Annotated in this window: 53 protein-coding genes (1 of these 53 running past the window's edge); 37 read left to right on the forward strand and 16 right to left on the reverse strand. The window is 70.4% G+C overall.

The window, feature by feature from the left end; translation table 11 throughout:
• Positions 1–52: 52 nt before the first annotated feature.
• On the reverse strand, positions 53–313 hold the full coding sequence (locus tag E1292_RS16165; RefSeq protein WP_132596035.1) for an HGxxPAAW family protein: 261 nt from the start codon (positions 311–313) through the stop codon (positions 53–55).
• Between the two features lie 223 nt (positions 314–536).
• On the opposite strand from E1292_RS16165, the gene secA reads away from it, so the two are divergent.
• A complete protein-coding gene (gene secA, locus E1292_RS16170) occupies positions 537–3326 on the forward strand; it encodes a preprotein translocase subunit SecA (protein ID WP_132596036.1) in 2790 nt (929 codons plus the stop codon).
• A gap of 182 nt (positions 3327–3508) precedes the next feature.
• Here the strand turns inward: secA and E1292_RS16175 are convergent, their stop codons facing one another.
• The 4 genes from E1292_RS16175 to E1292_RS16190 form a co-directional block, all read right to left on the reverse strand.
• Entirely contained in the window at positions 3509–3961 is a 453-nt protein-coding gene (locus E1292_RS16175) for an Rv3235 family protein (RefSeq protein ID WP_165974571.1), read from the reverse strand.
• A 205-nt stretch (positions 3962–4166) separates the two neighbouring features.
• The gene (locus E1292_RS16180; RefSeq protein ID WP_132596037.1) at positions 4167–5426 is read right to left on the reverse strand and encodes a PTS transporter subunit EIIC; all 1260 of its coding nucleotides are present in this window, start codon (positions 5424–5426) and stop codon (positions 4167–4169) included.
• 81 nt (positions 5427–5507) lie between these two features.
• Positions 5508–6821 carry a PTS transporter subunit EIIC gene (locus tag E1292_RS16185; protein WP_132596038.1) on the reverse strand — a complete coding sequence of 438 codons (1314 nt, stop codon included), beginning with the start codon at positions 6819–6821 and terminating at the stop codon, positions 5508–5510.
• A 32-nt stretch (positions 6822–6853) separates the two neighbouring features.
• Entirely contained in the window at positions 6854–7579 is a 726-nt protein-coding gene (locus E1292_RS16190; RefSeq protein WP_132596039.1) for a GntR family transcriptional regulator, read from the reverse strand.
• 124 nt (positions 7580–7703) lie between these two features.
• Between E1292_RS16190 and E1292_RS16195 the strand changes: the two genes are divergently transcribed.
• The 6 genes from E1292_RS16195 (at position 7704) to nagZ (ending at position 12902) form a co-directional block, all read left to right on the forward strand.
• Positions 7704–8738 carry an SIS domain-containing protein gene (locus tag E1292_RS16195; RefSeq protein WP_132596040.1) on the forward strand — a complete coding sequence of 345 codons (1035 nt, stop codon included), beginning with the start codon at positions 7704–7706 and terminating at the stop codon, positions 8736–8738.
• A 51-nt stretch (positions 8739–8789) separates the two neighbouring features.
• The gene (locus E1292_RS16200) at positions 8790–9026 is read left to right on the forward strand and encodes a PTS sugar transporter subunit IIB (RefSeq protein WP_132596041.1); all 237 of its coding nucleotides are present in this window, start codon (positions 8790–8792) and stop codon (positions 9024–9026) included.
• 10 nt (positions 9027–9036) lie between these two features.
• A complete protein-coding gene (locus tag E1292_RS16205) occupies positions 9037–9483 on the forward strand; it encodes a PTS sugar transporter subunit IIA (RefSeq protein WP_132596042.1) in 447 nt (148 codons plus the stop codon).
• Positions 9484–9596: 113 nt separating this feature from the next.
• Complete coding sequence (locus tag E1292_RS16210; protein ID WP_132596043.1) at positions 9597–9857, forward strand: HPr family phosphocarrier protein; 261 nt, start codon at positions 9597–9599, stop codon at positions 9855–9857.
• Positions 9854–11521, forward strand: coding sequence for a phosphoenolpyruvate--protein phosphotransferase (ptsP, locus tag E1292_RS16215; protein ID WP_132596044.1), 1668 nt, complete (start codon positions 9854–9856; stop codon positions 11519–11521). Before E1292_RS16210 ends, ptsP begins: the two co-directional genes overlap by 4 nt.
• Before the next feature lie 79 nt (positions 11522–11600).
• A complete protein-coding gene (gene nagZ, locus E1292_RS16220; RefSeq protein WP_132596045.1) occupies positions 11601–12902 on the forward strand; it encodes a beta-N-acetylhexosaminidase in 1302 nt (433 codons plus the stop codon).
• 2 nt (positions 12903–12904) lie between these two features.
• Here the strand turns inward: nagZ and E1292_RS52245 are convergent, their stop codons facing one another.
• The 4 genes from E1292_RS52245 to E1292_RS16240 all read right to left on the reverse strand — a co-directional run bounded on the left by E1292_RS52245 (position 12905) and on the right by E1292_RS16240 (position 16427).
• Positions 12905–13066 carry a hypothetical protein gene (locus tag E1292_RS52245; RefSeq protein WP_132596046.1) on the reverse strand — a complete coding sequence of 54 codons (162 nt, stop codon included), beginning with the start codon at positions 13064–13066 and terminating at the stop codon, positions 12905–12907.
• 99 nt (positions 13067–13165) lie between these two features.
• On the reverse strand, positions 13166–13942 hold the full coding sequence (locus tag E1292_RS16230) for an ABC transporter permease (RefSeq protein ID WP_132596047.1): 777 nt from the start codon (positions 13940–13942) through the stop codon (positions 13166–13168).
• Positions 13939–15513 (reverse strand): DUF1349 domain-containing protein, encoded by a 1575-nt coding sequence (locus E1292_RS16235; RefSeq protein WP_132596048.1) that lies wholly within the window; start codon positions 15511–15513, stop codon positions 13939–13941. The genes E1292_RS16230 and E1292_RS16235 overlap by 4 nt, the downstream gene beginning before the upstream one ends.
• Positions 15510–16427: an ABC transporter ATP-binding protein gene (locus tag E1292_RS16240; protein ID WP_132596049.1), complete on the reverse strand. Its 918-nt coding sequence runs from the start codon at positions 16425–16427 to the stop codon at positions 15510–15512. The genes E1292_RS16235 and E1292_RS16240 overlap by 4 nt, the downstream gene beginning before the upstream one ends.
• A gap of 219 nt (positions 16428–16646) precedes the next feature.
• Between E1292_RS16240 and E1292_RS16245 the strand changes: the two genes are divergently transcribed.
• The 7 genes from E1292_RS16245 (at position 16647) to E1292_RS16275 (ending at position 22148) form a co-directional block, all read left to right on the forward strand.
• Positions 16647–17963, forward strand: a complete 1317-nt coding sequence (locus E1292_RS16245) for a sensor histidine kinase (RefSeq protein WP_220446868.1) — start codon at positions 16647–16649, stop codon at positions 17961–17963.
• A gap of 37 nt (positions 17964–18000) precedes the next feature.
• Complete coding sequence (locus E1292_RS16250) at positions 18001–18672, forward strand: response regulator (protein ID WP_132596050.1); 672 nt, start codon at positions 18001–18003, stop codon at positions 18670–18672.
• Positions 18673–18720: 48 nt separating this feature from the next.
• Positions 18721–19374: an HAD family hydrolase gene (locus tag E1292_RS16255; RefSeq protein ID WP_132596051.1), complete on the forward strand. Its 654-nt coding sequence runs from the start codon at positions 18721–18723 to the stop codon at positions 19372–19374.
• Between the two features lie 191 nt (positions 19375–19565).
• A complete protein-coding gene (locus E1292_RS16260; protein ID WP_132596052.1) occupies positions 19566–20063 on the forward strand; it encodes a DUF6912 family protein in 498 nt (165 codons plus the stop codon).
• A 118-nt stretch (positions 20064–20181) separates the two neighbouring features.
• Positions 20182–20619: a DUF2690 domain-containing protein gene (locus tag E1292_RS16265; RefSeq protein ID WP_165974572.1), complete on the forward strand. Its 438-nt coding sequence runs from the start codon at positions 20182–20184 to the stop codon at positions 20617–20619.
• A gap of 87 nt (positions 20620–20706) precedes the next feature.
• Complete coding sequence (locus tag E1292_RS16270; RefSeq protein ID WP_132596054.1) at positions 20707–21333, forward strand: HAD family hydrolase; 627 nt, start codon at positions 20707–20709, stop codon at positions 21331–21333.
• A gap of 107 nt (positions 21334–21440) precedes the next feature.
• Positions 21441–22148 carry an HAD family hydrolase gene (locus E1292_RS16275; RefSeq protein ID WP_132596055.1) on the forward strand — a complete coding sequence of 236 codons (708 nt, stop codon included), beginning with the start codon at positions 21441–21443 and terminating at the stop codon, positions 22146–22148.
• 74 nt (positions 22149–22222) lie between these two features.
• Here the strand turns inward: E1292_RS16275 and E1292_RS16280 are convergent, their stop codons facing one another.
• Positions 22223–23842: a penicillin-binding transpeptidase domain-containing protein gene (locus E1292_RS16280; protein ID WP_132596056.1), complete on the reverse strand. Its 1620-nt coding sequence runs from the start codon at positions 23840–23842 to the stop codon at positions 22223–22225.
• A gap of 87 nt (positions 23843–23929) precedes the next feature.
• Between E1292_RS16280 and E1292_RS16285 the strand changes: the two genes are divergently transcribed.
• From E1292_RS16285 to hisD, 8 genes are all read left to right on the forward strand, one after another.
• Positions 23930–24859: a LysR family transcriptional regulator gene (locus E1292_RS16285; protein ID WP_132596057.1), complete on the forward strand. Its 930-nt coding sequence runs from the start codon at positions 23930–23932 to the stop codon at positions 24857–24859.
• Between the two features lie 58 nt (positions 24860–24917).
• A complete protein-coding gene (locus tag E1292_RS16290; protein WP_132596058.1) occupies positions 24918–25775 on the forward strand; it encodes a serine hydrolase in 858 nt (285 codons plus the stop codon).
• Between the two features lie 58 nt (positions 25776–25833).
• On the forward strand, positions 25834–27801 hold the full coding sequence (locus E1292_RS16295; protein ID WP_132596059.1) for an acetoacetate--CoA ligase: 1968 nt from the start codon (positions 25834–25836) through the stop codon (positions 27799–27801).
• A gap of 122 nt (positions 27802–27923) precedes the next feature.
• The gene (locus E1292_RS16300; RefSeq protein ID WP_132596060.1) at positions 27924–29420 is read left to right on the forward strand and encodes a sugar ABC transporter ATP-binding protein; all 1497 of its coding nucleotides are present in this window, start codon (positions 27924–27926) and stop codon (positions 29418–29420) included.
• The gene (locus E1292_RS16305; protein ID WP_132596061.1) at positions 29417–30460 is read left to right on the forward strand and encodes an ABC transporter permease; all 1044 of its coding nucleotides are present in this window, start codon (positions 29417–29419) and stop codon (positions 30458–30460) included. Before E1292_RS16300 ends, E1292_RS16305 begins: the two co-directional genes overlap by 4 nt.
• Before the next feature lie 27 nt (positions 30461–30487).
• Entirely contained in the window at positions 30488–31462 is a 975-nt protein-coding gene (locus tag E1292_RS16310) for an ABC transporter permease (protein ID WP_132596062.1), read from the forward strand.
• Complete coding sequence (gene rhaS / locus E1292_RS16315; RefSeq protein WP_132596063.1) at positions 31459–32529, forward strand: rhamnose ABC transporter substrate-binding protein; 1071 nt, start codon at positions 31459–31461, stop codon at positions 32527–32529. Before E1292_RS16310 ends, rhaS begins: the two co-directional genes overlap by 4 nt.
• A 242-nt stretch (positions 32530–32771) precedes the next feature.
• Positions 32772–34097: a histidinol dehydrogenase gene (hisD, locus tag E1292_RS16320; protein ID WP_132596064.1), complete on the forward strand. Its 1326-nt coding sequence runs from the start codon at positions 32772–32774 to the stop codon at positions 34095–34097.
• A gap of 21 nt (positions 34098–34118) precedes the next feature.
• Here hisD and E1292_RS16325 read toward each other — a convergent pair whose 3' ends face one another.
• Positions 34119–35189 carry a LacI family DNA-binding transcriptional regulator gene (locus E1292_RS16325; RefSeq protein ID WP_132596065.1) on the reverse strand — a complete coding sequence of 357 codons (1071 nt, stop codon included), beginning with the start codon at positions 35187–35189 and terminating at the stop codon, positions 34119–34121.
• A 596-nt stretch (positions 35190–35785) separates the two neighbouring features.
• On the opposite strand from E1292_RS16325, the gene E1292_RS16330 reads away from it, so the two are divergent.
• The 10 genes from E1292_RS16330 to E1292_RS16370 all read left to right on the forward strand — a co-directional run bounded on the left by E1292_RS16330 (position 35786) and on the right by E1292_RS16370 (position 45199).
• A complete protein-coding gene (locus tag E1292_RS16330; protein ID WP_132596066.1) occupies positions 35786–36931 on the forward strand; it encodes a sugar ABC transporter substrate-binding protein in 1146 nt (381 codons plus the stop codon).
• Between the two features lie 31 nt (positions 36932–36962).
• Positions 36963–38000, forward strand: coding sequence for an ABC transporter permease (locus E1292_RS16335; protein WP_220446869.1), 1038 nt, complete (start codon positions 36963–36965; stop codon positions 37998–38000).
• A 1-nt stretch (position 38001) separates the two neighbouring features.
• On the forward strand, positions 38002–39519 hold the full coding sequence (locus E1292_RS16340) for a sugar ABC transporter ATP-binding protein (protein ID WP_132596067.1): 1518 nt from the start codon (positions 38002–38004) through the stop codon (positions 39517–39519).
• A gap of 45 nt (positions 39520–39564) precedes the next feature.
• Positions 39565–40527, forward strand: a complete 963-nt coding sequence (locus E1292_RS16345) for an ABC transporter permease (RefSeq protein ID WP_165974573.1) — start codon at positions 39565–39567, stop codon at positions 40525–40527.
• A 95-nt stretch (positions 40528–40622) separates the two neighbouring features.
• Positions 40623–41552, forward strand: a complete 930-nt coding sequence (locus tag E1292_RS16350) for a fumarylacetoacetate hydrolase family protein (RefSeq protein ID WP_132596069.1) — start codon at positions 40623–40625, stop codon at positions 41550–41552.
• Positions 41549–42358, forward strand: coding sequence for an SDR family NAD(P)-dependent oxidoreductase (locus E1292_RS16355; RefSeq protein WP_220446870.1), 810 nt, complete (start codon positions 41549–41551; stop codon positions 42356–42358). The genes E1292_RS16350 and E1292_RS16355 overlap by 4 nt, the downstream gene beginning before the upstream one ends.
• A 264-nt stretch (positions 42359–42622) precedes the next feature.
• A complete protein-coding gene (locus tag E1292_RS16360; RefSeq protein ID WP_132596070.1) occupies positions 42623–43540 on the forward strand; it encodes a VOC family protein in 918 nt (305 codons plus the stop codon).
• Positions 43541–43746: 206 nt separating this feature from the next.
• Positions 43747–44139 carry a cupin domain-containing protein gene (locus E1292_RS16365; RefSeq protein ID WP_165974574.1) on the forward strand — a complete coding sequence of 131 codons (393 nt, stop codon included), beginning with the start codon at positions 43747–43749 and terminating at the stop codon, positions 44137–44139.
• A complete protein-coding gene (locus E1292_RS51130) occupies positions 44139–44453 on the forward strand; it encodes a hypothetical protein (RefSeq protein ID WP_165974575.1) in 315 nt (104 codons plus the stop codon). The genes E1292_RS16365 and E1292_RS51130 overlap by 1 nt, the downstream gene beginning before the upstream one ends.
• On the forward strand, positions 44450–45199 hold the full coding sequence (locus E1292_RS16370; RefSeq protein ID WP_165974576.1) for a GntR family transcriptional regulator: 750 nt from the start codon (positions 44450–44452) through the stop codon (positions 45197–45199). Before E1292_RS51130 ends, E1292_RS16370 begins: the two co-directional genes overlap by 4 nt.
• A gap of 37 nt (positions 45200–45236) precedes the next feature.
• Here the strand turns inward: E1292_RS16370 and E1292_RS16375 are convergent, their stop codons facing one another.
• Entirely contained in the window at positions 45237–45872 is a 636-nt protein-coding gene (locus E1292_RS16375) for a GNAT family N-acetyltransferase (protein ID WP_132596073.1), read from the reverse strand.
• Between the two features lie 241 nt (positions 45873–46113).
• Between E1292_RS16375 and E1292_RS16380 the strand changes: the two genes are divergently transcribed.
• The gene (locus E1292_RS16380) at positions 46114–46782 is read left to right on the forward strand and encodes a L,D-transpeptidase family protein (protein ID WP_165974577.1); all 669 of its coding nucleotides are present in this window, start codon (positions 46114–46116) and stop codon (positions 46780–46782) included.
• Positions 46783–46990: 208 nt separating this feature from the next.
• On the opposite strand, the gene E1292_RS16385 is transcribed toward E1292_RS16380, so the two are convergent.
• From E1292_RS16385 to E1292_RS16400, 4 genes are all read right to left on the reverse strand, one after another.
• On the reverse strand, positions 46991–48577 hold the full coding sequence (locus E1292_RS16385; protein WP_132596075.1) for an NADH-quinone oxidoreductase subunit NuoF family protein: 1587 nt from the start codon (positions 48575–48577) through the stop codon (positions 46991–46993).
• A gap of 64 nt (positions 48578–48641) precedes the next feature.
• On the reverse strand, positions 48642–49499 hold the full coding sequence (locus E1292_RS16390) for a ferric reductase-like transmembrane domain-containing protein (RefSeq protein WP_132596076.1): 858 nt from the start codon (positions 49497–49499) through the stop codon (positions 48642–48644).
• Positions 49500–49565: 66 nt separating this feature from the next.
• Positions 49566–51155, reverse strand: coding sequence for a DUF1996 domain-containing protein (locus tag E1292_RS16395; RefSeq protein ID WP_132596077.1), 1590 nt, complete (start codon positions 51153–51155; stop codon positions 49566–49568).
• Positions 51152–51796 carry a DUF4142 domain-containing protein gene (locus E1292_RS16400; protein WP_132596078.1) on the reverse strand — a complete coding sequence of 215 codons (645 nt, stop codon included), beginning with the start codon at positions 51794–51796 and terminating at the stop codon, positions 51152–51154. The genes E1292_RS16395 and E1292_RS16400 overlap by 4 nt, the downstream gene beginning before the upstream one ends.
• A gap of 108 nt (positions 51797–51904) precedes the next feature.
• On the opposite strand from E1292_RS16400, the gene E1292_RS16405 reads away from it, so the two are divergent.
• From E1292_RS16405 to E1292_RS16420, 4 genes are all read left to right on the forward strand, one after another.
• Positions 51905–52459 (forward strand): sigma-70 family RNA polymerase sigma factor, encoded by a 555-nt coding sequence (locus E1292_RS16405; RefSeq protein WP_201761090.1) that lies wholly within the window; start codon positions 51905–51907, stop codon positions 52457–52459.
• Positions 52459–52656 (forward strand): zf-HC2 domain-containing protein, encoded by a 198-nt coding sequence (locus E1292_RS16410; protein ID WP_132333655.1) that lies wholly within the window; start codon positions 52459–52461, stop codon positions 52654–52656. Before E1292_RS16405 ends, E1292_RS16410 begins: the two co-directional genes overlap by 1 nt.
• Positions 52657–52740: 84 nt before the next feature.
• Positions 52741–53544, forward strand: a complete 804-nt coding sequence (locus E1292_RS16415; protein ID WP_220446871.1) for a tryptophan 2,3-dioxygenase — start codon at positions 52741–52743, stop codon at positions 53542–53544.
• Positions 53545–53582: 38 nt separating this feature from the next.
• On the forward strand, positions 53583–57062 hold the 5' portion of the coding sequence (locus E1292_RS16420) for an NAD-glutamate dehydrogenase (protein ID WP_132596079.1). Its footprint extends 1395 nt past the window's final position; only the first 3480 of its 4875 coding nucleotides appear in the window; its start codon is at positions 53583–53585; the stop codon falls past the right edge of the window.

The raw sequence follows: 57062 nt of genomic DNA on the forward strand, positions 1-57062 counted from the left end.
ATGGAAACGGCGGGCGACCCGTTGGGTGGGCGCCCGCCGTGCGGAGCGTACGTCAGCGGTGGTCTTCCGCACGCATGCCCACGCGCGGAGCGTCGATCACGACGTCGGTGAAGATGTCGAAGACGAGAGCGAGGATGCCGCCCACGACGAACACACCGGCACCGATCCAGACGAGCGTCCAGTTACCGGCGGTCAGCCCGAAGCCGGCCACCACGGTGCCCACCAGCATCACGGTCACCGCCAGCCACGAAGATGCGCGCCCGCCGTGGCTGCCGAGATTCTCGGTTTGCTCCGACTTCTTCCCCTCAACCATGACAAATCCTTCCTTTGCCGGTTATCGCGCTATTGGTGCGAGCCGGCTCTCAACCGGCATATCCTCTGCCTTGAGCCCATTCTCCCAGACCAGTCTCGCGCCCTCGTCGGCACGGTGGCTGTGTCTGCTTGCGGAACCGCCTACCATGGCAACGGGGAAGTTTGTCTCGGCCTCTCCTCCTGGCGGCGCCGCCGGGGTAGACCTGCGAGGAGCTTTACATAAAGTGGCAGCCATTCTCGACAAGATCCTACGTGCCGGCGAAGGCAAGATCCTACGCAAGCTGAAGCGGTACGCAGACCAGGTCAACTCCATTGAGGACGATTTCATAGGCATGTCCGACGCGGAGTTGCGGGCGATGACGGACGAGTTCCGCAAGCGCCACGCCGAAGGCGAGAGCCTCGACGACCTGCTCCCAGAAGCGTTCGCGACCGTGCGTGAGGCGGCCAAACGCGTGCTCGGCCAGCGGCCCTTCGACGTGCAGATCATGGGCGGCGCCAACCTTCACATGGGCAACATCTCCGAGATGAAGACCGGTGAGGGCAAGACTCTTACCTGCACCCTGCCGACCTATCTCAACGCGCTGACCGGCCGGGGTGTGCACGTCGTCACGGTCAACGACTACCTCGCCAAGCGCGACGCCGAGAACATGGGGCGCATCCATCGCTTCCTCGGCCTCGAGGTCGGCTGCATCGTCTCGGGCCAGCAGCCCGACGAGCGTCGCAGGCAGTACGAAGCCGACATCACCTACGGCACCAACAACGAGTTCGGCTTCGACTACCTCCGCGACAACATGGCCTGGTCGCTCGACGAGTGCGTGCAGCGCGGCCACTACTACGCGGTCGTCGACGAGGTCGACTCGATCCTGATCGACGAGGCCCGCACGCCGCTGATCATCTCGGGTCCGGGCGAGCAGTCGGGCAAGTGGTACAACGAGTTCGCCAAGATCGTGCCCCGCCTGCGCAGGGGCGTCGAGGCGAAGAACCCCGGCGAGGAGAGCACCGGCGACTACGTCGTCGACGAGAAGAAGCGCACGGTCGGCATCCTGGAGTCCGGCGTCGAGAAGGTCGAGGACTGGCTCGGCATCGACAACCTCTACAAGCCGGAGCACACCCACCTCGTCGGCTTCCTGAACAACGCGCTCAAGGCCAAAGAGCTGTTCAAGAAGGACAAGGACTACATCGTCGCCGACGGCGAGGTGCTGATCGTCGACGAGTTCACCGGCCGCATCCTGCACGGCCGCCGCTACAACGAGGGCATGCACCAGGCCATCGAGGCCAAGGAGAGCGTGAAGGTCAAGGACGAGAACCAGACGCTCGCCACGGTCACCCTGCAGAACTACTTCCGCCTCTACGACAAGCTGGCCGGCATGACCGGCACGGCCGTCACCGAGGCCAACGAGTTCAACAAGACCTACAAGCTCAACGTGGTCCCGATCCCGACCAACCGGCCGATGATCCGCAAGGACCAGGCCGACGTGGTCTACAAGACCGAGGACTCCAAGTTCAACGCGGTGGTCGAGGACATCAAGGAGCGCTACGAAGCCGGGCAGCCGGTCCTCGTCGGCACGACCTCGGTGGAGAAGTCCGAGCGGCTGTCCAAGGCGCTCAAGCGGCGCGGCGTGCAGCACGAGGTGCTCAACGCGAAGAACCACGCGCGTGAGGCGTCGATCATCGCTGAGGCGGGCCGCAAGGGCGCCGTCACCGTCGCCACCAACATGGCGGGTCGAGGCACCGACATCCAGCTCGGCGGCAACCCCGAGTTCCGCGCCGACCTCGAGCTGCGCCAGCGCGGGCTCGACCCGGTCGAGACGCCGGAGGAATACGAGAAGGCCTACCCCGAGGCGCTGGAGAAGGCCAAGGCGGCGGTCAAGGCCGAGCACGACGAGGTCACCAAGCTCGGCGGCCTCTACGTCCTGGGCACCGAGCGGCACGAGTCGCGGCGCATCGACAACCAGCTGCGCGGGCGCTCCGGCCGCCAGGGCGACCCCGGCGAGTCGCGGTTCTACCTGTCGCTCGGCGACGACCTCATGCGCCTGTTCAACTCGGCCAGGGTCGAGATGATCATGACGAGGCTGCAGATCCCCGACGACCAGCCGATCGAGTCCAACATCGTCTCCAAGGCGATCGCCTCCGCCCAGCACCAGGTCGAGCAGCAGAACTTCGAGATCCGCAAGGAAGTTCTGAAATATGACGAGGTGATGAACCGCCAGCGCAAGGTCATCTACGCCGAGCGCCTCCGCGTGCTGGAGGGCGCCGACCTGCACGAGCAGGTGCGCGGCTTCATCGGCGACGTCATCGACGGCTACGTCCAGGGCGCCACGGCCGAGGGCTTCGCGGAGGAGTGGGACCTCGAGAAGCTGTGGAAGGCGTTCGGCGAGCTCTACCCGGTCCAGGTCACGATCGAAAACGTCATCGAGGAGGCCGGCTCCCGCGAGGAGGTGACCGCCGAGCTGATCAGCGAGCGGATGAAGGCCGACGCGCTGGCCGCCTACGCCAGGCGCGAGGAGGAGTTCGGCCCCGAGACCACGCGTGACCTCGAACGCCGCGTGATCCTCTCGGTGCTCGACCGCAAGTGGCGCGAGCACCTCTACGAGATGGACTACCTGCGCGAGGGCATCGGCATGCGGGCCTACGCGCAGAAGGACCCGCAGATCGAATACCAGCGCGAGGGCTACGAGATGTTCACCGCGATGCTCGAGGGCATCAAGGAGGACTCCGTCGGCTTCCTGTTCAACCTCGAGGTCGAGGTTCAGGAGAATCCGATCGTCGCGGAGGAGGACGCCGCGCTGGCGGAGACCCGCTCGATCATCGCGCGCGGGCTGCGGGGTCCCGAGCGGCCGGCCGAGCTCGAATACTCGGCGCCCGGCGAGCAGGGCGACGTCGAGCACACCAGGGTGCGCACGACCTCCGCCGAGCGGGCCGCCTACGGCAACGTGGAGCGCAACGCGCCCTGCCCGTGCGGGTCGGGCAAGAAGTACAAGCGCTGCCACGGCGACCCGAAGAACGCCGCCTGACGTTTCCTGCGAAGACCCTCACCTCTCCGGGGTGGGGGTCTTCTGCTCTGTACGGACCCGCGCCTTTCCGGCTGCCCGGCCAGCCCCGCTCACGGCGCCCCGGTGAACCCGCTTCCCTTCGGGGGCCCGGCGGGCTCGCGCCGTTCCGGGTGCCGGTTCGCTGGGATGGCGGCTTCGGCCGGTCAGGCGGTCTCGAAGTCGGTGCAGAGCCACTGGTGGCCGCGCCGTTCCAGGCGGGCGGCGAGTACGTGGTCGCGCTCGCCGCAGTGCACCACCACGCACATCTCCAGGGCGCCATCCCTGGGTTCGGTCACGTGCGGCCGCCCGGCGAACGGAGGGCGGCTGGCCGCGATCATCCGCCCGGCCCTGACCAGATCCCGGTAGGCCCGGTCGGTGAGCCGGCCGGCCAGCGTCTCGGGCGGGCGGCGGCCGGTGAGCACCTCCGCCAGGGCCTGCCCGAGATGGCGCAGCCTGCGCTCGTCGGGGGCCGCGCCAGGTGCTCCCCACACCAGGGGGCGCGCGTCCAGGGCCAGGGCTCCGTGGGTCTGGGACGCCGCGCCGCCCGCCCTGCGCCGGGCGTCGTCGTAGGGCGGCTCGGGGGCGGGGGTGATGCCGATGCGGGGTGCTGCGGACACGCATCCTCCAAGTGCTCAGGCGGGGAAACAAACGTCATAAGGAGTTTTCGGCCCGGCCCAGGAATACAGCGGCCACCAGCTTCCCCCAGCTGGGGCCGCTTTTCGTCCCGCTGTGAGTAGAAGGTCCTCCGGAGCTGGATCCCCCTCTTCGAGGGCTGCGCGCCGTTTCGGGCGCGGAGCGGCGTACGCATCGGCCGTCCTGAACTCAGGCGGGTTCGCGGCCGGGCGTGGGGAGGTTCAGCGCGCGGATCAGTACGGTGAACAGCACGTAATAGAGCACCAGGTACGCCAGCCCGAACCCGACGATCAGCCCCAGCTCGTGCGTGTTGGACTTGCCGGCGTTCAGCAGCATGTCGATGGCGCCGCCGGAGAAGGTGAACCCGAGGCGCGCCCCCAGCTCGGCCATCAGGGCCATCGACAGGCCGGTCAGGAGCGCGTGCACGCCGAACAGGACCGGCGCCACGAAGATGAAGGCGAACTCCAGGGGCTCGGTGATGCCGGTGACGAAGGCGGTCAGGCCGGCGGAGAGCATGATGCCGCCGACGGCCTGGCGGCGGGCGGGGTCGGCGGTCCGCCACATGGCCAGGGCGGCGCCCAGGAGGCCGAACATCATGACGGGGAAGAACCCGGTCATGAAGATGCCGGCGCCCTGCTCGCCGGCGAAATAGCAGTTGAGGTCACCTGCCGCGTCCCTGGTCGCGCCGTTCACGCCCGCGCGGCACTCGGGCAGGGTGAACCAGACGATGGTGTTGAGCACGTGGTGCAGGCCCAGGGGGATGAGCAGGCGGTTGGCCACACCGTAGATGCCCGTGCCGACCGTGCCGTGGGCGGACAGCCAGTCGCCCGCCTGCGCCAGCCAGTCGCCGATCGGCCGCCACAGCAGGCCGAGGACGACGCCGAGGAGGAGTGCGGCGACCGCGGTGATGATGGGTACGGAGCGGCGCCCGCCGAAGAAGGCCAGCCACGAGGGCGGTTTGAGGCGGTGGAAGCGCTGCCAGAGCAGGGCGGCGGTGATGCCGATGAGGATGCCGCCGAGGACGCCGGTCGGGTTCTGCGCTCCGAGGTCGAGTGCGGGGGTGCCGTCGCGGAGCAGCACCGTCACCTTGTCGTGGACGGCGCCCTGGCCGGCGTCGAAGAAGAGGGTCTTGGTCACCCGGTCGAAGACCAGGTAACCGACGACGGCGGCGAGCGCGGTGCTGCCGTCGGACTTGCGGGCGAAGCCGATGGCCACGCCCACGGCGAACAGCAGCGGCAGGTTGTCGAAGAGGGCGCCGCCCGCCGCCGCGAGCACGCGGGCCACCGGGAGGAGCCAGGGCAGGACGCCGCCCAGGCCGTCGGCGCCGAGCAGGTCGTCCTGGCCGAAGCGGAGGAGCAGGCCCGCGGCGGGGAGCACCGCGATGGGCATCATGAGCGAGCGCCCCACGCGCTGCAGCCCGCCGAACACCGACGACCAGCCAGGGCTCATGACGGTGGTCCCCCCACATCGTGCTCCGCTCGCGGGGGTCGCCGGACTACCTACCCCGCGGCGGATCGCGGGGAACCGTCGCTAGGTCTCGCCCGAGTCGACGTCCGGCTCGGGTTCCCGGCCGGGTGTCATGATCTTGAGCTTGCGGATCAGGAACGTGAAGACGACGTAGTAGAGCACGCCGTAGACGACGCCCAGCGCGAGGATGCCGGGTAGGTTCTCGGTGTTGGACTTGCTGGCGTTCAGCAGCATGTCGAGCAGGCCCGCGGAGAAGCCGAAGCCCAGCTGACCGCCGATCAGCGTGGTCAGCGCCATGGCCAGGCCGGTCAGGATCGCGTGCACCACCAGGAGCAGCGGCGCCACGAAGATGAAGGCGAACTCGATCGGCTCCGTGATGCCGGTGACGAACGACGCCAGCGCCGCCGACAGCATGATGCCGCCCACGCTGGCCCGCCGGTGCGGCGGCGCCGCGCGCCACATGGCCAGGGCGGCGGCGGGCAGGGCGAACATCATGATGGGGAAGAAGCCGGCCATGAACTGGCCCGCTCGCGGTGCGCCGCCGAAATAGCAGTTCCAGTCGCCGCCCAGCACCTGGCCGCCCACGTCGCACTGCGGCACCACGTGCCAGACGACGGAGTTGGCGAAGTGGTGCAGGCCCAGCGGGATGAGCAGGCGGTTGATCAGCCCGTAGATGCCGGTGCCGATCGGGCCGATCGCGGTCAGGGCCTCGCCGGCCTGCCGGATCCACTCGCCGAGCACCGGCCAGAGCCATCCGAAGAGCACGCCGATGAGCAGCGCCACGATCGCGGTGATGATCGGTACGAACCTGCGCCCGCCGAAGAACGCCAGCCACGGCGGCAGCTTGATGCGGTGGAAACGCTGCCAGAGCAGGGCCGCGACCAGGCCCATGACGATGCCGCCCAGGACCTGGGTGGGGTTCTGCATGCCGTAGTCGATGATCTCGACCACGCCCTGGTCCTGGACCTCCTTGATCGCGACGGTGTCGCGGATGCCGGAGCCGAAGAACATCACCTTCGTCACCCGGTCGAAGACCAGGTAGCCGACCATGGCGGAGAGCGCCGTGCTGCCGTCGGACTTGCGGGCGAAGCCGATGGCCACGCCCACGGCGAACAGCAGGGGCAGGTTCTCCAGCAGCGCGCCGCCGGCCGCGGCCAGCACCTCGGCCACCCGTTCCACCCAGGCGAATCCCGCCACGTCCGCCAGGCCGCCGGGCTGGGCGCCGTTCGAGCCGAGCATGTCGGGCTGGCCGACGCGGAGCAGCAGGGCCGCCGCGGGCAGGGCGGCGATGGGCAGCATCAGGGAGCGGCCCAGCCGCTGGAGCACGGTCATCACGCGAGCGCCCGGCGAAGGCCGGGCGGCGGTGGTCTCGTTCACCGGACGTTCCTCCGGGGGTGGGAGCCGACCCCTCAGGGCTCGAGTATGGTGCGCAGCTGGTAGCGGTCGGCGCGGTAGGTGGACACGCCCAGCTCCGCGCAGACGCCACCGGCGAACGACCTGCGCTGGAGCAGCAGCACGGCGCCGCCGCGCGGCAGCTTCAGCAGGTCGGCGTCGCTCGGGTCGGCGATGCCGCCGTCGATGGTGAGCTCGCCGGCGTCCATGACGAGACCGTAGCGGCCCTCCAGCAGCTCATACAGCGATTTGTCGGACAAGTCCTGGTCCGCAAGACCGGGGGCGAGCTTGACCGGGATGTGCGCCCGCTCGATGGACAGCGGCTCCCCGTCGGCCGTGCGCAGGCGCTCGATGAAGTGCACCTCCTCGCCCGGCTGGATGCCCAGCTCCTTGGCCAGGTGGGCGCTGGCGCGCACGATCCTCCTGTCGAGGTCGCGGGAGCCGGGGATCATGCCGCGGGCCCTCATGTCGTCGGTGAACGAGGTCAGCTGCAGCGCCAGCTCGATCTTGGGCCGGGCCACGAACGTGCCCTTGCCGGGGACGCGGTGCAGGCGCCCCTCGGAGACGAGGTGGTCGACCGCCTGCCGTACGGTCATTCTGGACAGGCCGAAGCGCTGGCAGAGCTCGCGCTCGGAAGGGATGGCGGCGCCGATGCTGAGCTCGTCGCTGTCGATGAGGTCCAGCAGGATCTCGCGAAGCTGGAAGTATTTGGGCACCGGGCTGTCCGGATCGATATGCGCCACGGATCCTCCTCTCGAACTGACCAGGGCAATGAGTTATGGTTCGTACTGGTCTAGTCCGGACTAGACCACATGTCGCAAAAGACGGTCAAGTCTAAGCCCTACGGATTTGAGGGATGAGCCCGAGATGACCACGAAGATGCGCCGCGAGATCGCCGAGCAGCCGGCCGCGCTGCGGGCCACGCTGGACTCCCTGCTCCCGAGGGTCGACGAGGTGCGCGCGGTGGGCGAGCACGCCAGGCAGCTGTTGTTCATCGCTCGTGGCACGTCTGACAACGCGGCGGTGTACGGGCGCTACCTCGTCGAGTCGCACGCGGGCCGCCTGTCGGCGCTGGCCGCGCCGTCGATCGCGACGACGTACAAGCGCCGGCTCGACCTCGACGGCGTGCTGGCCGTGGCCATCTCGCAGTCGGGGCGCACGGAGGAGATCGTCGAGACGCTGGCCTGGGCGAAGGACTGCGGGGCCAGGACGGTCGGCATCACCAACGGCGGCGCGGACAGCCCGCTGGCCCAGGCCGCCGACGTGGCCCTCTGCACGGTGGCCGGCGAGGAGGAGGCCGTGCCGGCGACCAAGACCTACACCACGCAGCTCGCCGCGCTGGCCGTGCTGGCGCTGGGGCTGGGCGCCGACGTGGACGTGACGGAGCTGCTGCGGGTGCCCGAGGCCGTGGAGAAGCTCATCGCCGCACCCGGTGACCTCGACGCCCTGGTCGAGGGGTTGGTGGACAAGCCGGGCGTGGTGGTGTCAGGGCGCGGGCTGGCGTTCTCCACGGCGCTGGAGACCGCGCTGAAGCTCAAGGAGGCCTGCTACCTGCACGCCATGGGCCTGTCGTACGCCGACCTGCTGCACGGGCCCATCGCCGTGGTCGACGCCGACACCCCCGCGCTGCTGGTCGCCTCCGAGAACAGCCCGACCCTGTCCGGAACGGTCGCGCTGGCCGAGCGGGTGGTGGCCGCGGGGGCGGCGGCGTACACGATCGGGGGCGGCGTGGCGCTCGCGCGGGCGGGCACGGCCGCTCTCAACGGTCCCGACCTGCCCGAGTGGGTCGCGCCCATGGGCCTGATCGTGCCGGGGCAGCTGCTCACCGAGGCGCTCGCCCGCAGGCTCGGCATCGACCCCGACGCGCCGCGCGGCCTCAACAAGGTCACTCAGACGGACTGATCACACAGCGTCGTCTAGCCTGGTCAGAGTGTTAGTGCGAGGGAGGACCGGATGGCGGCTGACGTCAACGCGATCATCGCGGCGCTCGGCGGTGCCGGCAACATCATCGAGATAGAGCCCTGCATCACCCGGTTGCGCACGGAGGTGCGCGACGCGTCCCTGGTCGATCAGGCGGCGCTCAAGGCGGCGGGCGCGCACGGCGTGATGGCCGCGGGCAACGTGGTCCAGGTCGTCGTCGGGCCGGAGGCGGACACGATCGCCAGCGACATCGAGGACATCATCGGCTAAGGGCGAGACCATGACGACTGTTCTCGCCCCGGTCGAGGGGGCGGCCGTGGGGTTGGCCGCGGTGCCCGATCCGGTGTTCTCCGCGGGCATGGTGGGGCCGGGAACGGCGATCGACCCGCTGAGGGGGCCGGGGAAGGCCGTTGCTCCCATAGCGGGAAAAATCATGAAGCTGCACCCGCATGCGTACGTCATCGTGGGGGACGACGGCAAGGGTGTGCTGGTGCATCTGGGCATCGACACGGTCCAGCTCAAGGGCGAGGGGTTCCGGCTGCTGGCGACCGAGGGCGACAGGGTGCGCGCCGGTCAGGCGGTGGTGGCGTGGGACCCGTCGACCGTCGAGGCGGGCGGCCGCTCGCCGGTCTGCCCGGTGGTCGCGTTGGACGCGCTCTCCGATGCGGTGACCGGGGTGGCGCAGGGCAGGGTGCATGCGGGGGACGAGCTGTTCAGATGGGAATAGACCCGCTGCCAAGGCGTCACAATAGGCATGCCGCCGATGCGACCCCGATCGGCAGGCGCCGTTCGATCCCGGGCCCGGCTGGTCCGGACCAGCGCAGAAGGAGGAAGAAGCAGATGGGTGAGCGCAAGGTCACCGTAGCGGCGGAGGTGGGGCTGCACGCCCGGCCCGCGGCGACGTTCGTGCAGCGGGCCAAACAGGCTCCGATGGACATCGCGGTGGCGAAGGCCCACGGCGGTGACCCCGTCAACGGCAAGAGCATTCTCGCGATCATGGGGCTCGACGTCCGCCAGGGCGAGACCGTCGTGATCTCCGCGGAGGGCGAGGGCTCCGAAGAGGTGCTCGACGAGCTGGCAGAGATCGCCGGTAAGCCATGAATCTGCGGGGGGTGGGGGTCAGCCCGGGCATCGGGCACGGCCCCGCGTACGTACTGACCGCCTCCGTGCCCGAACCCCCCGAGGGCGCCACCTACACCGGTGAGGCGGAGCAGGAGAAGGAGCGCGCGATGGCCGCGCTCACCCGGGTCGCGGGCGAGTTGGAGGCCCGCGGCAACCAGGCGGGCGGCGAGGCCGAGGAGATCCTCAAGGCTCAGGCGCTGATGGCCGAGGACCCCGGCCTGGTCGTGAAGGTGCGCTCACTGATTGACCGCGGGCTGGCCGCGCCCAGGGCGGTCTACGAAGCTTTCACGAAATATCGGGACGTGCTGGCCGGCTCCGGCGGATACCTGGGAGAGCGGGCCGCCGACCTCAACGACATCAGGGACCGCGTGGTCGCGCTCCTCTACGGGCACGCGATGCCGGGGTTGCCGGCCGCGCCGGCGGAGCCGTACGTGCTGGTCGCCCGGGACCTCGCGCCCGCCGACACCGCGCTGCTGTCCAGGGGCGACGTCGCCGCGTTCGTCACCGAGGAGGGCGGCCCCACCAGCCACACAGCGATCATCGCCAGGGCGATGGGCGTGCCCGCCGTCGTGGCCTGCCCTGGCGCGACCACCATCCGGCAGGGCGTGCGGGTGATGGCCGACGGCGCTTCGGGCGAGGTGCGCCTGGAGCCGGCCGAGTCCGACGTGGCCGAGGCCGTCGGCGCCGCGACGGTCAGGCAGGCCGCGGTGTCCGAGGCGGAGGGCCCCGGCCGGACCGCCGACGGCCACCTCGTTCCGCTGCTCGCGAACATCGGCAGCCCGGCCGACCTGGCCGCCGCCCGGGAGGCCGGGGCCGAGGGCATCGGGCTCTACCGGACCGAGTTCCTCTTCCTCGACCGCGCCGAGGCGCCGTCCGCCGAGGAGCAGCGGCGCGCCTACCGGGCCGCGCTGGAGGCGTTCCCCGGCGGCAAGGTCGTCGTCAGGACGCTCGACAGCGGCGCGGACAAACCGCTGGCGTTCCTGCCCTCCGCCGCCGAGCCGAACCCGGCGCTGGGTGAGCGGGGCCTGCGCGCGTTCCGCAAGTTCCCCGAGGTGATGGAGGCGCAGCTCGGCGCGCTGGCCGAGGTCGCGACCGACGACCTCATGGTGATGGCGCCCATGGTGGCCACGGCAGAGGAGAGCCGGTGGTTCGCGCAGCGGTGCCGGGCCAAGGGGCTGCGCGGCGTGGGCGTCATGATCGAGATCCCGTCCGCCGCGCTGCGGGCCAAAGACCTGCTCGCGCCCGTGGACTTCGTCTCGGTCGGGACCAACGACCTGTCCCAGTACGCCTACGCCGCCGACCGCCAGCTCGGGGCCGTGAGCGCGCTCCAGGACCCGTGGCAGCCCGCGCTGCTCGACCTGGTCGCCATGGCCGCGCACGCCGCCAACGGCGTGGGCAAGCCGTGCGGCATCTGCGGGGAGTCGGCCGCCGATCCGGCGCTGGCGTGCGTGCTCGTCGGCCTCGGGGCGGCGACGCTGTCGATGGGGGCCGGGGCGCTGCCCGCCGTACGCGCCGGGCTGGCCGCGCACACCCTGCAGCAGTGCACGTTCGCGGCCGAGGCGGCGCGGGAGCAGACGACGGCGGGCGCCGCGCGTGCGGCGGCCCGCGTGCACCTTCCGGAACTCGGCAGGCTGGGGCTCTGACGGAGGCCCGCCGGGGGCCCTGTGGCTCAGGCGTGCGCGTGGGGTCCGATCGGGTCGTCGCACGGATACCTTAGGAGGCATGCCTCACTCCCCTCGACATCTGGCAACGGCAGGTTTCCTGACGGTCGCGCTCGCCGCGTGCGCCGGTGGCGGCGGTCCGGCGGGCACGACGCCGCCAGGGGGTAAGGCGGCACCACCCACGCGGTCCACCCCGCAGCGCCCGCCCCAGACGCCGGACAAGCCCGACCCCGTCGAGAGCGCGCTGGCCGGGATGAGCGTCGCGGAGAAGGTGGGCCAGCTGTTCATGCCCGTCCTCTACGGCACCTCCGCCTCCTCGGCGTCGGGGGAGAACCAAGCCCGCTACGGCGCCAAGACCCCGGCCCAGGTGATCAGGAAATATCACCTGGGCGGCGTGATCCTCTTCCCGCAGAACGTCAGGAGCGCCCGCCAGGTCGTCGGCCTCACCAACGGCATGCAGCGCGCGGCCGAGGGCGTCCCCCTCCTGGTGGCCACCGACCAGGAGAACGGCCTGGTGGCGAGGATGTCGGCGCTCATGACCGACTTCCCCGGCGCGGGCGAGATCGGCGCGAAGAAGGACCTGTCGCTGTCGCGGGCCGTGGCCGCGGCCACGGGCCGGGAGCTGCGGGCGCTCGGCGTCAACCTCGACTTCGCCCCCGTCGCCGACGTCAACGTCAACCCGGCGAACCCCGTGATCGGCAGGCGGGCCTTCGGCGACGACCCGCAGAAGGTGGCCAAGATGGTCTCGGCCGCGGTCAAGGGCTTCGACGACGCGAAGATCGCCGCCACGGTCAAACACTTCCCCGGCCACGGCGACACGGCCGTCGACAGCCACAGCGGGCTGCCCGTGATCAAGCACACCAAGGCCGAGTGGGAGCGGATCGACGCGCCGCCGTTCAAGGCCGCGATCGCCGCGGGCGTGGACGCCGTGATGAGCGCCCACATCGTCTTCCCCAAGCTCGACCCGTCGGGAGACCCGGCGACGCTGTCCAAGCCCATCCTGACCGGCCTGCTGCGGGAGAAGCTGGGCTTCAAGGGCGTGATCTCCACCGACGCGCTCAACATGGGCGGGGCGCGCACGAAGTACGACGACGGCGAGGTGGCGGTGCGTGCCGTGCTGGCCGGCGCCGACCTGCTGCTCATGCCCAACGACCTGCCTGAAGCCCACCGGGCGGTGCTGGCGGCGGTGAGGTCGGGCCGCATCTCGAAGCAGCGCCTCGACCAGTCGGTCACCAGGCTGCTCACGCTCAAGCAGTCGAAGGGGCTGCTGGCCGAGGCCCCCGTCGCCTCCGCCGCGGAGGCGGCCCGCGTGCTGCGCTCCGCGGAGCACCGCAAGCTGGCCGCCCGTGTCTCTCGCGGCTGACGCTAGTGCGAGCCGCGTAGCCCGCTGGCGATGAACATCGCGGCCAGGATGGCGAACAGGAATGCCTGCAGAAACTGGATGAACATCTCGAACGTGGTCAGGGGCCTGCCATTGGCCGGGGAGGGATTCGGGCCGCTGGAGGTGATCAGGATCGTCGTCCGCACGGCGGTCCTTTCTGGGTAGCGTCCTAGCGCTGGGAAATCACCTCAACGACCGAAATTTCCGGCATTTTTGGGTGGTTCCGTCCGGTCCCAATCCCGCGTTCAGGCGTCGCGCCGCCGCAGCAGCAGCCCGCCGGCCAGGAGCGCCGCGGACGCCCACGCGGCGAGCACGCCGAGCCCCGCCCACGGGCCGAGCGGCAGGACGGCGGCGTCGGTGGTGGCCTGGACGGCGAGCCCGGCGCTGGCCGGCGACAGCTGCCAGAGCAACCGCTGCGCCTCCTCGTCGGCGACCATCCGTACGGCGAGCGGCAACAGGTAGAGCAGGCCCAGCACGGTGCCCGTGGCCGCGGCGGAGTCCCGTACGGCGGTGGCGACGCCCAGGCTGAGCAGGGCGATCAGCGCCAGATAGAGCACGGATCCGGCGGCGGCGCGCAGCGTCGGGCCGTCGGCCGGCGACAGCGGCGGGTAGCCGTGGGCCGGGGTGAAGCCGCTGCCGGGGAGCAGCAGCCGCCCGGCCAGCACCGACCCGAGCACGGCGGCGGTCCCCGCGGCCAGCGTCAGGCCGGTGAGCACGGCGGCCTTGGCGGCCAGGACGGCGGTGCGGCGCGGCATCGCGACCAGGCTGGTGCGGATCATGCCGGTGCCGTACTCCCCGCACACCATCAGCACGGCCAGCAGCGCCACCGTCGCCTGGCCGAGCTGGACGCCCTGCAGGCCGATCCTGGCGGCGTCGTGGCCGCAGCCCGCCGACGCGCACGTCACGGAAGAAGCCGCCACGGCGCTCAGCGCCACCGTCAGCACGACCGTCCCGGCCAGCAGCCACCCGGGCCCCGGCATGGTGCGCAGCTTCGTCCACTCGGCGTACACGGCGTACCTCATACGTCCCTCCCGCGCAGCCGGTAGGCGGCCAGGGCGAGGGCGGCGGCGGTGTAGCCGCACAGGACGGCGAAGCCGGCCCACGGCGCCAGCGGGTAGTAGCCGGCCACCGGCGCGTAGTGGGCGAGCACCTGCGGATATTCGGGCACGCTCTGCTGGATCGCGAACCCGGCCGCGGGGGTGATCCGCAGCAGCCACTCCGACACGCTCTCCGGCAGGAAGGACATGATCGCGAGGACGTACGGGACGAGGGTGGCCGCGACGGCCACGACGACCGCCGTCGCGCTGCGCCGGAACAGCGCGCCGAGCGCGAGGCCGAGGACGGCGGCCACGGCCAGCAGCGCGGCGACGCCCGCGATCACGCGCAGCTCGGTGAGCAGGGGCACCGGCTGGGTGAAGACGCCGTTGCCGCGCAGGATGCGCCGCCCGGCCGGCAGCGTGACGCCGGCGGCCGACAGCCCGGCGAGGAACGTCACCGAGCCGATCACCACGGCCTTGGCCGCCAGCACCCGGCCCCGGCGCGGGCTGGCCAGCATCGTGGTGTGGATCAGCCGCCGCCGGTACTCGGCGGTCACGAACAGCACGCCCACGACGATCACCGCGATCAGCCCCGCCATCGCGCCGGTCAGCGTGCGCTCGACGGTGCTCTCGCCCGTGAGGGGCGCGACGTCCCCGACGCCGGTGACGGCGAACGTGCCGCCGGAGCGCTCCAGCCTGCCCGGGTGATGAGGCGTCACGCCGTCGACTTCCGTCGTGACGCCGATGTCGTCGCTCTTCCACGTGCCGCCGGTTCCTGCGCCGCGCACGCTGACCCGGTCGACGACGGCGGTGGCCTCCGCGAAGCGGGACGCCGCGATGGACCCGCCGGCGGCGTTCGGCGAGATCGTCAGATCACCGGGGGAGGCGACGAACAGCCCGATGCGGGCCCTGGCCGGCAGCCCTTCCAGGCGGGCGGTGCCGACCCGGGTCCACCGCCTGCCGTCGGGGGACTCCTCGCCGGTGATCGTGTCACCCGTACGGGTCAGCCGCAGCCAGCGCGGGGACCGCGGCGAGACGCCGCCGGGACGGCCGGCCACGTCCTCGGTGAAGTCGTGCTGCATGCGCACGCCGTGGCTCCCGGTGACCATCACGGCCGCGTAGGAGGCGCCCTGCTCCGTGCTCTCCTTGATCATGATGCCGGCCTTGGCCCAGGGCACGACCCCGGCGACCACGTTCCTGACGCCGGGGGTGGCGTCGGGCTTGCGGATCAGGCCGGTCATGGAGGTGACGCGCGCGGTGATGACGCCGTCGCCGTCCAGCGGCTGGTGGACGAAGAAGAACCGGTCCTCCACGGCCTGCCCGCCCGGGCCCAGCGGGGGGACGGGACACGGCACCTCCACCGGCCCCTTGCTGCAGGAGGAGTGGCTGCCCGCGGCGAACGACAACCCGAGGCCCACGACGAGCAGCGCCCCGGTCGCCACGCCGGCCACCCAGCCGTGAACGGTGCGGAACTTGGTCCACTCCGCGCGTACGAGCTGCCAGAACCCGTCCCGCCCGGCTCGCAGGTCCGAGCGGTAGGGGGTGACGGCGGTCATCGCGCCGCTCCCCGGAAGTCGACGGCGTCCCTGGTCAGGTCGAGGTACGCCTCCTCCAGCGTCGCCCGGTGGGCGCTCACCTCGGAGAACGGCACGGACCGGTCGCCGAGCAGCCGTACGACATGCTCGGCGGCCATACCGGCGACGGTGAGCATGTCACGTCCGGTGACGGTCACCGTGGCGCCCGCTCCGGCCAGCGCCGACATCGCGGGCTCCCGTGCCGTCGTGCGCACCGTGACCTGGCCGCCGGACGCGGCCTCGATCAGGTCGGCCACGCTGGTGTCCGCGACCACCCGGCCCCGGCCGGCCACCACGAGGTGGCCGGCGGTGTCCTGCAGCTCGCTCATCAGGTGGCTGGACACCAGCACGGCCCGTCCCTCGGCGGCCAGCGACCGCAGGAGACCACGGATCCACACGATGCCCTCGGGGTCGAGGCCGTTGAACGGCTCGTCCAGCATGAGCATCGGCGGGTCGCCCAGCAGCGCCGCGGCGATCCCCAGCCGCTGGCGCATGCCCAGCGAGAACCCGCCCGCGCGGCGTTTCGCCGCGGCGGCCAGCCCGACCCGCTCCAGCAGCGCGTCGGTCCGCCCGGCGCCCAGCCCCTGGGAGCGGGCCAGCCACAACAAGTGGTCGCGCGCGGTGCGGCTCGGTTGCAGCGCGCCGGCGTCCAGCAGCGCGCCGACGTGCCGCAAGGGGGTGCGCAGGCTCCGGTACGGCCGCCCGCCGACCAGCGCGCTGCCCTCGTCGGCGGCGTCCAAGCCGAGTACCACCCGCATCGTGGTGGACTTGCCCGCCCCGTTGGGGCCGACGAACCCGGTGACCTGGCCCGGCCGTACGGTGAACGACATCCCGTCCAGAGCCTGGGTCGCGCCGAACCGCTTGCGCAGCCCGGAGACTTCGATGGTTGCTTCCACGCCAGGCAGACTAGGCAGCGGACCCCGTGCCGGTCGTCACGCGAGGGAGCCATCTCCGCCGTCCCTGACGCCCGCTACGGCCCGTCCCTCGTACGAGGGATGGCGGCGGGGCGCGGGGCGGTGACAATGGCTTGCGTGAGGCGAGCGGGCGGCAGGTGGGTGGCGTGGGTGCGCCGGATCCCTGCCGCGTGCGCTGCGCCGGCACCGTACGCGCCTCTGGTGACCGGTGTGCTGCTGGCGCTGCTCGGCGTGGCCGAGTCGCTGGCGTTCTCGTCGACGCAGCCGATGATGGGCGACACGGTGAGCGTGCCCGCGGGCACCTTGGACGGCCCCGCGGGCACCCCGGACGGGCCCTCGGGCTCCCTTGTCGATGCCCCGCCGGCCGCGGACCCGGCCGGTCCGGGGGTGCCTGGCGCCGAGACCTGGGTGCCGGACCCGGCCAAGGTCATCGTGCTGCCGCTGCTCGCGCTGGCCACCACACTCCCGCTGCCGCTGTTGTGGGGGCAGCCGTTCGCTGCGGCGGTGCTCGGCGGAGCGGCGAGCGCGCTGTCGATCGTGGCCTTCGACACGTTCACCGTGGCGGGCGCGGTCACGCAGGTGATCGCCGCCTGCCGGGCGGGACGCCACGGTACGCCGGTCCAGGTCGTGCTCGCGGCGGCGGTCTTCCCGCTGCCGGTCGTGGCGCTGGTGCTCGCCGGACGTACGGGCGGCGAGCCGGGCGTGCTCGCGCTGTTCATGGCCTTCCTGGCGCCGGTGGCCGCGGCGGCCGGGGTGGCGCGGCGGGCCCGCCGCCGGGCGATGGCCGACACGGCGGCCCGGCAGGTCATGTCGGAGAGCCTGCTGGAGCACGCGGCCAGGGGCGAGCGCGCCCGCATCGCCCGCGAGCTGCACGACGTGGTCGCCCACCACATCTCCATGGTCGCCGTGCAGGCGGAGACGGCCCGGCTCGCCGTCCCCGGGATGCCCGACGCCGGTGCGGAGCGGCTGCTGGCGATCGGCGACACCGCCAGGGCGGCGCTGACCGAGATGCGGCGGTTGCTCGGCGTGCTGCGCGAGGACGCGGAGGCGGAGCCGGTCTGGCGGCCTCAGCCGGGCCTGCGCCTGCACGAGCTGAACGAACTGCTCGACGCGTCGCGGGAGGCGTCGGGCACGGTCACCCGGCTCGTCCTGCGCGGCACTCCGGTGGAGCTCGATCCGGGGGTGGAACTGGCCGCGTACCGGATCGTCCAGGAGGCTCTCACGAACGTGCGGCGGCACGCCCCGGGCGCGGCCGTGGACGTGGAGCTCGACTACGGTGACGAGGTCGTGCGGCTGCGCGTCCGCGACAACGGGCCGGGCCCGCCCGGCGGCGAGCAGCCCGGCGGGCAGGACGGCGAGCAGCGCGGCGAGCAGGGCGGTGGGCAGGGCGGTCACGGCCTGGCGGGCATGCGCGAGCGTGCCGCGGCCGTCGGCGGCGAGTTGCGCACCGGCCCCGCGCCCGGTGGCGGCTTCCTCGTCGAGGCCCGCCTCCCCCTCAAGGACGGCACCACCGGGTGAGCGTCGCCCGCCTCCCAGGAAAGGAACGACCGAGCGGATGAGTGCCCCCAAGGTCCGTGTCGTCATCGCCGACGATCATCTGGTGGTGCGCACCGGGTTCGCCGAGTTGCTCGACACCCAGCCGGACTTCGAGGTCGCCGGCACCGCCGCCGACGGCGCCGAGGCGGTGCGGGTGTGCCGCGAACGGTCGCCCGACGTGGTGCTCATGGACGTGCGCATGCCCGGCATGAGCGGTATCGAGGCCACCCGGCTGCTCGCGGGGCCGGGCGGGCCGCGGGTGCTCATCCTGACGACGTTCGACCTCGACGAGTACGTCTACGACGCGCTGCGCGCCGGGGCCAGCGGCTTCCTGCTCAAGGACGTCACCGCCGAGCGGCTGTTCGACGCCGTGCGCGTCATCGCCGCGGGCGAGGCTCTGCTGGCCCCGGCGGTCACCCGGCGCCTGATCAGCGAGTTCGCCCGGCAGGGCCCGAGGGGCGACGCTCCCGTGGCGGAGCTGGCCAGGCTCACCCCGCGCGAGACGCAGGTGCTGAGGCTGGTCGCGGAGGGGTTGTCCAATCCGGAGATCGCGGGACGGCTCCTGGTCACGGAGGAGACGGTGAAGACGCACGTCAGCCGCGTGCTGAACAAGCTCGGCCTGCGTGACAGGACCCAGGCGGTGGTCGCCGCGTACGAGACGGGGCTGGTGGTGCCGCGCGGCCGGGCGTGAGCACGGGACGGGGGACGCCTTACTCTGGAACGACGTTCGAGCCTGGAGGTGGCCGTGGTCACGGGTGTGCTGATCGACTGGGGTGGGGTGCTCACGACGAGCCTGTCCGACTCCATCGGCAGGTGGATCCGCGAGGACCGGATAGACGCCGACCATTACTACGTCGTGATGCGCGAGATGGTCGATCACGCCTACGGCGAAGGCGCGGGGGAGAGCACGGTCCACGCGCTCGAACGCGGCGAGCTCGACGGCCCCGCCTTCGAGCGCGATCTCGCGGCCCGGCTGCTCACGCTCGACGGGGTGCCGCCGGTGGCGGAGGGGCTGCTGGATCGCATGTTCGCGGGGTTCGAGCGGGTCGAAGCGATGTACGACGTGCTCCGCGATGTGCGGAAAAATGGTGTTAAAACGTGTTTGCTCTCCAACTCCTGGGCGAACACGTATGCCCGCGACGACTGGGACGACCTCTTCGACGCGGTCGTGATCTCCGGCGAGGTCGGCATGCGCAAGCCCGAGCCGCGCATCTTCCACCACGCCCTCGGCCAGATCGGGCTCCCCGGCGAGGAGTGCGTGTTCATCGACGACATCGAGGCCAACATCCTGGCCGCCCGCGCTCTCGGCATCGCCGGCATCCATCACCGCGACGCGGAGTCGACCATCACGGAGCTCGAGTCCCTCCTCCGTCTCACGCTGCGCCGGGTCTGACGTCAAACAGGCTGCGACCAGGCGGCATCGGCGCTGATGAGAAATCCGCCGAACGCGCCGCCGCCACGCCCCGGGGCGGGCACCGTGGCAGGGCGGCGGGCTGATGAGCAGGGCGATCGTCAGTAAGGTGTCGGTCTGGTGGCTCGGGTTTCCCGATGGCCGAGCCCTGGCGAAGCGTGGAAAGGTACGTCATGCGCGTCTATCTGCCGTGCACTCTCCCTGCCCTGGCCGCGGCGGTCGAGGCGGGAGAGGTGGGCCCGGCCCCGTTGACCGGCTACGCGGTGACCCCCGCGCTGACCGAGTGGTACGCCTCGGGCGACACCGAGGAGCTCGAATATGTCGCGCTCACCGAGGCGGCCCGCGCCTCGCTGCGCATGCTGGCCGCCGCCGGCGGCAAGGCCGCGCCCAGGCGCGTCGTGGTGGCGGCCGAGGTGCCGGACCGCGAGGTGTCCGCCGGCGTCGATCTCGAGGAGCGGGGCAGGGTGCGCCTCGCCGGGCCGGTCCCGCTGGCCAAGGTGGCCGCCGTGCACGTCGACGACCACGACGCGGTGGCCGACATCGAGGCCGCGATCGCCGCGCTGCCGGCCTCCGACGCGGGCGACGACGACGCGAGGTTCACCGTGGACGGCGCCGAGGCCCACGAGCTCATGTGGTACGCGACCCAGGAGATCCCCGAACTTCTCGCTTAGTAACGGTGACGTTACGTCCGTCACACTTCCTTGACCGCCCCGTGACTTTACTCGCTAGTGTCCCGACCCAGCACTGTTCTTTACCCAAAGGAGTCGGTTCTCAGTGAAGCTTCGAGTTGTGGCTGTCGTTACGGGGGCAGTGGCGGCGGCGGCCCTCTTCGCAGGCTCTCCCGCGAACGCCCAGGCTGCCAAGCCGTACGACCACAAGGACCCCTACAAGTCGGGCTGCGGTAACTCGGCCCGCGCGGTGAAGACCGCGAAGATCAAGAGCCGTGCCAACGGCACCATCGGGACCATCAAGCTGATGTGGTCCGGCAAGTGCAAGACCAACTGGACCGAGATCAAGGTCGGCTCCACCATGAGCGGCTCCATCAAGGTCTACGCGCAGGACGGGCGTTACGACACCTTCTCCTACAAGGCCGGCAACGGGGGCCGCCACTGGGGCGACATGGTCTGGGCCAACAACATGTGCGCCTGGGGCAGCGCCACCGCGCAGTGGGGCGGCGGCCGGGGCGGCCAGAACGGCTCCGGCACCACCGCCAAGGCCTGCGGCTGAGGCACGCCGGCGAAGGCCGTGGCCGTCCGGCCGCGGCCTTCGCGCGTTCCGTGGAATGTCACGTCGGCCCACTATGCTGGTCATGACATGACAAAGCACATTGTTTGGGATTGGAACGGCACCCTCTTCCACGATCTCGACGCCGTGGTCGAAGCCACCAACGAAGTCTTCAAGCCGTACGACCTGCCCGCGATGACCGCCGACGGATTCCGCGCGGTCTACACCCGCCCCGTCTGGCTCGCCTACGAGCGCCTGCTCGGCCGCCCGCTGACCGAGGGCGAGTGGCAGTTGCTCGACGAAGGATTCCACCAGCACTACTACCGGCTGTGCGACAGCTGCCGGCTCGCCGCCGGTGCCGAGCTCGTGCTCTCCAGCTGGACGGGCACGCAGTCGCTCTGCTCGATGGCGCCCCACACCCATCTGGTGCCCAAGGTCGACTCGTTCGGCATCACCCGGCACTTCACCAGGATCGACGGGCTGCACGGGCTGACCGGCGGCGAGAAGGCGGCCCACATGACCGCGCACATCGCGGCACTCGGCGTCGATCCGAGCGACATCCTGGTGATCGGCGACAGCGTGGACGACGGGCTCGCCGCCAAGCACGTGGGAGCCAGGGCGGTGCTCTACACCGGCGGCATGACGACCAGGGCCGAGCTCGAAAGCACCGGTCTGCCGGTGGTCGACACCCTCGCCGACGCCCTCGACCACGCGTAGACGGCGCTCGGGCCATGCGAGTTTCGCCCAGGCGCGGGCTTTGAGCCCGGTGGCGGCCGTACCCTGGCAGGGATCATCCCCCTCAGGAGGCCGCCATCAACCGCCTTGTGCTCTGGAACGTCGACCTGACCCTGGTCGACGTCGCCATCGTGACCAGGGACGCCTACGCCGAGGCGTTCCGCCTCGTGACCGGGCGACCGCTGGTCAAGCTCGTTCCCCCGCTGGGCCGCCCCGACTCCGAGATCGTCTTCGAGACGCTGGCCGTCAACGGCGTCCAGGCCGAGGACGCCCACCTGCCCAAGTTCCTCGCGGCACTGGCCATGGCCTTCGCCGACCGGCGCGGGCGGCTGGTTGCGGAAGGCCGGATGATGCCCGGGGCGAAAGACGCGCTCAAGTCGGTGTCCAAGCTCGACGGCGTGGTGCAGACGGTCCTGACCGGCACGATCAAGAGCAACGCCGTGCACAAGCTCAAGGCGTTCAAGCTGGACAAGTACATCGACTTCGAGCTCGGCGGCTACGGCGAGGAGGTCTATCCCAAGGCGACGCTGCTGCAGGTCGCGCAGTCGCGGGCCAAGCAGCGCCTCGGGGCGCCGTTCACCGCGGCCAACACCGTGGTGATCGGCGACTCCACGCGTGACGTGCAGGCCGCCAAGATCGGCGGTGCGGCCATGATCGGGGTCGCCTCCGGGCGGTCGATGGCGGCCGAGCTCCGCGAGGCGGGCGCCGACATGGTGCTGCCCGACCTGTCCAACGCCTCGGAGGTGGTGGCCGCGGTCGCCGGCCTCACGTCCCCCCTCGACCGCAAAGCCGGCTGACCTCCCTCTCGACCGCGATGCCGGCTGGCGTCGTTCTCGGCCGCGATGCCGGCTGGCCTCCACCGCGGGCGGGGTCAGGGCAGGGCGTCGAGGAAGCGGGCCGCGATCGGCGCCGCCACCGCGGAGCCCGCGCCGCCGCCCTCGACGACCACCGCGAACGCCAGGTCGCCCTTGTAGCCGATGAACCAGGAGTGCGCGGGCGGTTCCTTGCCGGAGCCGTACTCCGCGGTGCCGGTCTTGCCCGCCGTGCCGGCCGGGAACCGTACCGCGTGCGCGGTGCCGTCGGTGACGACGGCGGGCATGAGCTTGCGCAGCGCCGCCACCACCCCTCTCTCCAGCGGGCGCGGCTGGGACGGCCGCGCGTCGGGGATGTGCTCCTCCTTGACGAGCCTGGGCGGGATGTACGCGCCGGAGGCGATGGCCGCGGCGACGGACGCCATGTTCAGCGGGCTCGCCAGCACCCTGCCCTGCCCGATGGCGGCGGAGGCGAGGTCGGTGTCGTCCTTCGGGTCGGGGAACTCCGCCCGTACGGCGGGCACGCCGGGGGTGATCGGGACGCCGAAGCCGAAGCTCTCGGCGACCTCACCCAGCCGGCCGCCGTTCAGCTCGGCCACGGCGAGCTCGCCGAACGTGGTGTTGCACGAATGCGCGAACGCGTCACGGAACGACAGGGTGCCGAAGTCCTCGTAGCCCGCGTTGTGGAAGGGGAAGCCGCCGATGTTCCGCTCGGCGGGGCAGGCGACCTTCTGGGCCGGCTCGGTCCCGTCGGCGACCAGGGCGGAGGCCGTCACGACCTTGAAGGTCGAGCCAGGCGGATATTTGCCGAGCAGGGCCCGGTTGAACCCGCCGGGCGCGTTGATCGCCGCCAGGATCTCCCCGGTCGAGGCCCGCAGCGCCACCAGCGAGCGGGGCTTGGACACGCCTTCGAGCGCCCGGGCCCCCGCCCGGTGCACCTTCAGGTCGATCGTGGTCTGCAGCGGCCGCTTCGCTCCGGGTTTCACGACCGTCTGGAGGACCTTGTTCCCTTCGTACAGGTCGATCCTGGAGTGTCGTGGCGTCGTAAAACGGTCGGGAAAGGTGTGCTTGATCCCTTCGACGAGTTGTTGCACGGAGCCGGGGGCGTCAGGGGTGCTGATGGTGGTGCCGTCGGCGGCCACGACCCGGGGCGGGTCACCCTGCTCCGTGATGACCCGCAGCGAGCGGCCCTCCTTCAGCAGGGGGTGCAGGGCGGCGGGGGTCCAGGCCACTTTCCAGGTGCGGCCGCTTTCGACGAGCTTGAGCCCTCCGCTGTAGCGCCAGTCGTGTTCCCCGGTCAGCTCGGCGACGAAGCCGACGACGCCGTCGCCGTCGCCGTCGGCGGCCGAGCGGGCGAAGACGCCGGACGGCTCGGGACGGTGGAAGCCGGCCCGGGTCGCCTTGAGGTCGGCGAGGAACCGCCGGTGCCGGCGCTCGAAGTCGGCGGGCGGGTCGACGACCAGCTCCCGCATCGCCGCGTAGTCCTGGCCGGACCAGGCCGCGAGGTATGCGTCGGCCGTCTGCTCCGGCGAGCCCTCCGTACGCAGTGCCCAGATGACGCCGCCCGCCGCCACGACCGGGACGAGCAGGCCCGCCGCGATCCACGGCCATCGCCTCCGCCGCCGCGGCGGCTGTTCAGGCCGGAGGTTGGCATAGTTTGTCCCCGTTTGTGGTGCCATGACGGAGAGGACACCAGAGTGGGAGCGCAGGTGTCCAATACTGATATGACTGCCTTGAAGATATAAATCTGGATATGGTTGCTGCTCATGGACCTCGTCCGGCACCTCCGCTACTTCACCGTGGTCGCGGAGGAACTCCACTTCGGCAACGCCGCGATCCGGCTCGGCATGGCGCAGCCGCCGCTCAGCCAGCGCATCAAGCGCCTGGAGGAGGAGCTCGGCGTGCGGCTGTTCGACCGCTCGGCCCGCCAGGTCAGGCTCACCGAGGCGGGCAGGCTGCTGCTGGGCGAGGCCCGCGAGATCGTGGCCAGGGTGGACCGGCTGCACGAGCTGGCCAGGCAGGGCCAGGGCACGGTGCTCAAGGTCGGCGTCCCGCCCGACCTGGCCGCCGCCGCGATCGCCGCGCTCGTCGCCGGTTTCCGCGAGATCAAGCCGGAAGTACGCCTCGCGCCCGCCGAGATCTGGACCGCCGACCAGGTGACGGCGCTGGCGGAGGGCACGATCGACGTCGGCCTGGTGCGCCATCCGGTCTCCGCGCCCGGCCTGGAGTACGGCCGGATCCTCGTGCAGGCGCAGGGCGTGCTGCTGGCCGAGGGTGACCCGCTGGCCGCCGTCGGCGAGGTGCACCTGGCCGACCTGGCGGGACGCGAGTTGCTGATGCCGCCCAAGGAGGGCGAGCCGGGGCTGCACGCCGAGGTGCTGTCGGAATGCCGGCGCCACGGCTTCGTCCCCGCGCAGGTGCACCAGGGTGCCGGGCTCGGGCTGGTTCTGGCCGGCGCGGCGGTGGCGTTCGGGCCGAAGGCGGAGCTCTCGGGGCTGGCCTGGCGGCCGCTGCTAGGCTCGCCGATCATGTCCCGGGTCTCCACGGCCTGGCGCATGGCCACGGCGTCCGGCAACGACCTGATCGGCGACTTCTCCGCCGTGGCCGTACGGACATTGAAGGAGAGAGCGGGGATGACGGACGAGGGCGCCGTACCCGCACGGCGGATCAGCCGCAGGCCGGGGATGCTGGCATGAGCGGGCGCACGGACCCCCACGGACGCGACGCGCGCATGCGGCAGGCGAAGGAGGGCGCATGAGCACGCCCGACTTCGACGCCCTGTTCAGGACGGCCGGGGTGAACGGCTGGTTGCACGCCGTCGACGTCGACTCGGGGCGGGAGATCGGTCACGGGTCCGACGTGCCGCTGCCCACGGCGTCGATGTTCAAGGTGCCGCTGCTGGTGGAGTTCTGCCGGCAGGCCGACGCGGGGCTGCTCGACCCCGCCGGCCGGACGACCGTGCCGGCGGCCGGCCGGTCGTCGGGGCCGACGGGCATCTCGGCGATGCTGGACGAGGTGACGCTCTCGCTGCGCGACCTGGCGTACCTGATGATCGCGGTGAGCGACAACGGCTCCGCCGACGTGCTGCTGGCCAGGGTCGGGCGCGAGGCGGTCAACACGATGCTGGCGGCGCTGGGGCTGCACGGCACGCGCGTCCTGCAGAGTTGCCAGGAGTTCAACGACAGCATGCGCGAGGACACCGGCCACTCGTGGCCGTACCTCGATCCCGACGACATCGCCCGCCTGAGCGCGCTCGACCCCGAGCGCACCAACAAGAGCACCCCGCGCGAGATGGCGGAGCTGTTCGGGCTGATCTGGCGGGACGAGGCGGCCTCGGCCGAGTCGTGCGCCTGGATGCGCGCGGCGCTCAACAAGCAGGTCTGGCCGCACCGGCTGGCCTCCGGCTTCCCGTACGACGACGTGGCCGTGAGCGGCAAGACCGGCACGGCCCCGACGTTGCGCACCGAGTCGGGTGTCGTCGAATATCCCGACGGCAGGCGCTACGCGGTGGCCGTGTTCACCCGCTCCTTCAGCACCGCGCTCAACCAGCCGCGCGCCGACGCGGTGATCGGCACGGCCGCGCGTATGGCGGTGGACCACCTACGGAGGTAGCAACTTGTGGGGAAGTCCGGGTATGACTTTCCGTTGATCAAGCGACAGGATGGGACACATGGTTGCTGAGGGCGAGCTTGTCTGGGAGCCGAGTGAAGAGGTCGTAGCATCGGCCAGGCTGACCCGCTACCTGGAGTGGCTGGGGCGGCCCGCGGACTACGAGGACGCGTGGCGGTGGTCCGTCGACAACCCGGAGGAGTTCTGGACGTCGATCTGGGACTACTTCGACGTGATCGGCGAGCGGGGCGACGGGCCGGTGCTGTCCGGCGCGATGCCCGGCGTCACGTGGTTCGCCGGCAGCACGCTCAACTACGCCGAGAACGCGCTGCGCCCGCGCACCGAGGGCACCGCCCTGGTGTTCGTCTCGGAGGACGGCGCCCGCCAGGAGCTGACCCACGCCGAGCTGCGCGACGAGGTCGCCCGCGTGCGGACGGGGCTGCGCCGCCTGGGCGTCGGGCGCGGCGACCGGGTGGCCGCCTACGTGCCCAACATCCCGCAGGCCCTCATCGCCTTCCTGGCCACCGCCTCGCTGGGCGCCATCTGGTCGGCTGGCTCGCCCGACTTCGGCGTGCCGAGCGTCGTCGACCGGTTCACGCAGATCGAGCCCAAGGTGCTCATCGCGGTCGACGGCTACCACTACAACGGCAGGAGCTACGACCGCTCGGCGGCCGTCAACGAGATCGCCGCCGCGCTGCCCTCGTTGCGCGCGACCGTGTGGATCCCCTACCTGACGGCGGCCGAGGAGGGCCGGGCGCCGCAGCACGCCGAGCCGGCGCCCGCCCACACCACGGAGCCGCCGCACGGCGAGGTGATCGGCTGGGAGGGGCTGCGGGCCGAGGAGGGCCCGCTGGAGTTCGAGCGGGTGCCCTTCGACCATCCGCTGTGGATCCTCTACTCCAGCGGCACGACCGGGCTGCCCAAACCGATCGTGCACGGGCACGGCGGCGTGGTGCTGGAGCACCTCAAGTCGCTCACCTTCCACCAGGACATGGGTGAGGGCGACGTGTTCTTCTGGTACACCACCACGGGCTGGATGATGTGGAACTACCTCATCGGCGCCCTGCTGGTGGGGGCCACGCCGGTGCTGTACGACGGCTCGGCCGCCTACCCGTCGGCGGCGGCGCTGTGGCGGATCGCCGACTCCGAGGACGTGACCTACTTCGGGGTCGGGGCGCCCTACATCATGGCCTCGCAGAAGGCCGGCATCCATCCGGAAGGGCTGGAGAAGCTGCGCGGCGTCGGCTCGACCGGGTCGCCGCTGCCGCCCGAGGGGTTCGCGTGGCTGGCCGCCGAGCTGCCCGGCATCCCGCTCGGGTCGTTCTCCGGCGGCACCGACGTGTGCACGGGCTTCGTCGGGGCCACCGTGCTCCACCCGGTCAGGGCCGGCATCATCCCGTGCCGGTCGCTGGGGGCGAAGGTGGAGTCGTACGACCCCGCGGGCAGGCCGGTCGTCGGCGAGGTGGGCGAGCTGGTGGTGACCCGGCCGATGCCGTCGATGCCGGTGAGGTTCTGGAACGACCCGTCGGGCGAGCGCTACTTCGGCAGCTACTTCGACGTCTACCCCGGCGTGTGGCGGCACGGCGACTGGATCAAGATCAACGAGGACGGCAGCTGCGTGATCTACGGCCGCTCCGACTCGACGCTCAACCGCGGCGGCGTCCGCATGGGCACCAGCGAGTTCTACCGGGTCGTCGAGCGGTTCGAGGAGATCGCCGACAGCCTCGTGATCGACACCGGGCAGCTCGGCCAGGAGGGGCGGCTGCTGCTGTACGTCACGCTCGCCGAAGGGGCCGAGCTCACCGAGCGGCTCCAGCGGGCCCTCTGCGACGCGCTGCGCACGGAGCTGTCGCCCCGCCACGTGCCCAACGAGATCCACGCCGTGCCGGGCATTCCGCGCACGCTGTCGGGGAAGAAGCTCGAGGTGCCCGTACGCAAGATCCTGCTCGGCACGCCCGTCGAGCAGGCGGCCAACCCCGACGCCATGGCCAACCCCGAGGTTCTGAGCCACTTCCGCGCCCTGGGGTGAATCTCTTAAAACGTGACAATCACAATGCCGCCATACCTTCCGCCAAGGCATTGACGCTCGCTGGACACAGCGCCTAGATTCCGGACAGCCACCCGTTAAAACGTTTGTCGTCGGGAGGATGGATGGCCGCTCCCCCCACGCTGGCGCTGGCGAACGTCAGCAAGTCGTTCGGCGCCGTGCGCGCGCTGCGCGACGTCTCGATCGAGTTGTTCGCCGGCGAGACGCACGGGCTCGCGGGGGAGAACGGCGCCGGCAAGTCCACCCTGGTCAAGACGCTCGCCGGGGTGCACCGCCCCGACAGCGGCCAGGTGCTGCTCGGCGGCGAGCCGGTCGACTTCGCCGGACCGGCCGACGCCCAGCAGGCGGGCGTGGCCGTCATCTACCAGGAGCCGACCCTCTTCCCCGACCTGTCGGTGGCCGAGAACATCTTCATGGGCCGCCAGCCCCGGCGCGGCCTCGGCCGTATCGACCGCAAATCCATGCACGCGCGGACCAGGGAGCTGTTCGGGCGGCTCGGCGTGGCCCTCGACCCCGAGCAGCCCTCGCGCGGGCTGTCCATCGCCGACCAGCAGCTCGTCGAGATCGCCAAGGCGATCTCCAGGGACGCCCGCGTGCTGATCATGGACGAGCCGACGGCCGCGCTCTCCGGCCACGAGGTGACCCGGCTGTTCTCGGTCGCGGAGGCGCTGCGCGAGCAGGGCTGCGCCCTGCTGTTCATCTCCCACCGGCTGGACGAGATCTTCACCCTGTGCCAGCGGGTCACCACCCTGCGCGACGGCGCCTGGATCGCCAGCGAGCCCGTCGACGGGCTCACGCACGACGACCTCATCCGCCGCATGGTCGGCCGCGAGGTCGCCACGCTGTTCCCCAAGGAGGAGGCGGCCGTCGGCGAGGTCGCGCTGAAGGTCGAGCGGCTGACCCGCGAGGGCGTGTTCACCGACGTGTCCTTCGAGGTGCGCAGGGGCGAGATCGTCGCCCTGGCGGGGCTGGTCGGCGCCGGCCGCAGCGAGGTGGCCAGGGCCGTCTTCGGCATCGACCGCTGGGACGCCGGGTCCGTCACCGTGGACGGAGCCACCCTGCCCGCGGGCAGCCCCACGGCCGCCATGAACGCGGGACTGGCCCTGGTGCCCGAGGACCGCCGCCAGCAGGGGCTCGTCATGGACCTGTCGATCGAGCGCAACATCGGGCTGACCGGCCTGCGCGAGCTGCGCCGCGGCCCGACGATCTCCCGCAGGGCCGAGCGCGACCGGGCCAGGGACTGGGCGCTGCGGCTGCAGCTGAAGTTCGCCCGGCTGGCCGACGGGGTGGGCGTGCTGTCCGGCGGCAACCAGCAGAAGGTGGTGCTGGCCAAGTGGCTGGCCACCGAGCCGTCCGTGCTCATCGTGGACGAGCCGACGCGCGGCATCGACGTCGGCACCAAGGCGGAGGTGCACCGGCTGCTGTCGGAGCTGGCCGGCCAGGGCATCGCCGTCCTCATGATCTCCTCCGAGCTGCCGGAGGTGCTCGGCATGGCCGACCGGGTGCTGGTCATGCACGAGGGCCGGCTGGCCGCCGAGATCCCCAGGGCCGAGGCGACCGAGGAGAGCGTGATGAGCGCCGCGACCGGGAGGGCCGCGTGACCGGACCCACCACCACGGTGGCCGCGCCGCCCGAGCAGGCCCCCGGAGGGCGCAGCGCCAGAAGCCGGGTCGACCTGGTGTTCAGGGCCCGCGAGCTGAGCCTGGTCATCGCCCTGGTCCTGCTCATCGGCGCGACCGGCGCGGTCAACCCCAACTTCCTGTCCGGGCAGGGCATTGAGGACATCCTGCTCAACACCGCGATCCTCGCGCTGCTGGCCGTCGGGCAGTCGGTCGTGGTCATCACCCGCAACCTCGACCTGTCCGTCGGCTCCGTGGTGGGGCTGGTCGCGTTCGTCACCGCCGACGTGCTCGCGAGCGGCTGGGGGCTGGTGCCCGGCGTCGTGTTCGGGGTCGCCATCGGTGCGGCCTGCGGCCTGCTCAACGGGCTCCTCGTCAGCTTCTGCCGGGTCCCGGCCCTGGTCGTGACGCTCGGCACGCTCTACGTGATCCAGGGGGTCGACCACTACATCGCGCACGGCCGCCAGATCAACGCCGTCGACCTGCCGCCCGCGCTGCTGTCGCTGGGCAACGGGTCGGTGCTGGGTGTGCCGTACCTGCCGCTGATCACGCTCGTGTGCATGCTGCTGATCGGCTACTACCTGCGCTCCTACCCGAGCGGCCGGGAGTTCTACGCCATCGGCTCCAGCCCGGAGGCGGCCAGGCTGGCCGGCGTGCCGGTGCGCCGCCGCGTCCTGACCGCCTACCTCGTCAGCGGCTGCCTGGCCGGACTGGCGGGCGTGCTCTGGCTGGCCAGGTTCGGGACGGTCATCGGCGACTCGGCCAACGGCTGGGAGCTGATCGTGATCAGCGCGGTCGTGGTCGGCGGCGTCGCGATCACCGGCGGGGTGGGCAGCGTCTACGGGGCGGCCCTCGGCGCGCTGCTGCTCACCACGATCGGCAGCGCCCTGGTGGTGCTCCGCGTCAACCCGTTCTGGCAGCAGGCCATCACCGGCGCGCTGCTCCTGCTCGCCATCAGCGTCGACCGGGTGCTGGCCATGAGGGTGGCCCGCCTGCTCAGGAACAGGAGCCGTCATGGCTGACGAAGGGACCGCGGAGGTGGCGGGCTGATGGGCGGCCTCTCTCTCATGGGCAGGGCCCTGCGGTGGGACGTCCTGGTGGCGTCGCTGCTGGTCGCCGTGTTCGTGGCGGGTTCCTTCACCACCCCTGGCTTCGCGACCACCGGCAACCTGTCGTTCGCGCTGAGCGACCTGGGCGAGATCGCGCTCATCGCGCTGGCCATGACCCTGCTGGTGGTGGCCGCCGAGGTGGACCTGTCGGTCGCCTCCGTGCTCGGCCTGTCGAGCGCGCTCGTCGGCGCCATGTGGGAGGGCGGCATGGCCATCGAGACGATCATCCCGCTCGTGGTGCTCGTCGGCGCCGTCTGCGGGCTGGTCAACGGGCTGCTCGTGACCCGGCTCGGCCTGCCCTCGCTGGCTGTCACGATCGGCACGCTCGCCCTCTACCGTGGCCTGGCGTACGTGGTGCTCGGCGACAAGGCCATCGCCCAGTTCCCGCCCGGCTACGTCGCGCTGGCCGTGGACGACGTGCCCGGCACGCCGATCCCGTACCCGATCGCGCTGTTCATCCTGCTCGCCGTCATCGTCGGCGTGGTGCTGCACGCCACCGGCTTCGGCCGCTCCCTCTACGCCATCGGGGCGCAGGAGCAGGTCGCCTTCTTCGCCGGCATCCGGGTCAAGCGCATCAAGCTCCTGCTCTTCGTCGTCTCCGGCACGGTCGCGGCGTTCGCCGGGGTCATCTTCACCCTCAGGTACGGCTCCGCCCGCGCCGACAACGGCCTGGGCATCGAGCTCGCCGTCATCGCGGCCGTCCTGCTCGGCGGGGTCGACTTCGACGGCGGCAAGGGCACGCTGGGCGGGGTCATCGCCGGCGTGCTGCTCATCGGGTTGCTCCGCAACCTGCTGATGCTCGGCGACGTGTCGACGGAGATCCAGTCGATCGTCACCGGGCTGCTCCTCATCGTGTCGGTGCTCACCCCGCGCCTCGTCTCCCTCATCAGGCCGGCCCTGAAAGGAACACCATGACCCCGATGCGCCTCACCGCCGTCGCCACGCTGCTCGTCCTCGGCGTGGCGGCATGCGGCGGCACCACGAGATCGTCCGTCACCGCCGCTCCCCAGGAGGCGCCCGCCTCCTCGGCCGCTCCTTCGGCGAACCCCGACGCGCCGCTCAAGGAGGGCATCAAGCTGGCGTTCCTGCCGAAACAGATCAACAACCCGTACGAAGTGATCGTCGATGAGGCCGGGATCGAGGCGGCCAAGGAGTTCAAGGGCGAGGCCAAGGAGGTCGGCCCGTCCGACGCGTCGGCGTCGTCCCAGATCTCCTACATCAACACGCTGACCCAGCAGGGCCACGACGCGATCCTCATCGCCGCGAACGACGCCAACGCCGTCTGCGGCCCGCTCCAGCAGGCCCGCGCCAAGGGCATCAAGATCGTGTCGTACGACTCGGACGCGGCGCCGCAGTGCCGCGACCTGTTCATCAACCAGGCCAGCTCGGAAGAGGTCGGCCGCAGCCAGGTGCAGTTGCTCGCCGAGATGATCGACCACAAGGGCGAGATCGCCATCCTGTCGGCCACGGCCAACGCGACGAACCAGAACACCTGGATCAAGTTCATGAAGGAGGAACTGGCCAAGCCGGAGTACAAGGGCATGAAGCTGGTCAAGGTCGCCTACGGGGACGACGACGACCAGAAGTCCTTCACCGAGACGCAGGGCCTGCTGCAGGCCTATCCCGACCTGAAGGGCATCATCTCGCCCACCACGGTCGGCGTCTCGGCCGCGGCCCGCTACATCTCGGGTTCGAAGTACAAGGGCAAGGTCGTGCTGACCGGCCTGGGCACGCCCAACCAGATGCGGCAGTTCGTCAAGGACAAGACCGTGGAGAAGTTCGCCCTGTGGAACCCGAAGGACCTGGGCTATCTGGCGTCGTACGCGGCGGCGGCGCTGGTGTCGGGGCAGATCACCGGGGCCGAGGGGGAGACGTTCAAGGCGGGCAAGCTCGGGGAGCGCACGATCGGCGAGAACGGCGAGGTCATCCTCGGGCCGCCGTTCACCTTCGACGCCTCCAACATCGACCAGTTCGACTTCTGACGCGCGGTGGCGCGGCCCTGGTCCGGGCCGCGCCCCGACTCGCATGCATCCGGATGCCGATTGGCGGACGCTCTGAGAACCGCCGTTTATTCTGCTGTTTTTCCTCGCGAGTGCCGTGACCGGCCGGGCGTTTGTCTTGGGTGCGCCTTGACAATGCATGCGCATGCAAGGCACGCTTGAGCTCATTCTCGCGTCCTCTACGTGGGGCGTCAGTGACGAAGCGATCCCAAGGAGGAACGGACGTGTCGGCTGTTCTGAAAAGCGCCGTGCCCACCACGACAGACCTGGCGGAGGTCGACGAGCAGGTACGCGAGACCGTGGCAGCGGTCATCGCCGACATCCGGAAGAACGGCGACGACGCGGTACGCCGTTATTCGGAGAAGTTCGACCAGTGGTCTCCCACATCCTTCCGGCTGTCGGCCGAGCACATCGAGGAGATCGTCGCCGGCATCGACCCCCAGGTGATCGAGGACATCGCGTTCGTTCAGGCGCAGGTGCGCGGCTTCGCCGAGAGACAGCGGGAGTCGATCACGGATTTCGAGGTCGAGACGCTCCCGGGAGTGCACCTCGGGCAGAAGAACATCCCGATCAGCGCGTCCGGCGCGTACGTGCCCGGCGGGCGGTATCCGCTCGTCGCATCCGCCCACATGACGATTGTCACGGCCAAGGTCGCGGGCGTGCCACGGGTCGTGGCGTGCACCCCGCCGATCCGGGGCGAGATCCCGGCGGCGACCGTCGCGGCCATGTCGCTGGCCGGCGCCGACGAGATCTACCTCCTCGGAGGCGTCCAGGCCGTCGCGGCCCTGGCCATGGGCACTGAGACGATCGGCCGGGTCGACATGATCGCCGGCCCGGGCAACGCGTACGTGGCCGAGGCCAAGCGCCAGCTCTTCGGAGCCGTGGGCATCGACCTGATCGCCGGGCCGACAGAGATCCTTGTCATCGCCGATGAGTTCGCCGATCCGGTGACGGTCGCGGTCGACCTGCTCAGTCAGGCCGAGCACGGCCCCGACTCGCCGGCGGTGCTCGTCACCACATCCGAGTCCCTGGGCCGCCAGGTGATCGACACGATCGAGCGCATCCTGCCGGAGATGCCGACCAGAGACTTCGCCGGGCCCGCGTGGCGCGACCACGGCCAGGTGATCGTGGCAGCTGACATGGACGAGGCGTGGGCGATCGCCGACTCGTTCGCTTCCGAGCACGTGCAGGTGCTGACGGCCGCTCCCCGTGAGGCACTAACCCGCCTGCGCAACTACGGTGCGTTGTTCCTGGGCCAGGGCACGTGCGTCTCCTACGGCGACAAGGTGATCGGCACCAACCACGTCCTGCCGACCCGTGGCGCAGCGAATTACACGGGCGGCCTGTGGGTGGGCAAATATCTCAAGACCGTCACCTACCAGGAGGTCGTCGACCCCTCCACCAGCGCGGAGCTGGGTCGGATCTGTGGCCGGGCGTCGCGGGTGGAGCTGTTCGAGGGGCACGCCCGATCCGGCGACATCCGCGCCGCCGTACAGGACGGCACGCCGGGTTGGCTCAGCGACCTCGGCCTGCGGGCGGCGGGTAGGTGACGACCCGTGTGGCCCGCCGGCTCAGCCGGCCCGCACCGGGGCGTCGGTCGAGCGGATGACCAGCTGCGGTGGCACCACCACCCGCCGTAGTTCCTCGTCGCCGCCTTCGACGCGGGAGACGAGGAGCTCGGCGGCCGTGCGCGCCATAGTGTCGATGTTCTGGTGGACGGTGGTGAGGTCGATGATCTCCCACGACGACATGTCCATGTCGTCGTAACCGATGACGGTGAGGTCGCGCGGCACGTCGACGCCGCGCGCCTTCGCGGCGTTGAGCGCGCCGATCGCGAGGACGTCGTTGGCGCAGAACACGGCGGTCGGCGTGGGCGGTGAGTCCAGGATCTCCGCCAGGGCCGAGTGGCCGGCCACATGGGTGTACGGCACCTCGCGGCAGGCGGCTGGATGAAGCGCGACACCCGCCTCCGCGAGGGCGTCGTGGAACCCTCGCGCGCGATCACGCCCGGTGCTCGTGTCGGCCGGGCCGAAGATGGCGCCGATGCGGCGATGGCCCAGCTCAACCAGGCGTTCGGCGACCATGCGCGAGCCGCGGATGTTGTCGGAGACGCAGGCGTCCACGTCGGGATGCGCGGTTTCGCGGTTGAGCAGCACAGTGGGGATCCCGCGCTCGCGCAGCTCTCGTGGGAGGGAGGAGTGCAAGGTGAGTGACGTCAGTGCGACTCCGTCGATGCCGCCCGACGAAAGCCGGGCGAGCAGGGTGGCGTCGTCGGCCTCGCGGAAGAGCGTCACCTGGAACCCGGCCTCCGCCAGCCGTTGCTCGAAGGCCGTCAGAACGCCGAGATAGAAGAAGTTGCGCAGGTCGGCCACCACCAGGCCGATGCGGTGGGTGCGCCGGGTCGCGAGGCTGCGCCCCGCGTCTCTCGGCACGTAACCGAGACGCTCGGCGGCGGCCAGAACCCGCGACCGGGTCTCTTCGGAGACGCTGCCGCCGCGCAGCGCCCGCGACACGGTCGGCTGAGCCACCCCGGCCAGGGCGGCGACGTCGTAGCTGGTGACAGGTCTCGCTCGCTGCGATGCGGGGCCGCCGGTCCTGCCGTTGGCGGCCCGCCGATCACCAGGTGCCGGCGACTGCGCCATGACGCCCCCTTCTCGGTGCACCCCGGCGGGCCGTTGGCACACCCTGCGATAGGTCCTCAGCGCGCTCATGATAGCCCAGGGCATCATTGCATGCGCATGCAGACCGAGGTCCCCGGTGCAGCTGCGAACCGTGCGGGCCGGCACGCGCCGCTTTCCGCCGGCGCGCCGGAGCTGGCCCGCGCCCGGTCCCCGGGCGTCGGCCATCCGGATCTCGGCGCGGCAGGCGCAAACTGTATGCATTTTCATCTCCAGCCGGTCAGCGGTCCGCGACTGGCCGGATGAGGAGCGGCGAGGGCTCGGGCAGAGCATCTCTGGTGGCAGGGCATTGATCTTCACTTATGTCGCGAGAGAACGCAGCGTCCGAGGCGCCGGGCGCGTAAATGGGCAAATCCCCCGCCGCATCGTTGACACGTCTTCTTCAAACTGCATACAGTTGGCCCACTTCGCGGCGAACGCCACGGTCTTTCTCATACATCCGCCGTACGGCGTTGCCGACAGGCCGCCACAGTGACACGGCGCTGAGCCCCTCAATCTGGCCACCTCATCGACCCGGCTCTCCGGCTGCGGCTGTATGACGTTCATCGAAGGAGACAGACATGCCCGAAACTTCCAGCCGTCCGCGTCGTACGACGGCCATGGGGCTCGCCGCGGCCGTTGCCTTGTTCGTGCCCGCCTGTAGCAGCGGACCTGGAGGATCCGGCGCCGCCGTCGGCGGCTCCTGCGCCACGCCGTCGGAACCGAAGAACGTGAAAATCTATCTCGGCGTCGGGGCATTCTCGAGCACCTACTCGCAGGAGTTCATCCAGGGCGCGAAGGCCATGGCCAAGTCGGCGGGCGTCCCCGAGAGCAACGTCAAGGCGTACGAGAGCAACTTCGACGGTCAGAAGCACCTCAACACGTTCACCGGTCTCCTGGCGGCCGGCGGGAAAGACACCGCCATCGTGGTGGACCCGGCCTCCACGGCGTTCACCAAGCCCCTCGTGCAGATGGCGGCGAACTCCGGAGCGCGCATCCTGACCCTGTGGAACCGGCCCGCGGAGATCCACCCATGGGACTTCGGCGGCGGCTGCTGGGTGGCCCACCAGGCATACGACGGCATCGAGTCCGGGGAGAAGAGCGCGGAGGCGCTGTTCGAAAGCTTCGGGGACAAGGGCAACATCGTCGCCCTCAACGGCGTGCCCGACAATCCTTCAGCCAAGGGACGCATCGCCGGCCTGAAGAAGGCCCTCGCCAAGAATCCGGACGTCAAGCTGCTGGACTCGCAGGTGGGTAACTGGGACCAGACGAAGGGCCAGACCATCACCGAAACCTGGATCGGCAAGTACGGCGAGCAGATCGACGGCGTGTGGGCCGCCAACGACGGCATGGCACTGGGCGCCGTCGAGGCGCTCCGAGCCCATAACCTGAACTCCCGGGTCAAGGTCACCGGATCGGACGGGTCGGCCGACGCGCTCGCCTCGATCGTCCGCGGCGACATGCTCACCTCTATGCGCGTCGACGGATATCTCCAGGGCGCCGTGACGTTCGGGCTCGCCTACGCAGCGCTGGTCGGAGACGTCGACCCGCAGAAGCTGTCGCATGCGCAGCGCGACTTCTACCTCAAGCAGGAGCTGGCGACGCCGGAGAACGCGTCGAAGCTGCTCAAGAGCAAGGCCGGAGACGTCAAGTACACCTACGACGCGCTGAAGAAGAACTTCTGGGCCGACTCGCCTGGGCAGATCACCGAGATGTCCGACTCATGACGACGTGCCCGCGGGACACCAAGGACCAATCGTGACCTTGAACGACACCATCACCCCCGACGGCGAGCATGTTCCGGCTGTGCGCGTGCCCCACGCACGACGGATGTCGCGCCTCTTGCCAGGCCGGATCGACCAGTTGGCTCCCGTAATCATGCTGGTCGTGCTGACGGCCGCGTTCTCCATGCTCAACGACCAGTTCATGACGGCGGACAACTGGCGCACCATCGCTAACCAGGCCGCGATCCCGATGGTGCTGGCCGTCGGGCTCACGTTCGTCATCCTCACCGGATCCATCGACCTGAGCGCCGAAGGGGTGATGGCGTCGACGAGCATCTGCGTGTCGCTCATGCTCGCCAACAGCCTGAACTCCAATGACCTCGGGCTCGTCGCCGTCGCCGGCGGCATCGCGATCGGCGCGGTGTTCGGGCTGGTCAACGGGCTGCTGTACACCAGGCTTCGCCTTCCCTCCCTCATCGTCACCCTGGGCACCTGGTTCATCGGGCTGGGCATCGCCAGTTACGTGTTTCCCGACCAGCAGCCGGTGGTTCGGGACCGGTCCTTCCGCTCCTGGGCGTTGGGGGAATGGTTCGGGGTAAGCCGCCTGGTCACGATCGCCGTGCTGGTGGTCGTCGCGGGCGCTGTGCTCCTGCGCTACACCCGGATCGGGCGTCACGTCTATGGCATCGGCGGCGCCGAGGACCTGATGCGGCTGGCGGGAATCCGTGTGGACACCTACAAGACGCTCGCCTTCGTGATCGCCGGCGCCCTGGCCGGGCTGGCAGGCCTGATGGCGACCGCGCAGCTCGGTGTGGGGAACGCCAACGCGGGCGCGGACCGGCTCTTCCCCGCGCTGAGCGCCGTCGTCCTGGGCGGGACCCACCTCGCCGGCGGGAGAGGCGGGGTGCTGCAATCCGTGCTCGGCGTCCTGGTCCTGGTCGTTCTGGGCAACGGGATGATCCTCAGCGGCGTGGGTCCGTACGTCCAGCAGGCCGTCGTCGGGGCGGTGATCATCGTGGCGGTGGTCGCGACGGGCTGGGGCGCCCGCGACCGGCTCAGGGTGGTGAAGTGACATGTCCCCCCTGCTGTCGATCGAAGGGCTGACCAAACGTTACGGCCGCACTGTCGCTCTGGACGAGGTGGATCTTGAGATCCGCCCCAACGAAGTCGTCGGGCTCATCGGGCAGAACGGCGCGGGCAAGTCGACGCTGCTGAAGCTGCTGGCCGGTGTGCAGCAGCCGGACTCCGGCCGGCTGGTCATGCGCGGCTCCCCCATCAAGGTACGCAATCCCGCGCACGCCGCCGAGCAGGGGATCGGCATGGTCTTCCAGGAACAGTCGCTGGTGCCGAACCTGACCGTGGCGGAGAACATCTTTCTGGGCCGGCCGAATCCGGGTACGGCGGGCGGCGTCTACAAGTGGCGACGGCTCAACGCGCTAGCGCGGGAGCAACTGGAGAAAACGGGCAGCGAGATCTCCCCATCGGCGCTGGTGCAGCGGCTGTCCTTCGCCGACCGCCAAATGGTGGAGCTGACGAAGGTGCTCGCGCTGGAGGAGCGCACCGATGGCGACCTGCTGATCTTGTTCGACGAGCCGACGAGCGTGCTGTCGGCCGCGGAGATCGAGACGTTGTTCGCCCAGATCCGCCGACTCAAACGCCGCGCGAGCATAGTGTTCGTCTCCCACCGCATGGACGAGGTCCTCGCCATCTCCGACCGCATCTACGTGATGCGCGACGGGCGCCGCGTCGCCGAGCGTGATGCCGCCGCCTGCGACGAGAACGAGCTGTACTCCCTGATGGTGGGCGAGAACAGGGCCGAGGACTACTTCCTGGACGCCGACCGGAAGCCCTACGACCGCAGCGCCACGGCACTGGAGGTCGAAGGGCTCACCGCCGAGGGCTCGTTCAGCGACGTCACGTTCTCGGTGTGTCCCGGCCAGATCGTCGGGGTGGCCGGTGTCATCGGCTCAGGCCGCGAGGCGTTGTGCCGGGCCCTGTTCGGGGCGCTTCCGACGGCTGCAGGACGCGTACGCCTCCGAGGCGAGGAGGTCACGATGGCCTCGCCCCGCGACGGCGTGCGGCTGGGCGTGGGTTACCTGCCCGCCGAGCGCAAGCACGAGGGCATGGTCGCGGAGCGCAGCATCTCTGAGAACCTGGTGCTCGCTTCCACACCTGCGCTGACCCGGGCGGGCCTGCTGAGCTGGGCGCGTGAGTCGGACCTCGTCGAGGGCTGGATAGAACGGCTCGGGGTCAAGGCCCCGAGCGCCCGGGTGAAGATCTCGCAGCTTTCCGGCGGGAACCAGCAGAAGGTCGTGCTGGCCAAGTGGCTGGCCCTTCCGCACTTGCGCGTGCTCGTGCTGGACCACCCGACGCGCGGGCTGGACCTGAAGGCGAAGACCGACGTCTACAAGCACGTACGCGCGGCCGCCGCCAGGGGAGTCGCGATCGTCCTGTTGTCCGACACCCTTGAGGAACTGCTCGGACTGTCCGACGAGATCGTCGTCATGCGGGACGGGCGGGTGACAGGCCACTTCCCAGATGTGCCCGATACGCCCCCTTCATCCGAAGAGCTCGTCAAGTTGATGGTCTAGGGCCACGAGGCCGTACTGATGGAACACAGGAGCGTCATGTCACCGGTGAACATTTCCCGACGGAAAGGAGCGTCCCAGCGGCTCGACATCGGCGGTTACCTGCCCGCCGTGCTGCTCGTCGTCCTGGTCGGGCTCGTCGTGGCCCGCGACCCCGCCTTTCTCGGAGTCGCGTCCCTGCGGTCGGTGGCCGTCCAGGCCGCGCCGATCCTCCTGCTGGCGGTCGGGCTGACGCCGGTGATCCTGCTGGGCGGGATCGACCTGTCGGTGGCGGCACTGACGTCTCTCTGCTCGGTGCTTCTGGTGAGCTGGGCGAACCAGGCGGGCATCACGGGCGTCGCCGGCGTCGTGGCCCTCGCGACGGCGGCCGGCGCCGTGGTGGGGGTGGTCCACTCGGTGGCGCAAGTCCCGTCGTTCATCGTGACGCTGGGGGCGCTCGGCCTGTATTCGGGCCTGTCGCTGGAGGCGTCGGACGCGACGAACACGCCGCTGGCCGAGGGCTCGCCCGCGATCTCCTGGGTGAACGACTATTTCGCGGGCATCCCGGCCGGGTTCGTGTTCGGGCTGATCGTGCTGGCCATCGTGGGACTGATGGTGCGATTCCTGCCCTGGGGCCGCTACCTGTACGCCATGGGGTCGGCGGAGCCGGCCGCCCTGATGTCCGGCGTGCCGAAGATCCGTGTCCGCGCGGCGGCCTTCGCCCTGACAGGCATGACCTCGGCGATGGCGGCCATCGTCCTCGTGGGCAGGACGTCGTTCGGCTCGCCGACCCTCGCCTCCGGCCTGCTGCTGCCGGCCATCGCCGCTGTCGTGGTCGGCGGCACCGCGATCAGCGGTGGGGTGGGCGGGGTGGGCAGGACGCTGGTCGGCGTGCTCACCGTGACGGTCGTGCAGATCGGCATGGTCGTGATCGGGATCGACCCGGTGCTGCAGAACGTCATCTTCGGTGCAGTGATCATCGTCGCCGTCGCGTTGACCATCGACCGGGCGAAGCTGTCAGTGATCAAGTAACACGGCGCGGGGACGGCCCGTACCTGAACGCACAAACCGGCCGCTCAGCGCCAAGGCGCACGCGTCGCGAGCGGACATCCGAGAAGGGATACGTAGTGAGACTGGTTACCTACGCCACCGATGGAGTCGCGGCGGGCGGCGTCCTCGTGGGCGATCGCGTCGTCGACCTGGCGAGTGCCGTGGCCCATGCGGCACGGGAAGACTCCGGGCCACCACGGCCGCTGCCGGTGCGGGCGTACCTCGAAAGGAGGCTCGACCACGTGGCGGTGGCAGCCGCCGCAGGCGCGCTGGCCCGTGCGGGAGAAGGGGTCACCCTCGACGAGGTCCGCCTGCTCCCGCCCGTGCCCGACCCGGAGAAGATCCTCTGCATCGGTCTGAACTACCGCGACCATGCCGAGGAAGCGGGGCTGCAACTGCCGAGCGAGCCGATGGTGTTCGCGAAGTTCCGCAACAGCCTCATCGGCCCGGCCGACGCCATCGTGCTCCCGAACGCTGTCGAGCGCGTCGACTACGAGGCCGAGCTGGCTGTGGTCATCGGCCGCCGCGGCCGTGCGATCCCGGAGGAACTGGCCCTCCGGCACGTCGCCGGCGTGACCGTGTTCAACGACGTCAGCGCCCGCGACATGCAGGCGGCGACCAGCCAGTGGACCATGGGCAAGGCTGTGGACACCTTCGGGCCGTGCGGGCCGTCGTTGGTGACGCTGGACGAGGCCGGTGATCTGGGCGACCTGCGGCTGCGCACTCGGGTCAACGGGGCGACGGTTCAGGACGGTACGACCGCGGACATGGTGTTCTCCGTCGCCCGGCTCATCTCTCACCTGAGCCGGGCGATGACCCTGGAGCCCGGCGACATCATCGCGACCGGCACGCCCGCCGGGGTGGGCTTCAAGCGCACGCCGCCGGTTCTGCTCAAGGACGGTGACCTCGTGGAGGTCGAGATCGATGGGCTCGGAACCCTGGCCAACCGGGTGGCAGGCCCGGCGGCGGAGCTGGCCGGCGGCGTCACCGCCGTCGCGACGGCGTGAACGACCGCCGGGCGCACGCGGCCGTGCAGGGAGGCACGCACGGCGAGGGGCACGTGCCGGACCGGAGTTCCCTAAGGGGACGGCGGGCGCTGGTGACCGGGGCGGGACGGGGCATCGGCCGCGCGGCCGCCCGCGCGCTCGCGGCTCGCGGCGCGGACGTCGTGCTGATGGCACGCAGCTCGGCCGAGCTCGGGGAGGTGGCCGACGCCATCCGTGCCGGGGGAGGCCGGGCGAGCACCGTCCCGGTGGACCTCACCGACGACGCCGCACTCTCCGCCGCCATGCGAGAGGCCGGAGACGCCGACATCCTCGTCAACTGCGCGGGGACAAATCGTCCCGCACCGTTGGTGCAGGTGGCCGCCCGCGACCTCGACGAACTGCTGGCCCTCAATTTCCGCGCGGTCTTCCTGACCACTCAGCGTTTCGTCGCGTCCCTGCTCGAGCGCGGCCGGCGAGGCGTGATCGTCAACGTCACCAGCCAGATGGGCCATGTCGGCGCGCCGGACCGCAGCGTCTACTGCGCCACCAAACACGCGGTCGAGGGGCTGACGAAGGCGCTGGCGGTCGAGCTGGCCGGGCACGGCATTCGCGTCATATCCGTCGCGCCGACGTTCGTCGAGACGGCCATGACGGGCGCGTACCTGGCCGACCCCCGTTTCCGGGAGTCCGTACTCGCGCAGATCCCGCTCGGTCGCATGGGCACGCCGGAAGAGGTCGCCGACGTCGTCGCCTTCGCCGCCTCACCGGCCGCGGAGCTCATCACGGGCAGCAGTCTGCTGGCGGACGGCGGATGGGTCGCACGCTGACGCGCGGCCGCCCCGGAACACGAGGAAGGACCCCGACATGCACGAGACGGCACAAGCACATAATTGCCGGACCGCGCGGCCTGGTGGGGGAGGAACGTGATGACGTCCCCCCGGACCGGGACGCGACCACCCGCCCCGACACGGCGGGCACCGACGTGTGGTGGCTGATCGACCGGAGCACGGCCGCGCTGACTCGATCGTGCTCAACACCTCGACGTGGGCGGCACCATCCACGGCCTGTATTGACGATTGAAAGGAGGCGGTATGCCCTCTCACGGACTGACCTCGCTCACGATCGGCGTGCCCAACGTCGAGGAAACCGAGCGCTACTACACCGATTTCGGGCTCATCCCGCTGGGAGATGGGCGCCTGGCCACGCTCGACGGCGGGGAACAACTGCGCCTGGAGTACGCTCCCACGCGCCGGATGGTCGAGCTCCGCGTCGGCGTGGACGATCAGGACGACCTTGACCGGGTGGAACGCGGGTTGCGAAGGCTGGACCTGTCCGCCGTGCGGGGGACGGGGTCGGTGAGCGCCGTCGAGCCCGTCACCGGCGTGCGTGCCACGGTCGAGATCGCGCCGCGGCCGGCGCAGGAAGCGCGCCCGGCGCCGGTCTACAACGGCCCAGGAAGGAGCGACCGGCAGGGTGCCCGCGCCGACGGCGTGCTGCGCGAGGGTCGGGTGCGTCCGCGCAAGCTCGGTCATGCCGTGCTGGGCTCGACCGACCAGGAGGCCACGCAGCGCTTCTTCACCGAAGGGCTCGGTTTCAAGGTGAGCGACCTGGTCGCGGGGCGAGCGGCGTTCCTGCGCTGCTCGACCGACCATCACAACCTGCTCGTGCAGCGCGCGCCCGTGGCCTTCCTGCACCACACGTCGTGGCAGGTCGACGACGTCGACGAGGTGGGGCGCGGGGCCATGCAGATGCTGGAGGAACATCCCGAACGGCACGTCTGGGGGATGGGACGCCACCATGTCGGATCCAACTTCTTCTGGTATCTGCGTGACCCGGCGGGCAACTTCTCCGAGTACTACTCCGACATGGACTGCATCGTGGACGATCAGCTGTGGGAGCCGGGTGTGTGGGAGGGGATGAAGAGCCTCTACAACTGGGGCCCGCCGCCACCGCCGTCGTTTCTCAAACCTGAGGACCTCGCCGCGCTGATGACGGACGCACACCAGTAATACACCACCCAGGTGGAGCTGCATACAGAATCCGTCAATCACCATCGAGCAGGGTGCGAAAAGCGGCGGGATTCAGGTCGCGGGTGCTGGAGTCGCCTTGTTCCAACCATCAATAACTGTATACACTTTCTATCCGTAGAAGGGGACGAAGCAAGATGTCAAGCGTCATTGTCGGAGATGCCGATGCACCGGCCACAGTCATGGGGGTGCACGGCGGTGCGGGCGCCCTGCTGTGGAAGCGCCTGGCCACGGGGTCGCATCTGCACGGCGACTGGGACGGCATCGAATGGGTCGCGCTCGAGCCGGGAGCGCGGGCGGGGCTTCACGTGCACAGCCACACCGAGGAGATCTGGTATTTCCTCAAGGGCACGGGCGTGATCGAGCTCGACGGCGAGACCCACGAGGTGGCGCCGGGCACCCTGGTGCTGACTCCACACCACAGCAGCCACGCGGCCTGGAACACCGGAGACGAGCGGCTCGACTACGTGGTGATCGAGGTCTTCCCGCCCGCGATCAGCAAGGCACTGCCGCCGCGGCGTCCCACCGAAGAGCGCAACCCCGGCACGCAGCGTGCCGTCGACGAGAAGGAAGGTGCCTGATGGCCGGGCTCGTGACCTCGCTCAAGCCGGGGCAGATCCTCGCGGCCGGCGACTACTTCGCCGGCCCGTGGCGAGATTTTCAGCACCTGCGCCTGGCGCCTGGACAGCGGGAGGAGTTCGTCGCGGACAATGTCGAACTGGCGGCCTTCGTGATCTCCGGAAGCGGCTCCGGCGCCATCGGCGACGACTCGGTGCCTTTGCGCGAAGGCGTGTCGCTGACGGTCGGGCTCGGCAGCCGGGTCGCCGTCACAGCGGGTCAGGAGGGGCTGGACGTGTTCGTGACCAGACTAGACGTGGCCGCGGATCCACGGTGACGGTTACGCGAGCGGACGACGGCGCCGTGGACTCCGGTGAGCGGGAGCACGGCGTCAGCCTCGTGCACGCCCGGCTGAGAGACGCTCTCATCCGTGGTGAGCTTGAGGCCGGCCAGGTGCTCAGCCAGGTCCAGCTCGCTGAGCGTTACGGAGTGAGCCGCACCCCGTTGCGCGAGGCGCTGCGCCTGCTGGAGCGCGAGGGTCTCGTGGTCAGCGAGCCCAGGCGGCGGGTGCGCGTGGCGCCCTTCTCCATCGAGGACCTCGACCAGATCTACGCCTTGCGCATCAGCCTCGAGATTCTCGCGCTGCGGCTTACCCTCCCCCGCCTCACCGACGAGGCGATCGCCCGCATCGCCGAGCTGGAGCAGACGATGCGCCGGCACGCGGAGAACCATGACTACGACGCCTGGCACGAACCGCACCGGGAGTTTCATCGATCCTGCCTGACGCTCGCCGGCGACAGGCTGCTGGCCGACATCGAGCGGGCCGCCGACCACGCCGAGAGATACCGGTTCTCCTACACCACACAGGTTCCGACGGCCTGGGGCCAGGGCTTGCGCGAGCACCACGAAATTCTGGTCGCGGTGCGTGACAGGGATGTCGAGGCGGCGAGCGTTGCCCTGGCCCGCCACTACGCGCGTGTGGCCCTGAGCGCCGCGGCCCTGCTCGTGCCCGAATACGATCCGCGGGCCATTCGCGAGGCGCTCCGCATGGTGCTGCGTTCCCCGGACGACGAGATCGTCTGAGGCGCCGGCCGCCACCTCCGGCGACGCCGCCGGGCGCTCAGCCGGGGAGACCGAGGAGGGGCAGGCAGGCCGGCAGGTTGTGGATCGCGAAACCGGGTGGCTCCTGCCAGTCCTCCCTGGCCAGGCGGAAGCGCCGGGTGACGGCCGGCTTGCCCTGGCGGTCGTGGACCGTGATGCCGTCCTCCCGGTAGCCGAGCTTCCTCGTCACCGCCAGCGAGGCGTTGTTGTCCTCGAACGCCTCGGTCGTGGCGTGGCGCGCCTCCAGCCCGGCGAAGGCGAGGTGCAACACCGCTCTGCGCATCTCGGTGCCGATGCCCTTGCCCTGGAAGCGCTGCCCCAGCCACGAGCCGGTGCCGACCTCGCGGGTGACCGCGAAGGACGTGGCCGTGATGCCCTGCGTGCCGACGATCTGGCCCTCGTACACGACCACGAAGTCGATCGACCACTTCTCCGGGGTGAGCGAGCTCCACGCGCGGAAGTGGTACTGCAGCGTGCTCCTGGCCCGCTCGGCGGGCTCGGCGTCCGTCCAGGGGAAGAAGAACGGCATGAATCCCGTCTCGTGGACGCCCTCGGCGGCGCGGTCTGCGAGCTCGTCGAGGTCGTCGAGTGAGGGGAGACGCAGCTCCAGGAGGGGCGTCGTGATGGACAGGTCGAACAGGGGCCAGTTGCGCATACCACCGCATGGTGGCATCCGGCGCGCCCGTTCGCGAACGATTTTCGCCGGCAGTCGCCGGGAGCGATAGTCGAATAAACGGGGAATGCCCGTTTATAGCGGGATTCGTTAATTCGCTGCCTTTACCGGACAAAACCCATGCATGAGGTGATTTCTCGACGATGTGGGTAGGCATCGAATTATGATCATAAAATTTCGGAGAATCGGCGCTTTCGCCGTTGGATGCGGGGTGCCCTTGCTGATGGGCATACCCGCGATGGCGGACAGGGACATTCCCGTACCGGTGGAGCAGGCCGAAGTGAAGGCGCCCGTCCTGCGGCCGGGCGACCGCGGCAGGGAGGTCGAACGGCTCCAGCGGCGGCTGCACCAGGGCCGCTACTACTTCGGCAAGATCAACGGGCGCTACGACGAGCAGACGAAGTTCGCCGTCTGGGCGCTGCAGAAGAGCCACCGGATGGAGACGCGGGGCGCGGTGGGGCCGGAGGTCTGGCGGGCGCTCGACCGGCGGCTCCGCACGCGTGCGCTCGTGCCCAACGGCCCGGCGAACCGGGTCGAGGTCAGGCTGCGCGACCAGTTGCTGATCGTCTACCGCCAGCACCGTCCCGCGCTGATCTCGCACATCTCCAGCGGCGCCCAGCGGCGCTGGTGCCTCAACGGGCGTTGCGGCGACGCGGTCACGCCCGTGGGCGACTTCCGCGTCAACCGCCGGGCGCCCGGGTGGACGACCGGGCCGCTCGGGTCGATGTACAACTCCCTGTACTTCGTCGGCGGAATCGCGATGCACGGCTCCACGAAAGTCCCGAATCGGCCGGCGTCCCACGGATGCGTACGGGTCCCGATGGAAACGTCCAAGCGGCTCTACGAAATGGTGGGCATGGGAGAGCCGGTGTATGTGCGACAAAGTTGGTAATTCCTGAAATATTTGGATATGTCGGTGCGAATGCCGCCAGCAGCGCAGCCCGCCGCGGCGTCGCCGAAGGCGACGGGAGACGACGGGCGGCGACGGCGAAGGCCGATCGGCGGCGGCGAGCGGAGGCGATCGGCGGCGGCGAGCGGAGGCCGACCGGCGGCGACGGCTGGCGGCAGGCCGTGCCGCTGGCGCATTCGTCCCCCGCGCGTCACCCCGCCGTGCCTCCGACCCTCGAGACGTTCGGGCCGGTGCCCAGGCGCGTGAGCCTGGGCATGCTCGCCCCGGCCTTCCTGAGCACGCCGTCCTTGACCAGCCGCAGGGGCGAGCCGGCGGGCGCGGGGCCGCCCCCGGCGGTCTGGGCGAGCCGCAGGGCCAGCGCCGGGCACATGTCGACCGCCCGCCGCGCCTCCTTGGCCAGATGGCCGGGGACGTTCCTGAACGACGGGAACCCGTAGTCGTCCAGGTCCACGAACTCCGGCAGCAGGTGCGCGCAGAGCCCGTGCCCCTGGCAGCGGGACCAGTCGACCTCCAGCCGGTACTCGGGGTCGGCCTCGCGCTCGGGCATCGGCAGCACGCCGCGGATCGGCCGGCCGCACGAGCCGTGCTCCAGGTGCTGCGCGATCTCGGTCTCGAACGCGTCCAGCGCCGACAACACGAACTTCGCCGTGCCGTCGGGGTGGAAGCACGCCCCGCGCCGCTCGACGCCGCGCACGCAGCGGCGTACGGCGTCCACCGAACCCGTGCCCTCGACCAGCGCGTACATGGCCCTGGCGATGTCCGGCAGGCCGAGGCGGCACGGGCCGCACTGGCCGGCCGACTCGGCCGCCAGGTAGGCCGACACCCTGGCGGCCTCGCCGAGCGCGCAGGTGGACTCGCCGAGCGGGACGATGATCCCGGCCCCGAGAGTCGCTCCTGCCTGCTTCATGCCCTCGCGCGAGAGCACGGCCGTCTGGACGACCTCCGCGGACAACCACGCGCCGTGGTAGCCGCCGATGAGCACGCCGTCGCCGATCTCGGCCTCGGTCAGCGCGAGCACGTCGGCCAGGTAGGTGCCCGTGGGCGCCTCGATGACCGCGCCCTGGGCCGCGCCGCCGCTGACGGTGAGCAGGATGGTGCCGGGCTCCTTGCTGGTGCCGATCTCGGCGTACTTCTCGGGGCCGTACTCCGCCAGCAGGGCGAACTGCGCGTACGTCTCCGTGTTGGACAGCAGGGTCGGCAGCCCGTCCACACCGCTCGTCGCGGCCCGCTTCTTGCGGCCGGGCGGGATGCCCTCCTCGCCGTTCACGGCTTTGACCAGCGCGCCCCCTTCGCCGGAGATGAACCTCTCCTTGATCCCGACCACGCGGATCGGGACGCGGCTCTCCGCACCGCCCGACACGTTCGCGGCCCGGCGCTCGGCCACGGCGGCGGCGACGGACGCCTCGGCGACCTCGCCACCGGCCGTGGCGACGACCACCTCGCGGGCGCCCAGCGCCTCGGCGGCCAGCACCGCGCCGTCCAGCACCAGGTGGGGGTTGCGGGTGAGCAGCATGGCGTCCTTGGAACTGGCCGGCTCGCCTTCGGCCCCGTTGACCAGCACCACGCTCTCGCCCGTGCCCGCCGCGTCGGCGACCGCCCGCAGCTTGCGCGCGAACGGGAAGGCCGCGCCTCCCCGCCCGCGCATGTCCACGTCGTTGGCATGGGAGATGAGCTCGCCCAGCTCGCGCGGGTCCACGACTCCGTGGAGCGTGCGGTGCGCGGGCAGGTCGAGCCGGCGGCAGTGGTCGAGCCCGGCGGTGAGCCGGGCCGGACCCATGCGTAAAACCCGGGGAACTCGGGCCGGAATCAAGGTCGCTCCTGATCAGTCGTCGCGGGCAGGCTCATCCGGCCTCCCGGTATCTGCGCCTGGCGTCGGCGAGGCTCACGGGTGCGTTGACGTTCACCGCGGCGGCCCGGGTGGCGGCCCGGGTGGCGGCCTGGCTTGCGGCGGGGACCGCGACCTTCTGCGGCCGTTCGTTCGGCACGCCCGCGGCGGCCGGCGACGCCACCGCCGGCCCTTCGACCCTCTCGGGCACGATCGACGGCCGGCGCAGCGAGGCCAGCACCCGCACGCAGAGCGCGGAGCCGACCGCCGCGAGGCAGGCCACGTAGGACCAGGCCACCCAGCCGGCCGGCGGACGGCCGGCGGTGAGCCCGTGCATGATGCCGACCGGCCAGGCCACGTACGCGGCGGCGTGGAGGATCCGCCACATCCATGGCCTGGTCCGGACGGCGAAGCGCCCCCTCAGCATTCCCGTGACCACGGCCAGGACCATCAGGTCGAAGGCCAGCGCGCCGAACCCCACGTAGAGCCCGGCGACGGGGACGACCGCCGCCCCCAGCGGCACGTGCCCCAGGCTGATCATGAGGGTGATGTGCGTGATCAGGTAGGCCAGCCCGATGAACGCGGTGGCTCTGTGCGCGAGCTGGGCCCTGACCCGGTTGGCCGGTGTCAGGAAGACGCGTTCGGTGGTGAGCAGGCCGAGCGCGACCGTCGCGGTCAGCAGCACCAGGGCGAACACGCCCGCGTAGAACTCGAGGAAGCCCACCCCTCGGCCGAGCAGCGCCACGCCACGTTCCGTCCTGGCCAGCGCGAACGCCGATAACAGGATGGCCATGATCGAGGCGCTCGCCCCCAGCCGGACGCTTCTGGTGTCCAGCTTGGTGGGGGCGTGCCTGGGGGATCGTCTGTGGAGCATCTATTTCCCTCCAAGGTCGGGTGAGGGTGCGACTCGGAAGGCTGGTGCCCGTGAGGGCATGTCAGATCAGCAACGGCGGCCCCGGTTGATGCATGAGACGACGGTCTGCATCAGCCGATCGGGCATCACATTGACGAAGTCGCCGTGGTCGGTGACCGGATTGTGCTTCTGCTCGGGGAAGGCGTCCACGGCGTACGACGGGCCTTGTGGGACGTTGTACGCGAGGGTCATGCGGAGTTGGGGAATCGCCCGAGTGCCCTGAGGGCAGGCACCGTTCTGGTCGGGGAAGACCACGTGCGTCCGGTGATTGGCGCTGTCGGTGTTCTGGCCGTCCCAGCAGCTAGGGAAGTCCAGGATACGAAGAACCTGACTGCCACGCGGGCAAAGCGTGTATTTGTCGGGACTTATGCGATTTTGGAATCCCGAGCAGCTCCAGCCGGCCTTGGCGTTGGCGCCACCGTTCGTGGCGGCCTTGGCGTCACCGGTGATGATCCGCATGAACCTCGGCATCGCCACGACGTCGCCGGTCGGGTTACCGCGGAACTGGAGCGTCGCGGCGCGGGGCAGCAGCAGCCGGCCGACGTTGCCGTCGGGGTCGTCGGCGTTCTCGTCCGACCTGCGGTCCCTGATCACGGGCCAGTAGTACGTGGACTTGTCGCCCAGCCGGCAGGTGGTTCCCGCGGCGGCCAGGCTCTCGTCGGTGGAGAACTCGTCCGTCGACAGGTTGCCCACGTAGTCGTGCAGGTGGTGCGCCCCGTTGGCCACGCCGGGCGCGACGATGAAGTTGGCGGGGTTGTTGTGGCGGTTCTGGTTGGTGCCGCAGCGGGAGACGAACGAGCCGCGGGAGCCGTCCCTGCCGATCCGCGCCTCGTTGACCGGCTGGACCTGGCGGATGTTGACGAAGTCCTGGGGGAACGGTCCGAGGTCGGCGCACTCTTCCCCGTCACCGCTCTGGGTGGGGGAGGGTGAGGGCGACGCCGTTCCCGGCGGGGGCGCGCTCTGCGTCGGGTCGGCGGTGGGGTCGTCGGTCGGATTCTCGGTCGGGTCGTCGGTCGGGTCGTCGGTCGGGTTGTCGGTCGGGTTGCCGGTGGGGTCGGCGGTGGGGTCGTCGTTCGGGTCCTGGGTCCGCGTCGGGCGGGGGTCCGGCCGGCCGCGGCGTGACTGCACCGTGGCGCTCTCCTCGGGCTCGGGGGCGCGCGCCGTGTCGTCCGGCGAGCCGGCAGGGTCGGCCACCGCGGCGCCGCCTCCCTGGGGAGCCTGCTGATCGGCGTCCTGCTGATCCTGCCGCCGGTCCTGGCCCTGGTCCTGGCCCTGGTCCTGGCCCTGGCCCTGGTCCTGGCCCTGGTCCTGGCCCTGGTCCTGGCCCTGGTCCTGGTTGGGGTTCTGCTGGTCCTGGTTGGGGTCCTGCTGGTCCTGGTTCTGGTCGGGGTCCCGCTGGTCGCGGTCCTGGCCCTGGTTCCGTCCGTTCCTGTTCCGCTGGTCGGAGTCTCGCCGCTGATTCTGATCCCGCTGTTCCTGCTGCTGCGACGGGGACTCGGCCGGGTCGCAGTGGTCGGCACGTGCCGGGCCGACCCCGATGACGGCCGCGGACACCAGCCCGCTCGCCGTCACGGCCAGAGCGGACACGGCCGCGGCCATGCGTCTGGATCTCCTCATGTGTGTCTCCTCTTATCGACCGCCAACGCGACGGGTGGAGCTGGCGCGGGCGCGGGAGGCTCCGGCAGGGCGTTGTGGTCGACCAGGCCGGTGGACTCCAGCAGCGCCATGTGCCTCATGACGAATTTCACGCACTCCTCGGCGAACTTCCTGATCTCGGAGTTGCGGGTTCCAGCCCGCACGGCCGCGACGACGGTGAAGACCTTGCCGTGCGCGGCACGCAGCAGGTTCGCGTAGTCCTTGTCGAAGGCGGGCCCGCTCTCCGCGGCGAGCTGGGCCATCCAGCTCTGCTGCTGCGGGCTGGGCTCGTCAGGCAGGGCCACGCCCAGCTTCTTCGCGACCTGACGGGTCAGCAGGTCCAGCCTCATGTGATCTTCCATGATCAGCCTGCCGACTTCCTTGACACGTTGGGACTCGGCGCGGGTCCTGGCGTACTCGCCTGCGGGCATCTCCCAGAGGCCGGCCTGCCGTACCTTGACCACCAGGTCGCGGTCGGCGGCCGTGAGAGGCCCCGTGGACGTCTGCGCCCACTGGGCGGCCGCGGGATCGATCACTGGTGGCATGACCAGCAAAATCGTCACCGCGGCCGCCACGACGAAGCCGCCGAGCATGAACACCTCGCCGCGCAAAAGCCTGTGCATGGTCGGAGGTACGCGGGGTTCACGACCCTGGTTCACCTATGGCCGGAGATAGTTAGAAATGACTGGAGTTATCGGAGTGGCTACCGCTTGGATAACGAAGGTGTAAAGATGTGCCCCGTGCTAGGTCACCTCGACGGCAGGTTCGAGAGTGCGGATGCCGAGGCGGAGCACCGCATTGCGGTGCTTTACCAGGAGTTCGGCGGCCCTCTGCTGCGACACGTCCGCAAATCCACAGGTAACGACCTTCAGTGGGCCGAAGACGTTGTGCAGGAGACGCTCGTCCGGGCCTGGCGGAACTCGGCAAGACTGCAATGGGAACCAAGCCTTATATGGGCGTGGCTGCTTACCGTGGCCCGTCGCATAGTCATTGATGGTCGTCGGCGGAAGAGCGTTCGGCCGCAGGAGGTCGAGCCGCCCGAAGTCGACATGATGGCGGTGCCGGACGGTTCGGATCGGGCTCTGTCGGCGATGGTCGTCGCGGACGCCCTCCGAAGCCTGTCCGCGGAACACCGCGAAGTCATTGAGCAGACCTACCTTCGAGACCGTACGATAAGTGAGGCGGCGGAGATTCTGGGGATCCCGCCGGGCACGGTGAAGTCCCGGCTCTACTACGGAATCCGGGCTCTCCGCGAACTGCTGCGGGACAAGGGGGTAGCCGGCTGATGCACGACGGGGTGGCCGCCTACGTCCTCGGCGTCCTCGATGAAGAGGAGCACGAGGCCTTCGAACGCCACCTCGACACATGCGAGCGATGCCAGGCGGAACTCCTGGAGCTCGCCGAGCTGCCGGACCAGCTCGACGAGCTCAAGAACGCCTCCTCGACCTCCGACGACGATCCCCCGATGTCGATGTCACGTTGACGTCTATCCCCTTTTCGGGTGGTATCGGTTACGGCAAGACGTGCGCCCGGCGGCAAGTGCCGGGCGGTCGGGGGGAGGTGTTCGGTGGGCATCGACGGCGATGCGCCCCGTCCCCCGCGCCGGCGGTTCGGCGAGGAAGGCGGCCGGCTGTCGTATGGTGGCTACCTCCGCCTGCCCGCGTTGCTCGCGCAACAGCAGCCGCAGTCGCAGGCCCCTGACGAGTTGCTCTTCATCACCGTCCACCAGGTCTACGAGCTCTGGTTCAAGCTGCTGCTCCACGAGCTGGAGTCGGTCCGCGAGGCCATGTCCCGCGGCGAGCTGTGGCAGGCCAGGCACCTGTTCCGGCGGGTGCACGCGGTCGAGCGGGTGCTGGTCGAGCAGGTCGAGGTCCTGGAGACGATGACGCCCCAGGACTTCCTCGAGTTCCGCTCGATGCTGGAGCCCGCCAGCGGGTTCCAGTCCGTGCAGTTCCGGGAGCTGGAGTTCCTGTCCGGGCTGAAGGACGAGCGTTACCTCGGCAGCTTCCGGCACGCCGAGGAGGCCGATCTCGCCAGGCTGCGCCGCAGGCTGTCGGAGCCCACGCTGTGGGACGCCTATCTCGACGCGCTGTCCCTGCGTGGCCTGCCGGTCTCCGATGATGAGATCATGAACTCGCTGCTGGCCGTGGCGAGAGACCGCGGGTCCCACGACGACCTGTGGCAACTGGCCGAAGACCTGCTGACCCACGACGAGACCACAGCGCTGTGGCGGATGCGTCATGTCCAGATGGTCGAACGCCAGATCGGCACCAAGTCGGGCACAGGCGGCTCGACGGGCGCCCCCTATCTGCGCGGTAGAACGCGCCTGCACTACTTCCCGCTGCTGTGGGAACTAAGGGCCTGGCTATGAACAGCCATGGCGAACCCTCACAAAGGAGTGAGAGCGAAATGCCGCTCGACGAGGCCAAGGATGAGCTGCTCCAGCGAGCCGCCGAGATCTGCGCGACGAGCACGGAGCACATGAGCGCCGACGAGGCGCTGTCCTTCCTCCGGCTCTACTACCGGCACGTCGCACCGGAAGACCTGCTCGACCGCAACCCCGTTGACGTGTACGGCCCCGCGATGTCCCAGAGGCAGCTGGCCGAGGTCCGCCCGCAGGGCAGGCCGGTGGTCCGGGCCTACACCCCGACGATCGACGAGAACGGGTGGGACCCCGGGCACTCGGTCGTCGAGGTGGTCACCGACGACATGCCGTTCCTCGTCGACTCGGTGACGATGGAGCTCGACCGGCACGGCCTGGGCGTGCACCTGCTGGTCCACCCGCAGATGCGGGTGCGCCGCGACATGACGGGCCGGATGCTCGGCCCGGACCAGCAGGACGTCACCGGCCAGATGCTGGTCGAGTCGTGGATGCACATCGAGGTCGACCGGCAGTCCGACCCGCGCGCGCTCAAGGCAATCGAGACCGACCTGCTGCGGGTGCTCACCGACGTGCGGCACGCGGTCGAGGACTTCAGGAAGATGCGGGCGCTGGCCGTCCAGACTGCGGAGGACCTGGGCATGAACCCGCCGCCGCTGGAGCCCGCGGAGGTCGAGGACAGCATCGACCTGCTGCGCTGGCTCGCCGACGGGCATTTCACCTTCCTCGGCTACCGCGAATACCGGCTCGAGCACACCGACGAGGGCGAGACGCTGCGCGCGCTGCCCGGTGCGGCGCTGGGCATCCTGCGTGACGACAAGGTCAGCTCCGACAGCTTCTCCGCGCTGCCCGCCGAGATGCGGGCCAAGGCGCGCGAGAAGCACCTCATGATCATCACCAAGGCCAACTCCCGGGCCACCGTGCACCGCGCCACTTACCTCGACTACATCGGGGTCAAGGTGTTCTCGCCCGAGGGCGAGGTGATCGGGGAGCGGCGTTTCCTCGGCCTGTTCACGCACGTGGCCTACAACGAGTCGATCTCCCGGATCCCCGTGCTCAGGCGGAAGCTGGCCGACGTCCTCGACCAGGCCGGGCTGGCGCCCGACAGCCACGACGGCAAGGACCTCATCGAGATCCTCGAGACGTTCCCGCGCGACGAGCTGTTCCAGACCTCGATCGACGAGCTCCTGCCGATCGCGCTGGGCGTGCTCAGGCTGCGCGAGCGCAAGCAGGTCAAGTTGTTCCTGCGGCGCGACGACTACGGCCGTTACATCTCCTGCCTGATCTACCTGCCGCGCGACCGCTACACCACCAAGGTCCGGCTGAAGATGCAGGAGGTGCTGCTCAAGGCCCTGGGCGGCACGTCGCTCGACTACAGCGCCATGATCGGCGAGTCGGTGCTGGCCCGCCTGCACGTGGTCGTGCGGGGCGAGCGGGGCAAGCAGCTGCCGCCGCCGAGCGTGGACGTGGAGGAGCTGGAGGCGCGGCTGGCGGCCATCACCCGCTCCTGGGAGGACGACCTGTCCGCCGCGCTGGTGGAGCTGACCTCGGAGGAGGAGGCGCCCGGGCTCATCCGCCGGTACGCCTTCGCGTTCCCCGAGGGGTACAAAGCTGACTTCCCGCCCAAGGTCGCCGTGGTCGACCTGCAGCGGCTGGAGCGGCTCGTCGGCGCGGACGACGACGGGCAGGTCGAGCTCAACCTCTACGAGCCGTACGACGCGACCGAGGGGGAGCGGCGGCTCAAGATCTACAAGGTCGGCTCGCCCATCTCGCTGTCGAAGGTGCTGCCGCTCATCCAGCGGCTGGGCGTCGAGGTGGTCGACGAGCGGCCGTACGAAGTCGACCGCGACAACGACCCCACCACCAAGAACGCCTGGATCTACGACTTCGGGCTGCGCTACACGCCGTCCGACGAGGTCGGCAGGGAGGACTTCAAACGGCTCTTCCAGGACGGGCTCACCGCCCTGTGGACGGGCCGGGTGCAGGCCGACGACTTCAACTCGCTCATCCTGAGTGCCGGGCTGACCTGGGAGCAGGTCGAGATCCTGCGGGCCTACGCGAAATACCTGCGGCAGGCGGGCAGCACGTTCTCGCAGTCGTACATGGAGCGGGTGCTCCTGGGCAACGTGCGGCTGGCGCGGCTGCTCGTCAGCCTGTTCGAGGCCCGGCACGATCCGCGGCGGCCCGACGACGTGCGCACCGAACTGGCCGACGCGATCCACGAGGAGATCCTGGGCGCGCTCGACGAGGTGGCCTCGCTGGACGAGGACCGCGTGCTGCGGGCGTACCTGGAGATGATCCAGGCCACGCTGCGTACCAATTTCTTCCAGACGGCGAATGGGCGGCGAAAAGAGTACATATCGCTCAAGTTCGACCCGCAGGCCATCAGCGTCCTGCCCCTTCCGCGGCCCAAGTTCGAGATATTCGTGTACTCGCCGCGGGTCGAGGGCGTGCATCTCCGGTTCGGGAAAGTGGCGCGGGGTGGATTGCGGTGGTCTGACCGGATGGAGGACTTCCGTACGGAAATTCTCGGTCTGGTTAAAGCTCAGATGGTTAAAAATACCGTTATTGTGCCGACCGGGTCTAAGGGTGGGTTTGTCGTTAAACGGCCGCCTTTGTCCGGAAAGCGGGAAGATGTGCAGGCCGAGGGTGTGGCCTGCTACCGCATGTTCATCTCCGGCCTGCTCGACGTCACCGACAACCTCGTGGACGGCCAGGTCGTCCCGCCGCCCGACGTGGTCAGGCACGACGGCACCGACACCTACCTCGTCGTGGCCGCGGACAAGGGCACCGCGACGTTCTCCGACATCGCCAACGCCGTGGCCAAGGAGTACGACTTCTGGCTGGGCGACGCCTTCGCCTCCGGCGGCTCGATCGGCTACGACCACAAGGCCATGGGCATCACCGCCCGCGGCGCGTGGGAGTCGGTCAAATACCACTTCCGCACCACGGGCGTGGACGTGCAGAGCACCGACTTCACGGTGGTCGGCGTGGGCGACATGTCCGGCGACGTGTTCGGCAACGGCATGCTGCTGTCGCAGCACATCCGGCTGGTGGCCGCGTTCGACCACCGGCACATCTTCGTCGACCCCACCCCCGACGCGGCCCGCTCGTTCAGCGAACGGCAGCGCCTGTTCGAGCTGCCACGCAGCTCCTGGGAGGACTACGACGCCACGCTGATCTCGGCGGGCGGCGGCGTCTTCTCGCGCACCGCCAAATCCATCCCGATCACGCCCCCGATGCGCGAGGCGCTCGGCATTCCCGCGGGCGTCACCTCCATGACGCCCAACGACCTGATCAGCGCCATCCTGCGGGCCCCCGTCGACCTGCTGTGGAACGGCGGCATCGGCACCTACGTCAAGGCGAGCTCCGAGTCCCACGTCGACGTGGGCGACAAGGCCAACGACGCGCTCAGGATCGACGCCGCCGACCTGCGCTGCAAGGTCGTCGGCGAAGGCGGCAACCTGGGGGTCACCCAGCTGGCCCGCATCGAGTTCGCGCTGAACGGC

The sequence above is a fragment of the Nonomuraea deserti genome (assembly GCF_004348685.1).
Lineage (GTDB): Bacteria > Actinomycetota > Actinomycetes > Streptosporangiales > Streptosporangiaceae > Nonomuraea > Nonomuraea deserti.

Excerpts from the sequence above, each read along its gene's own strand:
- E1292_RS16200 (WP_132596041.1), top strand. The coding sequence starts at position 8,790 with ATGGCGGCTGACGTCAACGCGATCATCGCGGCGCTCGGCGGTGCCGGC.
- E1292_RS16310 (WP_132596062.1), top strand. The coding sequence starts at position 30,488 with ATGGGCGGCCTCTCTCTCATGGGCAGGGCCCTGCGGTGGGACGTCCTG.
- E1292_RS16300 (WP_132596060.1), top strand. The coding sequence starts at position 27,924 with ATGGCCGCTCCCCCCACGCTGGCGCTGGCGAACGTCAGCAAGTCGTTC.
- E1292_RS16400 (WP_132596078.1), bottom strand. The coding sequence starts at position 51,796 with ATGCACAGGCTTTTGCGCGGCGAGGTGTTCATGCTCGGCGGCTTCGTC.
- E1292_RS16380 (WP_165974577.1), top strand. The coding sequence starts at position 46,114 with ATGGGCATACCCGCGATGGCGGACAGGGACATTCCCGTACCGGTGGAG.
- E1292_RS51130 (WP_165974575.1), top strand. The coding sequence starts at position 44,139 with ATGGCCGGGCTCGTGACCTCGCTCAAGCCGGGGCAGATCCTCGCGGCC.
- ptsP (WP_132596044.1), top strand. The coding sequence starts at position 9,854 with ATGAATCTGCGGGGGGTGGGGGTCAGCCCGGGCATCGGGCACGGCCCC.
- E1292_RS16375 (WP_132596073.1), bottom strand. The coding sequence starts at position 45,872 with ATGCGCAACTGGCCCCTGTTCGACCTGTCCATCACGACGCCCCTCCTG.
- E1292_RS16235 (WP_132596048.1), bottom strand. The coding sequence starts at position 15,513 with ATGACCGCCGTCACCCCCTACCGCTCGGACCTGCGAGCCGGGCGGGAC.
- E1292_RS16165 (WP_132596035.1), bottom strand. The coding sequence starts at position 313 with ATGGTTGAGGGGAAGAAGTCGGAGCAAACCGAGAATCTCGGCAGCCAC.
- E1292_RS16340 (WP_132596067.1), top strand. The coding sequence starts at position 38,002 with ATGTCCCCCCTGCTGTCGATCGAAGGGCTGACCAAACGTTACGGCCGC.
- E1292_RS16230 (WP_132596047.1), bottom strand. The coding sequence starts at position 13,942 with ATGAGGTACGCCGTGTACGCCGAGTGGACGAAGCTGCGCACCATGCCG.
- E1292_RS16290 (WP_132596058.1), top strand. The coding sequence starts at position 24,918 with ATGAGCACGCCCGACTTCGACGCCCTGTTCAGGACGGCCGGGGTGAAC.
- E1292_RS16270 (WP_132596054.1), top strand. The coding sequence starts at position 20,707 with ATGACAAAGCACATTGTTTGGGATTGGAACGGCACCCTCTTCCACGAT.
- E1292_RS16405 (WP_201761090.1), top strand. The coding sequence starts at position 51,905 with ATGTGCCCCGTGCTAGGTCACCTCGACGGCAGGTTCGAGAGTGCGGAT.
- E1292_RS16410 (WP_132333655.1), top strand. The coding sequence starts at position 52,459 with ATGCACGACGGGGTGGCCGCCTACGTCCTCGGCGTCCTCGATGAAGAG.
- E1292_RS16280 (WP_132596056.1), bottom strand. The coding sequence starts at position 23,842 with ATGGCACCACAAACGGGGACAAACTATGCCAACCTCCGGCCTGAACAG.
- E1292_RS16195 (WP_132596040.1), top strand. The coding sequence starts at position 7,704 with ATGACCACGAAGATGCGCCGCGAGATCGCCGAGCAGCCGGCCGCGCTG.
- E1292_RS16295 (WP_132596059.1), top strand. The coding sequence starts at position 25,834 with ATGGTTGCTGAGGGCGAGCTTGTCTGGGAGCCGAGTGAAGAGGTCGTA.
- E1292_RS16330 (WP_132596066.1), top strand. The coding sequence starts at position 35,786 with ATGCCCGAAACTTCCAGCCGTCCGCGTCGTACGACGGCCATGGGGCTC.
- E1292_RS16390 (WP_132596076.1), bottom strand. The coding sequence starts at position 49,499 with ATGCTCCACAGACGATCCCCCAGGCACGCCCCCACCAAGCTGGACACC.
- E1292_RS16260 (WP_132596052.1), top strand. The coding sequence starts at position 19,566 with ATGCGCGTCTATCTGCCGTGCACTCTCCCTGCCCTGGCCGCGGCGGTC.
- E1292_RS16250 (WP_132596050.1), top strand. The coding sequence starts at position 18,001 with ATGAGTGCCCCCAAGGTCCGTGTCGTCATCGCCGACGATCATCTGGTG.
- E1292_RS16205 (WP_132596042.1), top strand. The coding sequence starts at position 9,037 with ATGACGACTGTTCTCGCCCCGGTCGAGGGGGCGGCCGTGGGGTTGGCC.
- E1292_RS16210 (WP_132596043.1), top strand. The coding sequence starts at position 9,597 with ATGGGTGAGCGCAAGGTCACCGTAGCGGCGGAGGTGGGGCTGCACGCC.
- E1292_RS16325 (WP_132596065.1), bottom strand. The coding sequence starts at position 35,189 with ATGGCGCAGTCGCCGGCACCTGGTGATCGGCGGGCCGCCAACGGCAGG.
- E1292_RS16180 (WP_132596037.1), bottom strand. The coding sequence starts at position 5,426 with ATGAGCCCTGGCTGGTCGTCGGTGTTCGGCGGGCTGCAGCGCGTGGGG.
- E1292_RS16360 (WP_132596070.1), top strand. The coding sequence starts at position 42,623 with ATGCCCTCTCACGGACTGACCTCGCTCACGATCGGCGTGCCCAACGTC.
- rhaS (WP_132596063.1), top strand. The coding sequence starts at position 31,459 with ATGACCCCGATGCGCCTCACCGCCGTCGCCACGCTGCTCGTCCTCGGC.
- nagZ (WP_132596045.1), top strand. The coding sequence starts at position 11,601 with ATGCCTCACTCCCCTCGACATCTGGCAACGGCAGGTTTCCTGACGGTC.
- E1292_RS16395 (WP_132596077.1), bottom strand. The coding sequence starts at position 51,155 with ATGAGGAGATCCAGACGCATGGCCGCGGCCGTGTCCGCTCTGGCCGTG.
- E1292_RS16285 (WP_132596057.1), top strand. The coding sequence starts at position 23,930 with ATGGACCTCGTCCGGCACCTCCGCTACTTCACCGTGGTCGCGGAGGAA.
- E1292_RS16385 (WP_132596075.1), bottom strand. The coding sequence starts at position 48,577 with ATGGGTCCGGCCCGGCTCACCGCCGGGCTCGACCACTGCCGCCGGCTC.